The following is a 54,140-nucleotide window of genomic DNA, read 5'->3' as shown; positions in this document are numbered from 1 at the left end:
TGAAGAACCCGAGCCAGTCCACCAGCTTCGTACGGTGGAACCGCTGCCAGAAGTACGCCGCCAGCAACCCCATCACGATGCCGCCGAACACCCCCGGATTCTGGTATGTGAACGCCGTCACCGTCCCCGAACCGTCCGTCAGCTGACAACCGACCTGCGGAACCGCCTCGGACCCCTCCGGACAGTCCTCCGGGAACTGCCGCAGCACGTTCCAGTAGACGAGGAACCCCGCCACCGCCGCCAGCGCCGTCGAACCGTCCGCCTTCTTCGCCATCCCGATGGCCACACCCACGCAGAACAGCAGCGGCAGCCCCAGCGAACCGTCCAGCAGCGCACCGCCCGCCCCCGTCATCACCTTCGAGACGTTCGTCCACCCCAGACCGTCGTCACCGAAGACGTCCGGCTGCCCCAGACGATTGAGAATGCCCGCCGCGGGCAGGACCGCGATGGGCAACTGCAGACTGCGCCCCATCTTCTGCAAGCCCTGGAACGCCTTGTTCCAACGGGCACGAGCAGGGCTGACCGCGCTGTCGGCACTCATCCGGTCTCCATCCGGTCGCCGGTACACTGGTGTAGACCAGTTGACAGACGGCTCCGCCGCCGTGACGCCATCATTCGATACAGACCCCACGATGGCTCGCGAAGATGGGCCAACTGTGGGTTACTGCCACAAAGCGGCTCGGATCAGGGAGAAAGAACATGGCCAGCAAGGCTGAGAAGATCGTCGCCGGCCTCGGCGGCATCGACAACATCGACGAGATCGAAGGCTGCATCACCCGCCTCCGCACCGAGGTCAACGACCCCGACCTGGTCAACGAAGCCGCCCTCAAGGCCGCCGGCGCCCACGGCGTCGTCAAGATGGGCACCGCCATCCAGGTCGTCATCGGCACCGACGCCGACCCCATCGCCGCCGAAATCGAAGACATGATGTAAGCGCCCCGCGCACATCGCGCTCCCGAGCGCACCGCGCTGCCTGACGCGCACAGCGCCCCCGAGCGCACCGGGCGCCGAAAGGCGCCCCCCAGGGGCCCTCCCGCCACACACCACGGGAAGGGCCCCTCCCCATGCCCCGCTAGGCTCACCCGCATGTCACGCATCGACGGCCGCACCCCCCAGCAACTCCGCCCCGTCACCATCGAACGCGGCTGGAGCAAGCACGCCGAAGGCTCCGTCCTCGTCTCCTTCGGCGACACCAAAGTCCTCTGCAACGCCTCCGTCACCGAAGGCGTCCCCCGCTGGCGCAAGGGCAGTGGCGAAGGCTGGGTCACCGCCGAATACGCCATGCTCCCCCGAGCCACCAACACCCGCGGCGACCGCGAATCCGTCAAGGGCCGCATCGGCGGCCGCACCCACGAGATCAGCCGCCTCATCGGCCGCTCCCTGCGCGCCGTCATCGACTACAAGGCACTCGGCGAGAACACCATCGTCCTCGACTGCGACGTCCTCCAGGCCGACGGCGGCACCCGCACCGCCGCCATCACCGGCGCCTACGTCGCCCTCGCCGACGCCATCACCTGGGCCCAGCACACCAAGAAACTGATCAAGCCCAGCCGCAAGCCCCTCACCGGCACCGTCTCCGCCGTCTCCGTCGGCATCGTCGACGGCACCCCCCTCCTCGACCTCCGCTACGAGGAAGACGTCCGCGCCGACACCGACATGAACGTCGTCTGCACCGGCGACGGCCGCTTCGTCGAGGTCCAGGGCACCGCCGAAGCCGCACCCTTCGACCGCGACGAACTCAACACCCTCCTCGACCTCGCCGCCGCCGGCTGCACGGAACTCGCCGAACTCCAGCGCAAGGCACTTGATACCGTCCTCGAAAAGTAAAGAGCACGCCAAGAAAGGCGGCCGGGACACGCAACTCGACCGCCCACCACGGCGTCACTAGCAGTACGAGCGGCAGCACAGCAGTTCCACGGGCGTACAGCCGAAGCCGGTTGTACGCCCGCCGCCGCACCGACCGCACACGGGCCGCCCGGCCCTGTCCCAAGGGGAGGACCGAGACCCATGGCCGCGAGCCGCCACCGCAGCCTTCGCCGCACCACCGTCACCGCCGCAGCCGTGGCGACCTTCGCCCTGACGGCCGGGTTCACCACCGGCTGCGACGCCGTCGACAAGGCACTCGACTGCGTCCAGACCGCCGACGCCATCGCCGACAGCGTCACCGCCCTCCAGCAAGCCGTGGAGAACGCGTCCAACGACCCGACGCAACTCGAGGAATCCCTCAACTCCATAGACAAGAACCTCGACAAGATCGGCGACCAGACCGACAACGCCGACGTCGACAAGGCCGTCGAAGACCTCGGCAAGGCCGTCGACAACGTCCGCACCTCCGTCGAGAACGGCGACAACACCCCCGACCTCAGCCCCGTCACCGACGCGGCCGGCGAACTGACCAAGGTCTGCACGCCGTAGGGACGGGCCGGCGGGACGGACTCAGGGGTCCGGAATACTGGACCCCATGACCCGCCTCATCCTCGCCACCCGCAACGCCGGAAAGATCACCGAACTCAGGGCCATCCTCGCCGACGCGGGCCTGCCCCACGACCTCGTCGGCGCGGACGCCTACCCGGAGATCCCCGACGTCAAGGAGACCGGCGTCACCTTCGCCGAGAACGCCCTCCTCAAGGCCCACGCCCTCGCACAGGCCACCGGCCTGCCCGCCGTCGCCGACGACTCCGGCCTCTGCGTCGATGTCCTCAACGGCGCCCCCGGCATCTTCTCCGCCCGCTGGGCCGGCCGCCACGGCGACGACAAGGCCAACCTCGACCTCCTCCTCGCCCAGATCGGCGACATCGCCGACGAACACCGCGGCGCGTACTTCGCCTGCGCGGCGGCGCTGGCCCTGCCCGACGGCACGGAACGAGTCGTCGAGGGCCAGCTCCGAGGCACCCTCCGCCACGAGCCCGCCGGCACGGGCGGCTTCGGCTACGACCCGATCCTCCAGCCGGAGGGCGAGACGAGGACGTGCGCGGAACTCACGGCGGACGAGAAGAACGCGATCAGCCACCGCGGCAAGGCGTTCAGGGCACTGGTGCCGGTGGTGCGGGAGCTTTTGGGTTGAGGCGTGAGGGCCGCCCACATGGGCGGCCCTCACCGTGGGTGCGGCCGATGGGAGTCGAACCCACATGGGCAAATGCCCCGAGGCACCTAAAACCTCTGCTTATACCATTCAGCAACGGCCGCATTGCGGCCATGCTACCGGTCGTCAGCCACTTGCCTACCGCGGCCTCCGCGGCACCAGGTGTCCGTGGAGGCGTGGCAGTTCGGGCAGAGCAGCCTCAGGTTCGCAGGCCGGTCATTGCTCCAGTCACCGTCGATGTGGTCGACTTCCAGTGTCATCGGCTTGCCGAGCCATTCGGGGCCGGTGCCACACTCTGCACACTGCTCCGCCACGCCGATTTCGCGAAGCGCCCGGCGCAGCAAGACGGTCTTTGTCCGGCGCTTGCCGTCGTGTTTGACCAGGATCTCCTCAGGACGCTTCAGCGGCGTCGTGCCCACCCCGCCCCGTTGGTGCGCTTGGCCAAGGAAGTGAGCCGTCGAGATGCTCTCTTCGGCGAGCCACTCACGCAACAGGGCGCGCTGGGCGCCCCCGTCCGGGCGTCCCAGTCGGCGAAGTAGTTCAGCGATCGAGACGGAATCGGCGACTGCGGCACGCAGTTCTTCGGCACTGGGGCGGAGGAGCCTGCCGGAGGGCGCGAAATGCGAGATGTCGATGCCGAAGTAGGTGAACCGTCTCGTGAGGTACCTACGGAGATGGCCGTACGGCTGGGTGCCGAAGAAGGCGATCACCTCGTCGATGCTGGAACACTGCGCGGCGGCTTCTGTGAGTCGATCGCGGGTGTAGCGCACTCCGTTGCTCATGCGTGGGTACGCCCTTTACCCCGTCCCCGGTAATTGTCAGTCGTCGAGTGGCAGTTGGGGCAGAGGAAGCGGAGGTTCTCAATGCGGTTGTCCCGCCAGTTGCCATCGATGTGATCGACCTCCAGAGGGAGTGGGCACCCTCGCCAGACGGTTCCAGTGCCGCAGAGGGCGCACTGCTCCGGCGTGCCCGTGGTCTTCATGGCCCACTTGAGGCGGTCGCTCGGAATACGCCGGGCCTGGGAGGGCAGCTGCGCGACGAGCACCCCTTCCGGCGTCCGGGGGCGCCGGGCCTTGCCCTTCCGGGTCGGCATCCGAAAGTGCGAGATGTCGATGTCGTATGCCTTGATCCGGCGGCTGATGTGCGTGTGGTGTCCGCCGACCACTTCAAGCCCGAGATGCCGCAGCACCTCACACATGTTGGTGGAGGCCGACACGGCTTCCTGAAGGATCTCTCTGGTCCACTTCACTCCCTCGCGTTGGAAGTGGGATACATCCACTCCTAGCTTCTTCATCCGCTCCAGCACATACCGTCGCGTCGAGCCCTTCGGATCCACCCCCAACCGCACCAACGCCTCCGACAACGTCCGCGCCCCCCGAGCCGCCTCCTCCAGCCGCTCCCGGCTGTACACGCTCGCCCCCATCGATTCCCCTCCGTCCCCGGCCACCCGTTCGCAGCCTCGTACGGAGTAACGAACCGTTTATCGGACGGTCACGCACGGAATGCGGAAGGGCCCGTACCGGAAAGCTCCGGTACGGGCCCCGCCGAAAGGGGAACTCAGATGCCCAGGTCCTTGATGATCTTGGCTACGTGGCCCGTGGCCCGGACGTTGTACAGGGCCCGTTCGACCTTGCCCTCCTCGTCCACCACGATGGTGGAGCGGATGACGCCCATGTAGGTCTTGCCGTAGTTCTTCTTCTCGCCGAAGGCGCCGTACGCGTCGAGGACCTTCTTGTCCGGGTCGGCGAGGAGGGTGACCTTCAGGGACTCCGTGTCGCGGAACTTGGCCAGCTTCTCCGGCTTGTCGGGGGAGATGCCGATGACGTCGTACCCGGCGCCGGCCAGCAGCTCCAGGTTGTCCGTGAAGTCGCACGCCTGCTTCGTGCAGCCGGGGGTAAGCGCCGCAGGGTAGAAGTAGACGATGACCTTGCGGCCCTTGTGGTCCGAGAGGGACACCTCGTTGCCGTCGGCGTCCGGGAGGGTGAAGGCGGGGGCAGGGTCCCCGGGCTGGAGTCGCTCGCTCATCGATCCAGCGTAACGGGGGGTCCTGACAGTGCGGCGGAGCGAGTAGCTGACAGACTGTCCGGGACAGTGTCGGAAGACTTCGGAGGCGTACGGTGGCGGACACGTCGGACATCAGAACCCCGGCGCAGATCGAGGCGGACATCAAGCGCCGCCGCGAGGTGCTGGCCGAGACGCTCGACGAGATCGGGATGCGGGTGCATCCGAAGACGATCATGGACGATGCGAAGGCGAAGGTCGCTTCCAGCGTCGACCACACCCTCGGACGGGCGTACGTCGGGGTCAATCGTGTGGTCAGCGATGTGAAGTCGCAGTTCGTGGACGAGGAGGGCGCGCCGCGGATGGAGCGGGTCGTGCCCGTCGCGCTGGTCGTGGTCGGGGTGGTGGGGCTGCTGGCCCTGGGCGGTACCCGGCGGCGCAGGCGCTGAGCGGGGACAGGTAGGTTTCAGGGCGTGAGCGCCAAGAGAAACGAGCACCCGCAGGACGACAAGCTGCCGATCCGGATGCTGCACGACCGTGTACTCGTGCGGCAGGACACCGGTGAGGGCGAGCGGCGTTCGGGGGGCGGCATCCTGATTCCCGCGACGGCTGCCGTCGGCAAGCGGCTGGCCTGGGCCGAGGTCGTCGCGGTGGGGCAGAACGTGCGGACCGTGGAGCCGGGCGACCGGGTTCTGTACGACCCGGAGGACCGGGCGGAGGTCGAGGTGCGGGGTGTGGGTTACGTGCTGATGCGTGAGCGTGATCTGCATGCCGTGGCCGCGGACCGGTTCGAGGGGTCGGAGGACTCCACCGGGCTGTATCTCTGAATCGGGGCCGTAACGGGCTTCAGGGGCTGGTGATCAAGGTCACCAGCCCCTTTTCCCTGTCTTTGCTACCTTGGGAAGCACCCGACGAGACGCGCCGTACCGGGTGAAGGAAAAGACGACGCACCACCGTTCAGTTCGTTTCACGGAGGTGCCTGTCATGGCGTGGGTTCTGCTCGTCGTCGCCGGTCTGCTCGAGGTCGGCTGGTCGATCGGGATGAAGTACACCGACGGTTTCACGCGGCTGTGGCCGAGTGTGTTCACCGGTGCCGGGATCGTCGCGAGCATGATGCTGCTGTCGTACGCGGCGCGGACGCTGCCCATCGGTACCGCTTACGGCGTGTGGGTGGGTATCGGCGCGGCCGGTGCGGCGGTGCTCGGCATGGTGGTGCTGGGGGAGCCGGCGACCGCCGCCCGGATCTTCTTCATCTGTCTGCTGCTGGTGGCGGTGGTGGGGCTGAAGGCGACCTCCGGTCACTGAGCCCCGGGTCCGTCAGGGGCGGCGGGAGTCGGAGGGGAGACCGGCGATCGTCCCGGTGTCGGGGTCGCCGCCGCCCGCGCCGGTCGTGTCGCCCTCTCCGCCCTCGGTGGTGCCGCCGTTCGAGGAGTCGTCCCCGCCTCCGTCGCCGCCGCCGGTGGGGCCGGGCTCGGTGCTGGGGCCGCCCGTGGTGGGGCCGCCGGTGGAGGTGTCGCCGGTGCCTCCGCCGGAGGTGTCGCCCGGCGGGGTGCTGGCCGATCCGCCCGGGGTCTCGCCGCCGGTCTCCTCGTCGCCGCTCGACTCGTCGTCCGGGGCGCCGGTGCCGCTCTCGTCGCCGCTGCCCGTTCCGTCGGAGGAGTCGGCGGACGGGGCGGCGGTGACGTCGGCGCCGGTCTGGAGCTGGAGGTCGAAGTCGGTGACGGGTTCGCCCTCGAGGGCGTCGCGGGTGTACTGGCCCCAGATCTCGGCGGGGGCGCCGCCGCCGTTGATGCGGGGCAGGCCCATCGCTCCGTAGAGCGACTTGTGGGCGGCCGTTTCCGGGTCCTGGCCCATGACCGCGACGACGGTGGCGAGCTCGGGGGTGTAGCCGGCGAACCAGGCGGCGGTGTCCTCCTCGGCGGTGCCGGTCTTGCCGGCGGCGGGGCGGCCGGCCGCCTGGGCGGCGGTGGCGGTGCCGTTCTGGACGACGCTGCGCAGGACGGAGGTGGTGGTGTCGGCGGCCTCGCGGCTGACGGCCTGGTGTTCGCGCCGTTCGGGCAGGTCGACCTCGTGCTTGCCGTCCTTCATGACCTTCTCGACGAGTGTGTACGTGCCGTGCCTGCCGTGGTTGGCGAGGGTGGCGTACGCCTCGGCCATGTCGAGGGGGCTGGCGGTGGCCACGCCGAGGGCGATGGAGGGGGAGGGTGTCAGCTCGGGGGTGTTCTTGGAGAGGCCGAGGTCGATCGCGGTCTGCATGACCTTGTCGGAGCCGACGTCGACGGCCATCTGGGCGTACACGGCGTTCACGGACTTGTCGGTGGCCTCGCGGACGGTGACGTCGCCGTAGTCGTGGTGGTCCTCGTTCTCGGGGGCGTAGCGTCCGCCGCTCCAGCCCTGGACGGGGCGTTCGCTGGTGCCGTCGTAGATCGTGTTCGGGTTGATGGTGCGGCCGTCCTGCGTCTCGGAGTGGTTCTCGACGGCGGAGGTGAACACGAACGGCTTGAAGGTGGAGCCGACCTGGAAGTCGCGGCGGGTGGCGTTGGGTGTGTACTGCTTGACGTAGTCGATGCCGTTGTACATGGCGACGACCTTGCCGGTCTTGGGGTCGACGGAGGCGCCGCCGGCGCGGACGTAGGTGTCGACCTTGCGTTCCTTCTTGTCCAGCTGGGACATGAGCTTGTCGTCGACGGCCTTGACGAAGGCGTCCTGCTTGTCCTTCTGGAGGGTGGTGGTGATGCGGTAGCCGCCGCGGTCGAGTTCCTCCTCGCCGACGATCTCGTTGCTGATCAGGTATTCCTTGACGATGTTGACGATGTAGCCGCGTTGTCCGGACATGCCGGTGGAGATCGTGGACTGCTTGGGCACGGGGAACTTCTGGGCGGCGCGTTCGGACCGGTCGAGCCAGCCCTTCTTGACCATGCCGTCGAGGACGTAGTTCCAGCGGGACTCGGCTGCGGGCCGGTTCTCGGGGTGGGCGATGACGTCGTACTGGCTGGGCGCGTTGAGCAGGGAGGCGAGGTAGGCGCCCTGGCCGGCGGTGAGGTCCTTGGCGTCGATGCCGTAGTAGGCCTGGGCGGCGGCCTGGATGCCGTAGGCGCCGCGGCCGAAGAAGCTGGTGTTGAGGTAGCCCTCGAGGATCTCGTCCTTGCTCTTCTCTCGGTCGAGCTTGATCGAGATGAAGAACTCCTTCACCTTGCGGGTGATGGTCTGTTCCTGGGCGAGGTAGTAGTTCTTGACGTACTGCTGGGTGATGGTGGAGCCGGACTGCTTGCCCTTGCCGGTGGCGGTGTTCCAGCCGGCGCGGATCATGGCCCCGGGGTCGATGGCGGACTCGGTGTAGAAGTCGCGGTCCTCGGCGGCCAGGACGGCGTGCTGGGCGTCCTTGGAGATGCGGGCGAGGCCGACGCTCTCCCGGTTGACTTCGCCGTCGCGGGCGATGACGCTGCCGTCGGCGTACAGGTAGACGTTGGCCTGTTCGGTGGCGAGGGCGTTGGCGGCCGGGATCTTGACCAGGGAGTAGCCGAGGAAGAAGCCGCCGATCAGCAGCAGGACGCCGACGACGAAGGTGCTGAGCACCATGCGCCAGGTGGGGATCAGCCGGCGCCATCCGGTCCGCTTGGGCCGCTTCGGCTTCTTCTGCTTGGCCGAGCCCTCGGGGCCCGCGGCCTGTGGGTCGCCGGCCGCCAGTGACTCTCTGGACGCCCAGCCCGGGGTCTGCGGCTGCGGCTGCGGCTCGTCGCTCATCTCGTGCACGGACTCCTGTTTCACGTCGTACGGTTTTCGCATCGTACGTTTTTCGCGGTGTAACGGTCTTCGCGTCGTACGGTCTGGTCTCGTACGGCCTTGTGCGCGTCTGCGTCCTCTGACGCCCTCTGGTGCCCTGTGCGTCTTGTGAGGTCCTCTGAAGAAGACTCTCGCACCGCGCGTTCCGTTCCCACTCGACGGCACACCCGTGAAAATTCCGTGGCACGGGCTCTCGCGCTCGCACTAGGCTCCTGCGCTTCGGTGCCGGTCGGAGGGTGAGGGCTGTGGACGTGGGCTCGGGGCGGTTGTACGCGGCCGTCGCGGCGGGCGGATTCAGACGTTACGCGACCTATCGGGTGGCCACCGCCGCCGGGGTGTTCACCAACACGGTCTTCGGGCTGATCCTCGTGTACACCTACCTGGCCCTGTGGGACGAGAAGCCTCAGCTCGGGGGCTACGACCAGGCGCAGGCCGTGACGTTCGTGTGGCTGGGGCAGGCGTTGCTGGCGGCGCTGGCGATCGGTGGCGGCGGGTTCGAGGACGAGCTGATGGAGCGCATCCGAACGGGTGACATCGCGGTGGACCTGTACCGGCCGGCGGATCTGCAGCTGTGGTGGCTGGCGGCGGACGCGGGGCGTGCGGTGTTCCAGTTGCTGGGGCGGGGGGTGGTGCCGTTCGTGTTCGGGTCGCTGTTCTTCCCGGTGTCGCTGCCGCGGGAGGTGTCCACGTGGGCGGCCTTCCTGGTGGCGGTGGGGCTGGGGGCGCTGGTGAGCTTCGCGCTGCGCTATCTGGTGGCGTTGTCGGCGTTCTGGCTGATGGACGGCACGGGGGTGGTGCACATGGCGTGGATCGCGGGGCTGTTCTGCTCGGGGATGCTGCTGCCGCTGAACGTGTTCCCCGGTGCGCTGGGCGAAGTCGTGCGGGCGCTGCCGTGGTCGTCGCTGCTGCAGGCGCCGGCGGACGTGCTGCTGGGGGAGGCGGCGCCGCTGGGGACGTTCGTCTTCCAGGCGGCGTGGGCGGTGGCGCTGCTGGCGGTGGGGCGGCTGGTGCAGTCGGCGGCGACGCGGCGGGTGGTGGTGCAGGGTGGCTGAGACGGCGGAGGCGAGTGAGGCGGCCGGGAGGGCGGAGCCGCGCGGCCGGGTCGTGGAGGGGCTGCGGGCGTACCGGCTGATCGCGGCGATGTGGATCAGGTCGACGATGGCGTACCGGACGTCGTTCGCGCTGACGACGTTCGGGAACTTCGCGATGACCGCGCTGGACTTCGTGGCGATCCTGCTGATGTTCTCCCGGGTGGACGCGTTGGGCGGCTGGTCACTGGGCGAGGTGGCGTTGCTGTACGGGCTGTCGGGTGTCTCGTTCGGGCTGGCCGACCTGGCGATCGGGTCGATGGAGCGGCTGGGGCGCCGGGTTCGGGACGGGACGCTGGACACGCTGCTGGTGCGTCCGGCGCCGGTGCTGGCGCAGGTGGCGGCGGACCGGTTCGCGCTGCGGCGGCTGGGGCGGGTGGTGCAGGGGCTGCTGGTGCTGGGGTACGCGCTGGTGGTCGTGGACATCGACTGGACGGTGGCGAAGCTGCTGCTGATGCCGGTGATGCTGCTGGGCGGGGCGGGGATCTTCGCGGCGGTGTTCGTGGCGGCGGGGGCGTTCCAGTTCGTGGCACAGGACGCCTCCGAGGTGGCCAACGCCTTCACCTACGGCGGTACGACGATGCTGCAGTATCCGCCGACGGTGTTCGCGCTGGACCTCGTGCGGGGGGTGACGTTCGTGGTCCCGCTGGCCTTCGTCAACTGGCTGCCGGCCTGCTTCGTGCTGGACCGGCCGTACCCGCTGGATCTGCCCGGCTGGGTGGCGTTCGCGCCGCCGCTGGTGGCCGTGGCCTGCGGGGCGCTGGCGGGGCTGGCGTGGCGGGCGGGCCTTCGTTCGTACCGGAGTACAGGGAGCTGAGGGGCATGGGCGGGTCGGGGACGACGGCCGGGGCGGACACCGTGGGGCCGGGTGCGCGGGCCTTCATCGAGCTGGACGGCGTCGAGAAGGTCTTCGACGTGCGCAAGAAGACCGGGTTCCTGAAGCGGGAGCGGCGGCGGGTGCGGGCGGTGGACGGGCTGTCGTTCACCGTGGCGCGCGGCGAGATGGTCGGCTACATCGGTCCGAACGGTGCCGGGAAGTCGACGACGATCAAGATGCTGACCGGCATCCTGACGCCGAGCGGCGGCCGGCTGCGGGTGGCGGGCATCGACCCGTCCCGGGAGCGGACCAGGCTGGCGCACCGCATCGGGGTGGTGTTCGGGCAGCGTACGACGCTGTGGTGGGACCTGCCGCTGATCGACTCCTACCGGCTGATGCACCGCATGTACCGCATCCCGGACGCCCGTTACCGGGAGAACCTGGAGCGTTGCGTGGACCTGCTCCAGCTGGGTGAGCTGCTGGACGTGCCGGTGCGGCAGCTGTCGCTGGGCCAGCGGATGCGCGGGGACATCGCGGCGGCGCTGCTGCACGACCCGGAGGTGCTGTACCTGGACGAGCCGACGATCGGTCTGGACGTGGTGTCGAAGGCCAAGGTGCGGGGGTTCCTGCGGGACTTGAACGCGGAGCGCGGCACCACGGTGCTGCTGACCACGCACGACCTCCAGGACATCGAGCAGCTGTGCTCGCGGGTGATGGTCATCGACCACGGGCGGCTGATGTACGACGGTCCGCTCGTCGGGCTGCACGAGGCGGGGGAGAGCGAACGGACCCTGGTGGTGGACCTGGAGCGGGAGCTGCCGCCGATCGAGGCGCCGGAGCCCGCGCGGGTGGTGCGGGTGGAGGGGCCGCGGCAGTGGCTGGCGTTCCCGGCGTCGGCGTCGGCGGCGGGGCTGGTGGCGCGGATCGCGGCGGAGTATCCGCTGGTGGACCTGTCGGTGCGGGAGCCGGACATCGAGTCGGTGATCGCGAAGATGTATGCGGAACGCACGAGCGCGTAGTGCCCGGCGCGGTGACCTCGTAGGCTGCTGTACATGACCGACGACGCCCCGGAGCTGCGCGCATCCGACGCCGACCGTGAACGAGTCGCCGAAGTCCTGCGGGAGGCCCTCGCCGAGGGGCGTCTGGACATGGCCGAGTTCGAGGAGCGGCTGGACGCCACGTACAGCGCGCGGACCTACGGGGAGCTGGCGCCGATCACCCGGGACCTGCCGGTCGGCACGGTGGCGGCGCCCAAGGTGTCGATGACCAAGGAGCCGGCGGCCGGGGAGTGGGCGGGCCGGATCACCGGCGGCGAGGGTTCGTCGTCGTGGGCGGTGGCCGTGATGTCCGGCTTCGAGCGCAAGGGGCGCTGGACGGTGCCCAGGCGGTTCAACTCCCTCGCGTTCTGGGGCGGCGGGGACATCGACCTGCGGGAGGCGAACTTCGCGGACGGCGAGGTCGTGATCAACTGCGTCGCGATCATGGGCGGCATCGACGTGATCGTGCCGCCGGGCGTCGAGGTGATCGTGCGCGGCGTGGGTGTCATGGGCGACTTCGACCACCGGGAGTCCGGTGTGCCGGGCGACCCGGGTGCCCCGCGCGTCATCGTGACCGGCTTCGCCTTCTGGGGCGGCGTCGGCGTCCGGCGCAAGCTGACGCGGGCGGAGAAGCTGCGGATCAGGGAGGAGCGCCGGCAGGAGAAGCTGGAGCGCAAGGCCGCCCGGCGGGAGCTGCGCTCCTCGCTCGGCGACTCCCGCGACGACCTGACGGAGGCCCACCGCCGGATGCTGGACGGCCACCGCGACATGCTGCGCGAACACCGCGACGAACGCCGTGAGCAGCGGGAACTGCGCCGCGAGGAACGGGACCGGCGCAGGCGGGGCGAGGACTGAGCGGGGCGTCGGCCCGCCGGGCCGGGGCGCGACTCGGCCCGGCGGGCCGATCCGCCGGGCCGGCGCGCGACCCGGCGCCGCCCCCGGTCCACGCGGTCACAGCTGGACCGGTGCCGCGCCCTTCAGGTCGTCCAGGTCGAAGACCTCGCCCATGCGCTCGTACCCCTTGTCGCCGGGGTGCAGGTGGTCGCCGCTGTCGTAGTCGGAGCGCATCCGGCGCGGGTCGTAGGGGTCGCGCAGCGCCTTGTCGAAGTCGACGACCGCGTCGAACACGCGGCCGGAGCGGATCTCCTCGTTGATCTCCTGCCGCATGGTCTCGCGGGCCTTGGTGTAGCCCCCGTACCCGCCGAACGGTGTGATCGTCGCGCCGACGACCTTCAGTCCCCGGCCGTGCGCCCGGTCGACCATGGCGCGCAGGCCCTCCAGGATGCCCTCGCGGTCGGCGAGTTCGGGGCTGTTGAGGATGTCGTTGACGCCCAGGACGATGACGACCGCCTTGACGTTGGTGCGGCCCAGCACGTCCCGCTCGAACCGGCTGAGGGCGCTGGGATTGTCGGCGGGACGGCCCGCCCTGCTGGTCAGGATGCGGTTCCCGCTGATGCCCTGGTTGACGATGCTGTACCGGGGCGTGTCCCGCCCGTCCGCGGCCGCCTCGTGCAGCCGCTCGGCCAGGACGTCGGTCCAGCGGTTGTTGGCGCCCGTCTCCGACCCCGCGCCGTCGGTGATCGAGTCGCCGAGGGCGACGACGGTGCCGTCGGCCTCGTTGCTGAGCACGTCCAGGGCGGCCAGGTACCGCCAGTACCGCGTCTCGCTCGTGTACGCGACGCCGGTCACGTCCGCGGTGTGCTCCCCGTCGGCGAGGTAGCTGATCTGATGCGCGTGCGGGTGGTAGGTGACCGGGCCGGACGGCACCGGGGAGTAGGTGGTGACCAGGACGTCCGCGCCGTAGGGGACGGGGAGGCGGGCGATGTCGCTCATCACCTGCCCGCCGGCCGGGATGACGACCTGCGGGCTGCCGCCGAAGGTGAGGCGGCGCATGGTGTCGGCGAGCGCGGCGGCGGTGCCGGGTCCGGCGGACAGGGCGATGGAGGCGTGCGTGATGGTCAGCGGGGACTGCCCGTAGAGGTTGGACAGTGTGATCCGCGCGCTGGTGCCGCCGACGCCGGCGTGCACGACGTTGCGTACCGAGCGGCCCGCCATGCCGGTCGTCTCCGTGCGCGGTTCCGCCGCCGCCGGGGACGCGGACCACGCACCCACCCAGGTGCCGGTCGAGGCGGGAGCGGCGTCGCCGCGCGGTGCGGGGCCGCCGGCGAGGGGTGTGCGGTCCCTGGCGCCGTCGTCGGCGGACACTCCGGCGTATATGGCCGCGGAGATCGCCACTATCAGGGTGACGATCGCGGCGAGCAGGGCACGGTGCTTGGTGGGAGGCGCCCCCGTGCCTCCGTCACGACCCCGGGTCATGCTGTGCTGTTCTCCTCGGGCGAGGGGAGCCCGAGGCTCCGGTCCGATATACCCATGATGCGGCATGGGTCGGGGAAATGCCGTAAGACCCCCGGGCGTTCCCCTCCCGGACAGACGCCGGGAACTTGTGTTCCGTTCCAGGGGTCGGTCAGGAAGGGACAATGTGTGCGGGACGGATCGGCGAACGGTGGAGTGGATGGAACGCGCGAAGGCGGAACTTCCGGATGGTTCCGGTGCCGGTGGCGGCACCGGCGGTGCCGGTCCCGGGGAGGACACCGGGGCCGGGGCGGGAGGCGCCGCTCCCGGCGCCGTCCGCGACCGCGCGATGACGTCCTTCAGCGCGGCCGACGAGGAGAAGCGGCGCGGCGTGCGCCGCATGAAGCTCACCGCCACCGGCCTGCTGCTGTTCGTCGCCCTGGTGTACGTCCTGGCCGAGTGGGCCTCCCACCGGGGCGCGGGCGCCTGGGCGGGGTACGTCTCGGCCGCCGCCGAGGCCGGCATGGTCGGCGCGCTCGCCGACTGGTTCGCGGTCACCGCCCTCTTCCGCCACCCCCTGGGCCTGCCCATCCCGCACACCGCGATCATCCCGAAGAAGAAGGACCAGCTGGGCGTCTCGCTGGGCGAGTTCGTCGGCGAGAACTTCCTCTCCGAGGACGTCGTACGGCAGCGGCTGCGCGCCGTCGGCATCGGCTGCCGGCTCGGCGCCTGGCTCGCCGTGCCCGAACACGCCGACCGGGTGACGGCCGAGCTGGCCGCCGCCCTGCGCGGCGCCCTGACCGTGCTGCGCGACTCCGACGTGCAGGCGGTCGTGGGGGAGGCGATCACCCGCCGGGCCGACGCCCAGGAGATCGCGCCCGGCATCGGCAAGATGCTGGACCGCATCGTCGCCGACGGCGGCCACAAGCGCGCCGTCGACCTGATCGTCTCCCGCGCCCACGACTGGCTGATCCTGCACGGCGACTCCGTGATGGACGCCGTACAGGGCGGCGCGCCCGGATGGACGCCCCGGTTCGTGGACAAGCGGGTCGGCGAGCGCGTCTACAAGGAACTGCTGCGCTTCGTCACCGAGATGCGCGACATGCCCGCCCACCCGGCGCGCGGCGCCCTCGACCGCTTCCTCGCCGACTTCGCCTCCGACCTCCAGTCCGACACGGACACCCGCGCCCGTGTGGAGCGGCTGAAGACCGAGGTGCTGGGCCGCGGCGAGGTCCAGGATCTGATCGCGTCCGCCTGGACGGCCGTACGCTCCATGATCGTCTCCGCGGCGGAGGACGAGCGCAGCGAACTGCGCATGCGGGTGCGGGCCTCGCTGCTGTCGCTGGGCGCCCGGATGGCCTCCGACACCAAGGTGCAGGGCAAGGTCGACGCGTGGGTGGAGGGCGCCGCGGTGTACGTGGTGACCACCTACCGCAAGGAGATCACCTCCCTGATCACCGACACCGTGGCGAGCTGGGACGCCGAGCACACCACGAAGAAGATCGAGGCGAACATCGGCCGCGACCTGCAGTTCATCCGCATCAACGGCACGGTGGTCGGCTCGCTGGCCGGGCTGCTGATCTACACCGTCTCCCGCATCCTGGGGGCGTAGGGCTGCCACGGGCGGCCCTCGGGCCTCCCGGCGCGGCGGGCGTGTTCCTCCCGGTGCAGGGCACACGGGAGGCGTTCGCTCGACGGAGAGGGAGCCATGACAGCTGAATCGTCGTCGCCGGGCCCGGCGCCCGCCCCCACCGGTACCGTCACCACGGCCGTCCCCGCCCGCCTCGACCGCCTCCCCTGGTCGCGCTGGCACTGGATGATCGTGATCGGCCTGGGCACCGTCTGGATCCTGGACGGTCTGGAAGTCACCATCGTCGGCAACGTCGCCGGCCGCATCGCCGAGGAAGGCAGCGGCCTGGACATCAGCGCCGCGCAGATCACCGGCCTCGCCGCCGCCCTCTATGTGGCGGGCGCCTGCTCCGGGGCCCTGTTCTTCGGCTGGCTGACCGACCGTTACGGCCGCAAGAAGCTGTTCATGGCGACGCTGGCCGTCTATCTGGCGGCGACCGCGCTGACCGCGCTCTCCTTCGAGTCCTGGTGGTTCTTCCTCTTCCGCTTCCTCACCGGCTTCGGCATCGGCGGCGAGTACGCGGCCATCAACTCGGCGATCGACGAGCTGATCCCCTCCCAGTACCGCGGCCGGGTCGACCTCATCATCAACGGCAGTTACTGGCTCGGCGCGATCGGCGGCTCCCTGCTGTCCATCGTGATGCTGGACACCGACATCTTCCCCAAGGACCTCGGCTGGCGGCTCAGCTTCGCCATGGGCGTGGTCCTCGGCCTGGTCATCCTGCTGGTCCGCCGGCACGTACCGGAGAGCCCGCGCTGGCAGTTCATCCACGGCCAGGGCGAGAAGGCCGACGCACTCGTCACCTCCGTCGAACGGGAGATCGAGCAGGAGAAGGGCGAGAAACTGCCGCCGCCGGCCGGCGAGATCACCATCCACCAGCGCAAGAGCATCGGCTTCGGCCTGATCGCCAAGACCGTCTTCCGCCGCTACCCGCGCCGCGCGGTCCTCGGCCTGTCCCTCTTCATCGGCCAGGCCTTCCTCTACAACGCCATCACCTTCGGCTTCGGCACCATCCTCATCACCTTCTTCGACGTGCCGACCGGCTCCACCGGCTACTACTTCGCCGTCATCGCCGCCGGCAACTTCTGCGGCCCACTCCTCCTCGGCCACCTCTTCGACACCGTCGGCCGCCGGATCATGATCTCGGGCACGTACCTGCTCTCGGGCATCCTGCTCTTCGGCACCGCATGGCTCTTCGACCGGGGCTCGCTCACGGCCTCGACGATGACGGCCTGCTGGTGCGTGGTGCTGTTCTTCGCCTCCGCGGGCGCCTCCAGCGCCTACCTGACGGTCTCCGAGATCTTCCCCATGGAGACCCGCGCCATGGCCATCGCCTTCTTCTACGCCCTGGGCACCGCCGCCGGCGGCATCAGCGGCCCGCTGCTCTTCGCCGACCTCACCGAGTCCGGGGTGGTCGCCGACACGGTCCTGGCCTTCCAGATCGGCGCCGGACTGATGTGCGCGGCCGGCCTGGTGGCGGCGTTCCTGGCGGTGAAGGCGGAACGCCGCTCCCTGGAGGACATCGCGGAACCGCTGTCGGCGGTCCGGGCGGGCTCGGCGGACCCCGCCGGAACACCGGGCTCCGGCACGGCGAGCGCGTAGCGTCGGACCGTAGTCCGTTCACCCCGTCACCCGTCAGCCCGTCACCCGCCGTCACCCGCGCGGGAGGAGCCGCCCATGACCATCCGCAGGATCATGCCCGACATCCAGGTCGAGGACGAGGAGCAGCTGCACACGAGCCGCGACTTCTACGGCCTGCTGGGCTTCGAGGAGGTCATGGACATGGGCTGGGTGACGACCCTCGCCTCCCCGTCCAACCCCACCGCCCAGATCAGCCTGTTCACCGAGGAACGCACCGCGCCCCTCGTCCCCGACCTCAGCGTGGAGGTCGAGGACGTCGACGCGGTGTACGCGCGGGTCTCCGCGTCGGGCGCGGAGATCGTGCGGGAGATCGCGGACGAGGAGTGGGGCGTACGGCGCTTCTTCGTGCGGGACCCGACCGGCCGGGTGGTCAACGTACTGACCCACCACCGGGCCTGACCCGGCCCGGACGGGCGCTCAGGCCCGCCGGTCGGCGACCGCCCAGGACGCCAGCGCCACGGCACCGGCGACACCGAGGACGGACGGCCAGGCGCCCACCTTCTTGGCCAGCGGGTGCGACCCGGCGAAACCGGCGACGTACGCGGCCGTCAGCGCACCCGCGGCCTTCCCGCCGGCCCGCGCCCGCCACTGCTGCGCGGCGGCGGCACCGGCGACGGCGAGTACGACCCCGCCGAGCTGCCGCTTCTTCGTCCACCGGGCAACGCCGTACCCGCCGACCAGACCGCCCGCGGCGACCACCGCGCTGGGAACCTTCGCCATGTCTGCCTCCTGCCGCACCTACTGCTCCGGCCGAGGCTAATCGGCGCCGGGCGGGCCGCACGCGCCGGGGTGAGGACATCGCGGCGGCCCCTGACCCGAATCCCCGCACATGCATGAGACGCAGGTCACACTCGCTCGCCCCCTCGGGGCTGTCACATCCCCTCCCCGCGATCCGTCGTAGCTGTGTACGCCCGAGGGCGGACGTCCACCGACCGGAACCCGAGCCCGATCACCGACGACGGAGGAATCCACCATGGAAGCTCGTCTCAACATGTTCGCCAACCCCATCGCGGGCAAGCTGGTGCGCCACATCAACTCGGCCGGCAAGGTCGTGGCCGACTCGACCCTGCCCGCCGCGACGCAGGAGCTGGTGAAGATCCGCGCCAGCCAGATCAACGGCTGCGGCTTCTGCCTCGACATGCACACCAAGGACGCCGCGAAGGCGGGGGAGACCGCGGTGCGCCTCAACCTGATCGCGGCCTGGCGGGAGGCCAAGGTCTTCACCGACGCCGAGCGCGCCGCCCTGGAGCTGACCGAGCAGGGCACCCGCATCGCCGACGCCGCCGGCGGCGTCACCGACGAGGCCTGGGCGGAGGCCGCCAAGCACTACGACGAGGACCAGCTCGCCGCCCTGGTCGGCCTGATCGCCATCATCAACACGTACAACCGGATGAACGTCATGCTCCAGAACCCGGCGGGCGACTACGAGCCGGGCATGTTCGGCTGACGCGCCCTTCCTTCGCCCGCCGCCCGCCGCGGCGGCGGGCCGGTGCCGCTCCTGGCTCTCCACGCGGGCCACGGAGTGGTGGCCCGTTCGTGGCGCTAGGTTGGTTCCCTGATCGATCAACCCAACGGTCAGGAGGATGCCGTGTCGGACTCCCTTTCCCAGCTCGGCGCCGGTGCGGAGTTACGCGCCCGCATCGACACGTCCACGCCGCACTCGGCGCGGTTCTGGAACTACTTCGTCGGCGGCAAGGACAACTACGAGGTCGACCGGGAGATCGGTGAGCAGATCAAGGGCATCTTCCCCGGCCTCGTCGACGTGGCGCTCACCAGCCGGCTCTTCCTGGGGCGCGCCGTCCGCCACCTGATCAGGGAGGAGGGCATCCGGCAGTTCCTGGACATCGGCACCGGGCTGCCCACCGCCGACAACACCCACGAAGTCGCCCAGCGCGAGGCTCCCGACGCCCGCATCGTGTACGTCGACAACGACCCGATCGTGCTGACCCACGCCAACGCCCTGCTCACCAGTACCCCCGAGGGCAGGACCGCCTATCTGGACGCCGACCTCCACGCCCCCGAGGCCGTCCTGGAAGCCGCCGCCGGCACCCTCGACTTCTCCCGGCCGATCGCCCTGATCATCCTCAACACCCTCGGCCACGTCGCCGACCACGACCAGGCCCGCGACCTGGTGCGCCGCCTCCTGGCGGGCCTCCCGTCGGGAAGCTACCTGGTCATCAGCGACAGCACCGCGACGAGCGAGGGCATGATCGCCGCGTCGGAGGCCTACAACGCCAGCGGCGCGACGCCGTACCACGTCCGCAGCGTCGAGGAGATCGCCGGCTTCTTCGAGGGCCTCGAACTGGTCGCCCCCGGCATCACCCAGGTCCCGTCCTGGCGCCCGGACCAGGAGTCCCCGACCGGCCCGACCGCCGTCTCCGTCGACGCCTACTGCGGGGTGGGGCGCAAGCCGTGAGCCGGGCTGTACGGTGTGCCGCCGCGCGGTCCCGCGCGGCGGCACACCCGCCGTTCCTTCCGCCGGACGGGGTCACCCCGAGGCCAGCTGCTCCGCGATCTCCTTGACCCAACCGTCCCTCTTCGCCGGGTCGTTGAGGGTCAGCTCCCAGGCCTCCGCGTCCAGCTTGTGCTGTGTGGGACCCGCCTTGAGCGCGATGAGCAGTTCTCGGGCGGACTGCCGCAGCTCGGGTGTCGTGCTGCCGCTCCCGGGGACGTCGGGGCCCGCCGCGAGGCCGTAGATCTTGCGCGCCATGGCCTGCCGCTCGCCCTTCGACACCTTCTTCCAGAACTTCAGGGCGTGCTTCAGCGAGTCCGTGCGGGGCGCGGCCTCCGCCGGCGCCTCGCCCTCCGGCGCCCAGCGCTCGGGGTGGCGGACCTCCTCGTAACGCTTCGTGGCGGCGCGGCCCGCCTTGTAACCGGTGGTGCCCAGCACGAGACCGGCCCCGACCGCGGCGAGAATCCAACCGGCCGGGTTGCTCGCCAGCGCCCCCGTCGCCGTGACCAGCGTCATGACCCCGGCCGCGGCCTTGACGGGCTCGCCCATCACGCCGCCGAACGTCTCCTTGCCGATCTTGGCGGCCTGCTTCTTCATCGCGTACTTCTGCACCCGGCTCAGGTCCGCCGTGTCCTTCACGGCACGCCGGTAGGCCTCTTCGGCGGGCCTGATGCCGCGGAACTCCCTCTCGAAGGTCGCGAAGGCAGCGTCGACGCCCTGCTGCCACCCCTCGTGCGGGTACGCCTCGGCCGCGTCCAACCTGGCGTACACCTCCGCACGGGCCACCTCGGCCCGGTTCACGGCCCCGTGCACCTCCCGGTCCAGCCGGGCGAGCAGCTCCGCGTTGACGACGTTGGCGTCCCCGAGGTCCTTCAGGTTCTTGTACTTGCTCGCCGCTCCCCCGACTCGGACCAGGGCGCGGGCGCCCTTCGCCAAGCCGGTGACGGCACTGAGGGCACCGCTCGCCTCGGCCGCCGTCGCGGCGTTCGCCACCCCCTGGACCTTGGTCGCCTCCTTGGCGATGGCGGCACCGTAGGAACCCGAACTGACGGCACCGACGGCCGCGTCCGTCCCCTTGGTCCTGGCCCTCCTGTTCGCCGTGTGGTGTTCGGCCCCGTCCTCGTTCCTCCCGGAGTCCTTCATGCTCTTGTACGCGTCCATGCCGCTGACCACGACGCCGGTCGCCTCCGTGAGGAGGTTCCACCCTCCGGCGGAGGTCCCCGAGATGGCGGAGTCGTTCTTCAGAGCCCCGTCGGCGGTGGCGGCGGCCTGGTGGGTGAGGGCGGCGTTGGTGGGCGTCTGGCCGCCCTTGACGGCGTTGTCCGTGGGTTCGAGGTTCTTCTTGAACCGGTCCAGCAGCGCGGCGATCCGGTCCCGATAACTCTTCCTCTGCCGCGCCCCGTCGGCCCCGCCACCGCCCCCCGTGGCCTCTTCCCTGACCGTGCCGGCGCCCTCCGCCGCCCGTTCCCCGGACGCACTCCTGACACGCTGCACCGCCGCGGTGGCGGCCCGATTCCCGACACTGGACTGGAACCGCAGGAACGCGTGCTCCGCCGAACTCCCGGACGGACTCGCGCCCCGGCTCCCCTCCCGCCGCTGCCTGACCGACGTCAGTGTGGCTACGGACGACGGCCGTGTCGGGGCGCGGTGGACCGGGGTGCTCATGGGCATGCCTCTCCTGCTGCCGGACCGGGCGAGGTGAAGATAACGAGACGTGCTCAATGGAAGATGTGCGGCAGGGAAACTTCGGCCAGACACGGTGGAACGTGTCGGGGTGGACGCGCGACGACGGCCGGGTGCCGACCGTGCGGAAGTCACCCACGGCACGTCATCCGTGTCTGGGCGGTCCGCAATCCGGAGAAGCTGCGGCCGTGGGCGCGGGAGCGCCACCAGCCGGCCGACGGCACACTCGGCTGACGTCAGGCGTGCAGGCTGGGCCGGTAGACGAGCTCCTGGATGTCACCGTCGAGCGTCCGGCTCTCGAGCAGCTCGAGGTCGAAGTCGGCCGCACCCTGGAAGATCGGGTCCATTCCGGTCCGACCGGTGATCACAGGGAAGAGCGTGACCTGGACGCGGTCGACCAGACCGGCGGCCATCAGCGCCCGGTTCATCGACAGGCTGCCGTGCGAACGCAACGGCACCTCGGACTCCTTCTTGAGCCGAGCGACGACATCGACGGCGTCCCCGCTCACGACGGTCGCTTCCGGCCAGTCGAGGGGTTCCTTCAGCGTGGCCGACACCACCGTCGCCGGCATGCTCCTCATCCGCGTGACCCATGGATCACGTACATCGGACTCCTCGGTGCTCGCGGCCAGCATCTGCGCGAACATCCGGTACGTCTTGGCCCCGAACACCATCCGCTGCTCGTCGCCGTACAGGGCGAGACGGTGGTCGAGGAGCTCAGGGCCCTCCTTGCCCCAGTAGCCGGTCCAGTCGCCACCGGCGGCGCCGAAACCGTCGAGGCTGGAGAAGACGTCGAAGGTGTAGGTGGCGGCCATGGTGCTCTCCTCGCGTGCGGCGGATCGTGCATGGATACCGACCGGATACCGCGCCGAAACTCATCGCCGTCGGACCCGGGAAGCCGACCCGCGGCGGGGCCGATCGCACGGTTGGCGCGGTACGGGTAGGGGCTCTCAGCCACCAGGCGGTGCAGCCTTGTCGTTCGGGGGCGCGGAAGCCGCGAGACGTAAGGATCACGGACCGTGAAGCCTTGCGTCGGTCGGCTGCCCTGCCTCCGAGCGTGAACATTCTCCGCGACACTGTTCATTCGGCGCTCAAATGAGCGCCCCGATGACAGATCTGGCAAAGCGTACTCGGGAACGGCTTCGGGGCACTTCGGCAGCCGACTCGCCTACGTCGATGATGCGGCCCTCACGCCCCTCGACAGCGCGACCCGGGGCCCCTCTTGCCTGCGTGCCCGCAGGGGCTGGTCAGGAAGGCGTGGCGAGCCGGAACCGCAGACACACCAGCGGTGTGTCCTCATCCACCGGAGTACCGATCCCGGCCCAGAAGCGCCTGTGTCCGTCTCGCCACTCGTCCAGCGACCGGTCGCCCTCTCCTTCCGCGGCGGCGTGTTCCCACGTGACACCGCCGAAGGAAGCCCGCTCGACGCCCGTGATCTCGATCGTGGCGACGTGATCCCCGTCGTTCCCGAGAAGCGCCAAGCGTTCACCCTCGAACTCCAGGCCCTCCGTCTCCTCGACGTACTCGGCCAGCAGCCCGGTGGTGGCGGTCTTCCTCCCGTTCAGGACCAGAGCGTTGAGCCGCTCCCGCAGCTCACCGGGCGTGCCGAGCTCCAGTGCCCGCATCCCGTTCATCCGTGGCCACACGGTTCCGCCTCCCTAGTCCTATCTGATCGCGTCTCGCGCCACCGCCCGTACGAACATCTGCCACGTTCTATCTCGCACGCGCATCACGGGGCCTTCTGCCTGTTTGGAGTCGCGTATGAGCGTGTCGTCGTGAGCGTGTGCGCACTCCACGCACTCTGTACCGCTTCCGCCACTGTAAGAGGACTTGAACCAGTGGGCCTCTAGCGACGTCCGCATCAGGGCTCCTTGCTGATCTGGTCGATAAGTTCGGTCGAAGACTCGAAGTCGAGCGCCTGTGCGCTGAGGTACTGGAACGCCAATTTATAACGCTCCAACTCTTGTGGCTTCTCCATGAACAGCCCACCACCGAGGATGTCTACGTACACGACGTCGAGTTCAGGAGCCTGTCCGCGAAGGATGGCGAAGCTGCCGACTGCCGCAGCGTGCGCACCTCGCGCGAAGGGCAGCACTTGAACGGTGATCTGGGGGCGCTGAGACATCGCGAGCAGGTGCTCCAACTGCGCACGCATGACCTGTCGTCCGCCAACCTGCCGACGGATGGCGGCCTCATCGATCACGCACCAGATGTGCGGCGAGTCCGCACGTTCCAGCAACTCCTGCCGCTTCATGCGGATATCAACCATGTGCTGAACCTCGCGCTCCTCGCACTGCACCTCCGAGGCTCGGTGTACGGCTTCGGCGTAGGCGCGTGTCTGGAGCAAGCCGGGCACGTACATGCAGGCGTAGTGGTCCTCGCGCGTGACCTCGTCTTCGAGGGTGAGCATGAGGTTCATGGACTCGGGGATGGGATCGGCGAGGGACCGCCACCAGCCCTGAATCTTGGCACCCTTGGCCAGCTCGACCAGCGCTGATCGCTCCTCATCGGTGGCGCCGTACTCGCGGCACAAGGCGTCGACGGCCGGCCACTTGACCGTGCCCTCCTTCGTCTCATACCGACTCAGCGTCGCCTTTGAAATGCCGACGCGTGCGCCTGCCTCCTCAAGTGTCAGCCCTTTGCGCTCCCTGAGGCGTCGCAGGTCGGCGCCGAGTTGGCGCCTGCGAGTGGTGGGTCCAACTGCCATGTTCGCGGCCCTTCGGGTAGATCCAACAGATCGTCGTGGTCGGCTGTTGGGGACCGCAAGAAGGCGTGCGCTGGGGGCGCGCGATGGAGAGTCGTGCTCCCAGTGAAGCTAGAGTGAGAGTTCCATTTTGAGAGTGCCAATGCAACTCTGAGTCCCGGTCGAATCACGCTGCGCCACTAGTGGCGCCGGGGCAGGGAGTGGACAAGACATGGACAGCGCTCTATGGATGCCGACGCGACCGTGGCGCCTGCCGTTTCTGGCAGACGCCGAGCAGGTGTCGTTCTTGCGGCGGTCCCTGAGGACGCACCTGGAGTACTGGGGATTGCATGAACTGAGAGACGCCGCCGAGCTCTGCGCCAGTGAGCTCGTCGCCAATGTCATCAGACACGTCGGGGCCGGGACGCCGTCCACGCTGGTCGCCTCACTGAACGGTCTTCACCTACGCGTCGAGGTGCACGACCCCGACCCGCGTGCGCTGCCGACTCTTGCCTGCGCGGGCGGCGACTCGGAGGAGGGGAGGGGGATGATGCTGGTGGACGCCATCAGCGACCGCTGGGGCGTCGAGCTGACCGCTGATCGCAAGGTGACCTGGTGCGAGTTTCAGATGGACGTCACCAGAGGCGACCGTCACGCGCCAGTCCCTCGATTGGCGCGAGCCGCGGACGTATTGAGCCTGTACATCGGTTCGGACTCGGCGCCGCAGCCGTTCGGCCACGGTCGGTTGGGTGCAGCGGTGGCAGAGGAGGCGGCGATCGACATCATCACCGATCTCCTCTGCTGGTTCCGCGTACACGGGCGGGACGCTGACGACGTGCTGGATCAGGCCCAAGCGCACTTCGAGGCGGAGAGCGGAGCCCGGGTCTCCTGAGAACGTGCGCGCTTCGGCCGATGTACAGGGCTCAGCTCGCCTGGATGGCGGCCGAGTACGTCCACACGTCGGCCGGGAGGGCGTGCTCGAGGTGCCAGGTGATTGCCATCGGCTTGCTGCCGGTGTGCTTCACGTAGGTTGCGGGACCGAGGAGCATCCACGGCTGGGACTTGCCTATGTCCGTGTTCTTGTAGCGGCGCATGAACAGCAGGACGTGGCTGCCGCGCCGCGCGTGCTGCTGGTAGCGCAAGCCCGTGCGGGAATCGGAAGACGTCGAGTTCTGGGACTCCCAGTGGAAGAGGTTCGGGCTCACCGCGTAGTCCTTGTAGCGGATGGTGGGTGAGAAGTCCTTCTCGTTCTTTTCGAGCGTGATGAGAAGCGCATCCGTCTGGAGCTCCTCAACCCACTGCACGCCCTGCGCGAAGGACCTCGGCATCTGCCCACCGAAGCGTGCCACGCCGAGCGCCGCCAGGATCTCCGATCGGTTGTACGCGCTGTGGACCTTCAGCGGGACCTGACGGAAGTGGTCGGACAGAGCGATCGGGAAGTGATCGGCCCGTTCGATGACGTACGAAAGTACCTGCCGGAGTTCATCCCGCACTGCTCGCTGAGCGTGCAGCGACGCTAGGCCCTCCGCGAAGCTGGTGAATCCACCGGCGTTGTCCCACAGGTTGAAGAACAACATGCGGGCGTAGACCTGCTCGACCGGTCCGAGCGCGTCGTACGGCGGGGCGTCGTCCTCCAGGAGACGCAGGTACGCCTGCGCGCGCTCGGGGTCGTCCACGTGCAGGAACGCGTGAACCCGCTTCAGCAGTTCCGTCTCGCCCGGCGGGGGAGTACCGGTGATCAGGCCGGCACGGCGCAGGACGGTCGTCCAGGAATTGGCACTCTTGTAGAGCTCCTTGATCTCTCGGCGGCTTTCCCGGAGATAGTCGGAGAGGCGTGGAGTGCTGTACTCCTTGACCTCCTTCACCAGCGTCTTCACCGTGGCGCCCAACTGAGTCCGGATGTTGTCGAGTACCAGGTCCTTCGACTTGCCCTCCAGGATGATCTGGCAGCCGGACGGCAGTTGAGGGAAGTCACGCTCGATGTGCTCGACCAGCCGATTCCGCGACAGGTTGGTCAGGGCTCGGAACTGCTCCTCGAAGCGGAACTCGGCACGGTGCTGGCCGATGAAGTCGAGGACCGTGAGCACCGGCTTCGTCTCGGTGCGTCGCAGCCCTCGCCCCAACTGCTGGAGGAAGACCGTGGCGCTATTGGTGGGCCGCAGAAGGAGGAGGGTGTCGACATCCGGGATGTCGAGCCCTTCGTTGAACAAGTCCACCGAGAAGATCACCTGGATCTTGCCGTCCCGAAGGTCGGACAGCGCACGGGCACGCACGTCGGCAGGCGAGTCACTGTCGAGTGCCACAGCCTGAAGCTCCGCCTTGCGGAAGTAGTCGGCCATGAAGTGAGCGTGTGCCTTGGTCACACAGAAGCCCAGCGCACGCATGGTGCCGGGGTCGGAGACCTTGTCCTGAATCTGCTTGACCACGATGCGGGCCCGCGCGGTGTTGCCCGTGAAGAGATCGCCGAGCTCCTGATCGGCGTAGGAACCCTTCTGCCAGTTGAGGTTGGTCAGGTCCGTGCCGTCAGGGATTCCGAAGTAGTGGAAGGGGCACAGCAGGTCGTTCTCCAGTGCCTCCCAGAGCCTCATCTCGGCTGCGATGCGGCCCTCGAAGAACTCGTCCTGGACGTTGAGCCCGTCCATCCGCTCAGGAGTGGCGGTGAGGCCCAACAACTCCTTCGGTGTGAAGTGGTCGATCACCCGTCGATAGATGGGGGCCGTGGCATGGTGGAACTCGTCGATGACGATGACGTCGAAATGGTTGGGATCCAGCTGCTCCAGCCTCTGGACGTTGAGCGACTGGACACTGGCGAAGACGTGGTTCCACTCGCGAGGGTCAGCGCCGCCGTACAGCAACTCACCGAACGAGGCGTCATCCAGCACCTCCCGGTAGGTGCGCAGGGACTGCTTGAGGATCTCCTTTCGATGCGCCACGAACAGCAGCCTCGGGCGTCCGCTGGTGGACTCCTTGCACAAGTGGCGGTAGTCGAGGGCGGCCATCACGGTCTTACCGGTGCCAGTAGCGGCGACGAGCAGGTTGCGGTGCCGTCCACGGAGCTCGCGTTCGACGCTCAGCCGCTCCAGCATGTCCCGCTGATGCGGGAAGGGACGTACCTCAAGGCCCGAAAGGTTGATCTTCAGGTCGCTGCTCGACGTGGTCCCACCAGCCTGGGCCAGAGCTTCGGAGAGGCGATCGCCGTGGAGATCGGGGTCATACGTCTCGAATGCGGTGTCGTTCCAGTACGCGTCGAAGGTCGCCTCGAACTTGTCCAGAACCGCGGGGGTGGCGACCGAAGACAGGCGTACGTTCCACTCCAAACCGTCGAGCAGCGCGGCCCGGGACAGGTTGGAGCTGCCGACGTATGCCGTGTCGAACCCTGTTCTGCGACGGAAGAGCCAGGCCTTGGCATGCAGCCGCGTCGAGCGGATCTCGTAGTTGACCTTCACGGTGGCGCCGAAGTCGCGAACGAGCCGGTCGAGCGCGTGGCGGTCCGTGGCGCCCATGTAGGTCGTGGTGATGACCCGGATCGGCACTCCGCGTTCCTTTGCGGCACGCAGAGAATCCTCCAGGACGCGGATGCCGTACCACTTCACGAACGCGCAGAGCAGGTCGACACGGTCTGCGGTGGCCAACTCGGCCCTCAACTCCGAGCCGAGGCTGAGGTCCTCCGGCGAGTTGGTGAGCAGTGACGTTTCGGAGAGCGGCGTAAGCGGACGGATCGCGTAGGCCCCGGGCGCCTCCTGCTCTGCCAGAGCCAGCAGTTGTCGAGGCCCCTTGACGATGGTGCTGACGGCATCGTCGTCGCTCTGCTCGCCGACACCGGCGGACAGGGACTCCAGGATGCGGTTGGCGAAGGGAACGCGCTCATCGGCCGGGAGCTGGTTGAGGCGACGGGTCACCATGTCACCGATGTGCCGCGCCAGCACATGAGGCGAGGACTCCGCACTGACTTCCGCGTCGACGGCCTTCCACCCGGCGGCCTCAAGCTGCGCCAGCTCGCCGTGCACGCGCTGCGTGATCAGCTGCTCGTAAACCCCCGCGACCGGCTGAGCCGGTCCCCCCGTCTTCTCCACCATGCCACCCCAGGATCACTATTCCGATGTGGCTCAGTTCTAACAGCAGCCACTGACACCGGGCCACGTACGTGGCGGAGCGATACAGCCGTGATGTCGACTGCCCGTCAGATGAGCAGGGTGTGAACACTCAGCCGGTGAGTGTTCACACCCTTCGGGAGTGGCGCCCTGGTGAAGGGCCTGCGCCGAGGAAGTCCGCTCCCCTCAGGACTTCGCCCCGCCCCCCAGGAACCCCTCCAACCCGTCCAGCAGCATCCCGCTCCCCTGCTCCGCCATGTCCCGCTCCTGCTCCGTCTCGCAGGTCTGGCTGAGGGTGATGACCGTGTTGCGGGGGCCCTGTTCCGTGAGTTCCATGGTCATCAGGGTGGGGTCGGGGCGGCCGGGGATGTCCATGCCGAGGACCAGGCGGTGGTGGTCGGCGACCTGCTGGTAGGTGCCGGTCAGGGGGAACTCCGCGCCGTCGGGGGTCTGCATCGTGGCCTTCCAGGCGCCGCCCGGGCGGACGTCGAGTTCGACGGAACCGGGGACGGCGTGGGCCCACTGGGCGTACTGGTCGGGGATGGTCCAGGCCTGCCAGACCTGGGCCGGGGAGGCGTCCAGGGTGCGGGTCAGGGTGTAGGAGAAGCCGTCGGCCGGGGTGGAGGTCTGGTCGGTGGTCATGGTGTCCGTCTCCTCGGGGCGAGGTCGAGTCGGGGCGGTCGCGTCCTGCGGTCCGCGTGAGGCTTTCGCACCTGTAGACGTCCGGCGGCGCCGGTTCTCATCGGTCCGCGGCGATGTCCTCCCCGTGGCACCGCGCGTACGGGCGGTGCGAGCCGCACCAGCACGCCGCGCCCCGCTGCGGCGGCCAGGCCACCGCGCGGCCCCGGGCCGCCAGCGTCGTCGCGTACTGGGGGAGGAGGGCCGCGTCGGCCGGGGAGGCACCCTCCGAGGCGGCGAAGGCCTCGTAGGAGGGGACCGTGCCCCGGACCACGCCCAGGTTCGGGGTGCCGGACGCGGCCAGCTCGCGCAGGGCGGCCTCTATCGTCGCCAGGTGCTCCTCGTAGGAGGGGTACTCGGCGGAGAGGGACGGGTACGCGTCGAGGAGTTCCGTCAGTTCGTCGGCCGGCCAGTGGAGCATGGCCACCGGGAAGGGGCGGGAGAGGGCCTCGCGGTAGGCGCCCAGTTCGGCGCGCAGGCGGGAGATCTCCGCCTGCAGGTCGGCCGGGTTGTCCGAGCCCAGGGACCAGACGCGCTTGGGGTCGTGCAGCTCGTCCAGGGAGACCGGCATGGTGTGGAGGGTGTCGGCCAGGGCGTCCCACTCGTCGTGGGGCAGGCCCAGCATGCGGCGGACGCGGTGGCGGCCGTAGAGGAGGGGGTGGGTCGAGTACGGGGGTTCCGGGACGTCCGTCAGGAGCAGGCGGGCGCCCTCCGTGAACGTCTCGTGCGCCGCCTCCAGCTCGTCGTGGGCCTCCAGGGACTCCGCCGTGATCACCCAGGGAGCGGGGTCGCGGGGCGACGCCGTGCGGACCCCGTCGATGATCGCCCTGGCCTCCGCCTCGTGGCCGTACTCCCACAGGTTCGACGCCTTGAGGGCGCGGACCAGGGACGGGTTCTCCAGTCCCGGGGAGTCCGCGGCGGAGGACAGCAGGCGGTCGTAGAGCTTGGTCGCGGAGGGGCGGTCGCCGGAGAGTTCCAGGTGGGCCGCGGCGCGCAGGAGCAGGGTCTCGGCGTCCTCGGGGTAGAGGCCGGCGGTCCGTTCCAGGCGTGCCGCCTCGGCGGCGTGGTCGACGTTTTCGGCGGGCGTGTCGGGGCGCATGGGGGACACCGTACTGCCGTCGGCCGGCGAGGGTGAGGGCCCCGGGGGCCACGGGCCGGGGCCGTGCGGTCCGGCTCCACGGCCCGTACCGGCTTCCGTGCGGCTCCTGTATAACTGGGGCGAACGTGTGTACGCGAGCGGGTGGAGGGGGGAGCCGCGGATGAGCCGGGGCCGGAGCGTGCCGCGGGTGCCTCGCGCGCTTCTCGTACTGCTCCTCGTGATCCTCCCCGTCGCCTTCGTCGACGTCGGCAGCCTCTCCGTCACCGTCGCGCTCGCCGCGACCGCGACGGTCGGTTCCGCGCTCGCCGTCTGCGCCGTCATCGCCGCGCGCTGCGCGCCCGCCGTGCCGCCCACGCGGGTGCGTACGGCCATCAGGGACCGGGACCTGCGTACGGCCTTCCTGCCCCAACGCGATCCCGACGCCCCCGGCCGCCGCCGGCCCCGAGCGCCCGGACACGCCCTCCCGGCGACCGCCGCGTAGGGCACGTCCCTCATCCAGGGCACCTCCCCGCGCGGGGCGTGTCGTCATGCCGCTGTTCTCACTTCCCCGGCACGACGAGACCCTCGGAGGGCTCACTCACCCATGTCCGTTTTCGCCAACCTGGTCGAGCGCATCGCCGACCTGCTCCAGCCGCTGTTCGGCGCCTCCGCCGCGGCCGCCGCCATCGTCCTGATCACCGCCCTCGTGCGGCTCCTCGTCCACCCCCTGTCACGGGCCGCCGCGCGCGGGCAGAAGGCGCGTAACGAACTCCAGCCGAGGATCGCCGAACTGCGCCGCAAGCACGCGAGGAACCCCGAGAAGCTCCAGCGGGCCGTGCTCGAACTGCACACCCGGGAGAAGGTGTCGCCGCTGTCGGGGTGCCTGCCCAGCCTGTGCCAGATTCCCGCGTTCTTCCTCCTGTACCACCTCTTCTCGAGCCCGACGATCGGCGGGCAGGCCAACGAACTGCTGTCGCACCAGCTCCTCGCCGCGCCGCTCGGCGGGCGGTGGGCCGACGCGCTCGGCGACGGCGGGCTCCTCGGCGGTGCCGGGCTCGTGTACGTGGCGCTGTTCGCGGTCGTCGCCGGGGTCGCCGCCTTCGGTTACCGGCTCACCAAGCGGACGATGGCCGACCGGCCGGTGCTCCCCGCCGGTGACGGCGAGCAGGTGCCGGGGCTCGGCGCGATCGGCAAGGTCATGCCGTTCATGTCCTTCTTCACGCTCGTCACCGTGGCCGTCGTACCGCTGGCCGCCGCGCTGTACGTCGTCACCAGCACGACGTGGAGCGCCGTCGAGCGGGCCGTGCTGTACCGCTGAGCGCGGACGGGCCGACGCGTGGGCGCGCGTGGCTACGGTCCAGTACGTGAACGGGGTATTGCGGAGTGGAACCGGACCTTGGAGGATCGAACAGTCCTCCGATGGTTGTCGCGTTACTGCCGCACCCAGGTCGCACTCATCGGGCGGGCTGCCCGCGATCGAGGAGTTGGGGATATGAAGCTGTTGCGAGTCGGTACGGCGGGGTCGGAGCGGCCCGCGCTGCTCGACGCCGACGGAACCCTGCGAGACCTGTCGGGCGTGGTGACGGACATCGACGGGGCGCTGCTCGCCGACGATGCCGCGCTCGGGCGGATACGGTCCGCCGCCGCGGCCGGTGAGCTGCCCGCCCTGGACGCCACCGGACTGCGCGTGGGACCGCCCGTGGGGCGCATCGGGAAGATCGTGTGCATCGGGCTCAACTACCACGACCACGCCCGGGAGACCGGGGCCGAGCCGCCCGCCGAACCCGTCGTGTTCTTCAAGGCGCCGGACACGGTGGTCGGCCCGGACGACACCGTGCTCGTGCCGCGCGGCTCCGTCAAGACGGACTGGGAGGTGGAGCTCGCGGTCGTGATCGGGCGTACGGCCCGCTATCTGGGGTCGGCCGAGGAGGGGCTCGCGTGCGTCGCCGGGTACGCGGTCGCGCACGACGTGTCCGAGCGGGAGTTCCAGATCGAGCGGGGCGGGACCTGGGACAAGGGCAAGAACTGCGAGACGTTCAACCCGCTCGGGCCGTGGCTGGTGACCGCCGACGAGGTGGCTGACCCGCAGCGGCTGTCGCTGCGGCTGTGGGTGAACGGGGAGCTGAAGCAGGACGGGACGACGGCCGAGCAGATCTTCCCGGTGGGGGAGGTCGTGCGGTACGTCAGCCAGTTCATGGTGCTGCGTCCCGGTGACGTCATCAACACCGGGACGCCGGCGGGGGTGGCCATGGGGCAGCCCGAGCCGAAGCCGTATCTGCGGGCCGGGGACGTGGTCGAGCTGGAGATCGACGGGCTCGGGCGGCAGCGGCAGGAGCTCAAGAGCGCGTAGCGCTCCGCCAGGGGCGCGGAGGGGGACCGCCGTGTGTTGTCGGCCGCGGGTTGTCCGTGGCTGGGCACGCGGTTCCCCGCGCCCCTTTCGGGGCGCTTTTCCTCACGTCAGCAGGGAAGCGAGCTTGCGCCAGCCCTCCCTCGGGAGGCGGGTCATGTCGTCCTCGACCAGTTGGAGGGCGACGTGGTCCGCGCCCGCGGCGTGGAAGGCGTCCACGCGGGCGCGGATCGTGTTCTCGTCGCCCCAGGCGAAGACCGCGTCGATCAGGCGGTCGCTGCCGCCGTCGGCGACGTCGGCGTCGGTGAAGCCGAGGTTGAGGAAGTTCCTGGTGTAGTTCGGCAGCTCCAGGTAGCGGCCGAGGTAGGCGCGGGCCGTCGCGCGGGCGCGGGAGGGGTCGGAGTCGAGGACGACCTTGAACTCCGGGGCGAGCAGCGGACCCTCGCCGAGCCGTTCGCGGGCCTGCGCGGTGTGCTCGGGGGTGACCAGGTACGGGATCGCGCCCGCCGCCCGGTCCCGGGAGAGGTCCAGCATCTTCGGTCCGAGGGCCGCCAGTACGCGGTGACCGGCACGCATCCCCGCCTTGTCGAGGTCGTCCAGGTAGCCGACCATCGTCGAGTACGGGCGGCTGTAGCCCTCCACCCGGGGGCCGTGGCTCACGCCGAGGCCGAGCAGGAAGCGGCCGGGACGGGCCACCTCCAGCTCGGCGAAGCCCGCCGCCGCCTCCGAGGCCCGGTGCTCCCAGACGCTCTGGATGCTGGTGCCGACGACGATGCGCTCGGTCGCCTCGATCAGCGGTGCCGCGTCCTGGGCGGAGGTGTTGCCGCCCAGCCACACGGCGCCGAACCCGAGCCGCTCCAACTCGGCGACGGCCTCGGCCCGTTCGCGACCGCGGCCCGGGTCGGTGTCGGCGTGCAGCGCCGCGCTCCAGACTCCGTACCGTCCGACCGATTCCTTCAGAGAAGCCGTCGCGTCGTTCATCGGTTGCGATCCCTCCGGTGGGGCGTTGTGATCGTCCTTCGTGCGTACACCGCGTGCCAACCGGAGGGACCGTGGAGTGATTCCCGGAGTCCGCCGTACGGGCTATTCGCCCAGGAAGCGTTCCAGCGCCTCCACCACGAGCCGGTGGTCCTCCACCTGCGGCAGCCCGGACACCGTCACCGCGCCGACCACGCCGACGCCGGCCACGGCGATCGGGAAGGAACCGCCGTGCGCCGCGTACGTGTTCGGGTCGAGGCGCGAGGACTCCTCGAACGTCGTGCCCTTGGCCCGGAAACGGGAGCCGACGAGGTACGAAGCGGAGCCGTACCGCTCCACCACCCGGCGCTTGCGGGCGATCCAGGCGTCGTTGTCGGGGGTCGAACCGGGCAGGGCCGCGTGGAAGAGCTGCTGGCCGGCGCGGTGGATGTCGACGGCGACCGGCGCCTCGCGCTCCCGGGCCAGCTCCACCAGGAGGGAGCCCAGCGCCCACGCGTCGTCGTTGGTGAACCGGCGGAAGACCAGGCGGCGTTCCTGCGCCTCCAGCTCGTCCACGGTCGGGACGGTCGTCCCGGGGGAGGGGCTCACAGGGTCACCACCAGTCCGTCGCGGGCGGACCTGCGGGCCGCCTCCAGTACGTCCAGGGCGGCTGCCGCCTCGCGGACGCCGACCGGGTTCGGGCCGTCTTCGCGCAGGGCCTTCGCCACCGCCGCGTAGTACGCGGGGTAGTCGCCCGCAACGGTCGCCTCCACGTGACCGCCGCCGGTCGTCGGGGACTCCCCGGCGCCCACGCGGCCCCACAGCGACTGGTCCTCCTCGCCCCAGCCGGGGCCGGGACGCTTGCCCTCGCGCAGCGCCGCCTCCTGCGGGTCCAGGCCGTGCTTCACGTAGCCGGCCTTCGAGCCCAGGACGCGGAAGCGCGGGCCGAGCTGGGCGGCGGTGGAGGAGACGTAGAGGTGGGAGCGGACGCCGTTCGCGTGCGTGATCGCGATGAACGTGTCGTCGTCCGCCTCCGCGCCCGCGCGCCGCACGACCGACTCGGCGTACACGTGCGTGGCCGGGCCGAACAGGACGAGGGCCTGGTCGACCACGTGGCTGCCGAGGTCGTAGAGGAGACCTCCGATCTCTGCCGGGTCGCCGGACTCGCGCCAGCCGCCCTTCGGCTTCGGCCGCCAGCGCTCGAAGCGGGATTCGAAGCGCCATACGTCGCCCAGCGCGCCCTCGGCGAGCAGCTTGCGGAGGGTCAGGAAGTCGTTGTCCCAGCGGCGGTTCTGGAAGACGGAGAGGAGCAGGCCGCGCTCCTCGGCCAGCGCCGCCAGCTCACGGGCCTCGGCGGCGGTGCCCGCGACCGGCTTGTCCACCACGACCGGCAGACCGGCCTCCAGGGCCCGCTTCGCGAGCGGTACGTGCGTCTTGTTCGGGGAGGCGATGACGACGAGGTCCAGCTCGGCGGCCCGGTCGAACAGCTCGTCGGGGCCGGCGACGGTCCGCACGTCCGGGAACTCGGCACGGGCCTGCTGCTGCCGGTCGGGGTTCGAGGTGACCACCGTGTCCAGCGCCAGGCCCTCGGTGGCGCCGATCAGCGGGGCGTGGAAGACGGAGCCCGCGAGTCCGTAGCCGACGAGGCCGACGCGCAGGGGGCTGCCGGGAGGGTTACCAGTCATGCGTCCCACTTTCGCAACGGTGTTGCCAAAGTGCAAGCGCCGGGGACAATGGGGGCGTGAACAGGACGAACGGCGGAGGTACGGGGACGGGGGCCGCGGGCACGGGGCGAGGGTCGGGCCTGGGTGCGGGTGCGGGTGCCGGTGCGGGGTCGGGCTTGCCGGTCGAGGGCGTGGGGGAGGCGGCGGGGGTGCGTTCCGGCGGTTCGGTCGCGGGGTCCGGTTCGGCCGCGGGAACCGGTCCGGGCGCGGGGTCCGGATCGGGCGCGGGGTCCGGACCGGGTGTGTGGTCCGGACCGGGTGTGTGGTCCGGACCGGGTGTGCGGTCCGGTTCGGGTGCGGGCGCGGTCCCCGCGGCGGGCGGCGGTATGCGGGGTGCGGCGGGCGGCGCCAACCTGCTCGCCCTGCGCAGCCACAACACCGCGTTGGTGCTCGACCTGCTGCGCACCGCCGGTGCCGGGGGGATCAGCCGGCTGGAGCTCGCCGAGCGGACCGGGCTCACCCCGCAGGCGGTCAGCAAGATCACCGCCCGGCTCCGGGAGGACGGCCTCGCCGCCGAGGCCGGACGCCGGGCGTCGACGGGAGGCAAGCCGCGCACGGTACTGCGCCTGGTCCCGGAGGCGGGCCACGCGCTCGGCGTGCACCTGGACCGGGACGAGCTGCGGGCGGTGCTGGTCGACCTCGACGGTGCCGTGGTGGGTGAGCGGCGTGCCGCGCTGGATCTGGGGGCGGGCGCGGAGGCCGTGGTGGAGGGAGTGGCGCGGGCGGCCCGGGAGTTGGTCGCGGACACCTTGCGACCGTCTGAGGGCGCCGTGGGAGCGCCGGGTGACGCACCGGGACCGACGGGCGGCGTACCGGGCCGTACGGGCGGCGCCCCGGTCCCGTCGGAGGGGGCCTCGCCGTCGCCGGGCGGCACCGCGGGCCGGTCGGGCGGCGCCCCGCAGTCGCCGGACGACACCCCGCACGGCCCGGACGGTCCCCCGCCACCGCCGGACCGCGCGTTCGCCGCCGTCCCCGGCTTCCTCGGTCTCGGTGTCGCCCTCCCGGGGCCGCTCGACCACGTCCGGGGCGTGCTGCACCGGGTCACCGGTTTCCCGGAGTGGGACGGGTTCCCGTTGCGGGACGCCCTGGCGCGGCGGCTCGGCGTGCCGGTCGTCGTCGACAAGGACACCAACGCGGCGGCGCTCGGCCTCGCCGTCGGCGGTGAGGGCGGCTCCTTCGCCTACCTGCACCTCGGTACGGGACTGGGTGCCGGCCTCGTGATCGGCGGGGGCGTGCACCGGGGCGCCCGGACCGGCGCCGGCGAATTCGGGCACCAGGTCATCCAGCTGGACGGGCCGCCCTGCACCTGCGGCGCCCGCGGCTGCATAGAGGCCCTGTGCCTCGGTGCCGTCGCCCGTGGTGACCTCGCCGAGGCGGCCAGGGTGCTGGGCGCGGGCGCCGCGAACCTCGCCGGGCTGCTGGACATCGATCTGGTCCTGCTCGGCGGCCGTACCGTCGCCGCCGCCCCCGAGGCGTTCGTCCACGGGGTCGGCGCCGTCCTCGACGCCCGCGCCCGGCGCGAGGGCGGTCAGGACGGCGCCGTACCGGTGCGGCTCGCGCCGGGCGGGACGCGTGGGGTGGCGGAGGGCGCGGCCCAGCTGCTGCTCGCGCCGCTGTTCGGCCGAGGGGACGCGTGAGGGGGCGGCCCCCGCGCGCCCGGCACCGACGGGCGTCCCGGGTCCGCCACCGCCCCCGGTGCCCCCGGTGCCGGCGCCGCCGATGCCGTCCCGCCCCCGGTGCCGCCCCCGCGGCACCCCCGGCGTCGCTCAGCGGCCCACCGCGCACGCGTCCCCGTTCAGCGTGAACCGCGGTGGCGGTGACGCGTCACCGGTGTGCTCGGTGAGATAGCCCAGCGTGACGCTCGCGCCCGGCGCGATCGTCGCGTTGTGCGGGGCGTTGGCCGCCGAGATCGTGTTGCTTCCCTGGGTCAGCTCCGTGTTCCAGTCGGACACGACGGTCTGTCCGAGGGGCAGCGGGAACGCGAGCGTCCATCCGCTCACCGGAGTGTCGCCCGTGTTGGTGACCGTGAGGTCGACTGTCGAGCCGGTGCCCCAGGCGGTCACCGCCCGGTCCACCCGGCAGACCGGCTCCTCCCGCGTGAACGACACCCGGTGCAGGCCGCCCGGCAGGTCGTTGACCACGTAGAACTCCCCGTCGACGGTTGTGCCGACCGACGTCACCTGGGTGGGCATCTCCCCGATCTCGGCCTGCTCGTAGCCGCCCCTGCCGTCGGGGCGCAGCGCCCAGACGGTGGACGAGCAGTAGTCGGTGGCGATGTAGACCCCGCCGACCAGGTCGGCGTACTCGCGGCCCCGGTAGACGTGGCCCCCGATGACCGAGCAGCCGCCGGTGTACGGGGAGTAGGTGAAGACCGGCTCGGTGTACTGCCCGCCGGACGCGCAGTCGCCGCCCTCGAACCTCTCCAGCCCCTCGTAGCAGGACCAGCCGAGGTTCAGTCCGCCCTGTCCGGCGGGGAGGTGGTCGATCTCCTCCCAGCGGCCCTGGCCGACGTCGCCGATCCACATCGACCCGTCGGCGCCGTCGAAGGAGAAGCGCCACGGGTTGCGCAGGCCGTACAGCCAGATTTCCGCGCGGGCGCCGGGGGTGTCGACGAAGGGGTTGTCACCGGGGACGCAGTAGGCGAGCGGGGCGCAGGCGCGGCTCACGTCGATGCGCAGGATCTTGCCGAGGAGGGTGTCCAGCCGCTGCCCGGACCGGAAGGGGTCCCCGGAGCCGCCGCCGTCGCCGATGCTCCAGTACAGGTTGCCGTCGGGGCCGAACGCGAGCTGGCCGCCGTTGTGGTTGCTGTACTCGGCGTGCGGCTGGGAGAGCAGCGGCTCCAGACGGGACTCGTCGAGCCGGTAGCGGGCGAGGGTGACGGCGCCGTCGGGCAGCGCCGTGTACGCCAGGTACAGGGCCCGGCTGTCGGCGAAGTCGGGCGGGACGGCGATGCCGAGGAGGCCGCGCTCGTTGCCCGACTCGTCCACGGACGCGGTGATGTCGAGCAGCGGGGCCGGGGCCAGGCCGGTGTCGGGGTGGTAGACGCGGACCCGGCCCGGCTTCTCGGTGATGAACAGCCGGTCCGTGCCGTCGTCCGGGGCGACGAGGGCGGTGGGGCGGCGCAGGCCGGAGGCGACCTGGGTGGTGGTCGCCCCGAGCGACGGCAGGGGGACGGGGGCCGGCTCCGCGGCCGAGGCGGGAGAGGCGGCCGAGGGAGCGAGGGTGGCCAGCAGGAGAGCCGGCACGAGCAGGAGGAGGGCGCTCAGGAGGCGTGCCGGACGGCGCCCTCTTCTCGCATGGCCATGTATATGACAATCACGGGTTTCCGTAGTGTCCATTCCAGTCCCTTCAGTCGTGTGGGAGCGCTCCCGCCCCTTCAGGCTGGGGCCCGTCGAGGGGAGCGGCAACGCGCGAACGCGCCACTTTCGCGCCGTCCGGCGCGAAAGTGCCCGCTCGGTCCGCCGGTCGCCGCCCGCCGATCGGGGGGTGTCCGTCCGCCGTCCGGGCGTCGTGGCCCGAATGGCGGTGCCCGAAGCCGCGATCCACCGGCACGCTCATGTGTTCATGCGACTGTTCACGCCCGCGTCCCCCCGCCTGACGGCGGCAGCCGCCCTCCTCGCCGCCGCCTCCGCGGCGGCCGTCCCCGCGGCGGCCGTCCCCGCGCACGCGGACCCCGGCGCGCCGCTGCCCGCCTGCACGGCCCCCGACGACCACACCTTCCCCCTCACCACCCGCCTCCACGGCGGTCCCGCCGCCTACGAGGCCGGCGGCGGCTACGGCACCTGGTACCTGGACCTCACCAACACCACGTCCCGCAGCTGCGAGGGCATCCACCCGGTCGTCGTCCTCGTCGACGAGAAGCGCGCGCTGGAACCGTCGCAGCCCCTCCTGGAGTTCTACGACGGAGACCGGCCGCACCCCGTGGAGCTGGAGGCCACCGACCGGGACGAGCTGATCGGCGCGTTCGGCGAAGGCGCCGGCGAGAGCGCCGGCGAAGACGCGGTCGACGACTTCCCCGGCTTCACCGTCGGCCCCGGCAAGACCCTCACCGTCAAGGTGCGGCTCGCGCTCACCTCGGACGCCGAGGCCAACGAGGTCACCGCCAACGCCGCCGTCGTCCAGCGCCGCGGGGGCGACGGCGAGTGGATCGGCCAGTCGAACGACTACCGCTTCCGCATCCGCAACGCCGACTCGACCGACGCGCCGTCCGCGGACCCGAGCGGCGAGTCCTCCGCGGACCCGAGCGGCGAGTCCTCCGCCGGGCAGGACACCGCCCCCACCGACCCCACCGCACCCGCCCCCACCGACGCCCCCACCCCGCACGACCGGGCCACCGCCCCGCCCTCCCCCGACGAACTGGCCGGCACGGGACCGGGCCGGACGGACGCGGCCCTGGGGGCCGCCACACTGCTCGTCACCGTCGGCGGAGCGGCCGTACTGCTGGCCCGCAGACGCCGCTGACCTTCGCCCGCCCCGGGCCACCCGCGACCGCCCGCCGCCCCGCCCTCCCCGCCACCCGCGACCGCCCGCCTCCCCGCCACCCGCGACCGCCCGCCTCCCCGCCACCCGCGACCGCCCGCCGCCCCCGCCCCCCCCCCGCCACCCGCGACCGCCCGCCGCCCCCGCCCCCCCGCCACCCGCGACCGCCCGCCGCCCCCGCCACCTCCGTCTGCGAACATCCCTCCGTGGACTACCCGAACGACCAGGCCCCGGGCGCCCCCGTCCGCTCCGGGATCCCGGAGCACGGACGCGTGCCGAAGTACTACGCCGTCAAGGCGCGGATCGACCGTCTGGTCGGCGAGCTGGGGGAGGGCAGCGCCATCCCCACCGAACGGGACCTCTCCGAGCGGTACGAGGTCGCCCGCGAGACCGTGCGGCAGGCCCTGCGCGAACTCGTCCTCGAGGGCAAGCTGCGCCGGCAGGGCCGCGGCACCGTCGTCGCGGGCCCCAAGCTGGAGCAGCCGCTGTCCCTGGCCAGCTACACCGAGGGCGTCCGGCGCCAGGGCCGTACCCCCGGCCGCGCGCTCGTCACCCTCGACCGCTTCCCCTGCCCGGACGCGCTCGCCGCCGAGACCGGGCTCACGCGCGGGGAGCCGGTCTGGCACCTGGAGCGGGTGCTGCTCGCCGACGACGAGCGGGTCGGCCTGGAGAGCACCTACGTCGCCGTGGCCCGCGTCCCCGACCTGGACGCCGCCTTCGACCCGGACTCCTCCTTCTACGCCTTCCTCGCCGGGCAGGGCATCTCCTTCGGCGACGCCGACGAACGCATCGAGACCGTGCTCGCCACCCCGCGCGAGGCCCTGCTCATCGGCACCCCGCCGGCCCTCCCGATGCTGCTCATCCACCGCGTCTCCCGCGACACGGACGGCCGCCCGCTGGAGCGCGTGCGCACGCTCTACCGAGGCGACCGCTTCTCCTTCACCACCCACCTGAGCGGCTGAAAAGCGCCCTTCCCCGGTCGCCCCCCACTATAACGAAAACATAACGGGTCTAGCCCAAACGTGATGGCCAGTTCACGCTCTCGTTGTCAGCCGGATTCCTTCGGTTCCCCGATGGCAAGGAGCGTGGCGGTCGTGAGAGTGATAGTCGTCGGAGCCGGCGTGGTGGGAACCATGCACGCCTGGCACGCAGTGAACCGCGGCCACGAGGTCGTACAGATCGAGCGCGAGACCGAGGCCCGCGGCGCCTCACTGCGCAATTTCGGCCAGATCTGGGTCAGTGGCCGCGCGGGTGGAGAGGAGCTGGAGACCGCGCTGCGGGCCCGGGAGCTGTGGGAGGAGATCGGCGCCCGCGTCCCGGCGCTCGGCTTCCGCCCGAACGGCTCCCTGACCCCCGTGCGCGGCTACCTGGAGCGTGCCGTCGCCGAGGCGGCCGTGGCCCGCCCGGACGCCGCCGCCCGCGGCTACGAGCTGCTCACCCCGGGCGAGGCCCGCGCCGTCAACCCCGCCCTGCGCGGCGACTTCGACGCGGCCCTGTACTGCGAGCGCGACGCCGCCGTGGAACCGCGCACCGCCCAGCTCGCCCTGCGCGCCGAGCTGCTGAGGTCCCCGGGCTACACCTTCGTGCCCGGCCGCGAGGTCCGCGAGGTCGTCGGCGAGAGGGCCGTCCGCGACGACCACGGCGAGGTGCACACCGGCGACGCCGTCGTGCTGTGCACCGGCGCCTGGCTCGGCGGCCTCGTGCGCGAGCTGGCCGGACCCGACCTGCCCGTGCGCCGGGTCCGCCTCCAGATGATGCAGACCGACCCCCTCGGCGAACTGCTGACCACCTCGGTCGCCGACGCCGACAGCTTCCGCTACTACCCCGCGTACACCTCGCCCGCCCTGGACGAGCTGAACGCGCGGCAGCCGCAGCCCGCCACGGCCGCGGAGCACAGGATGCAGCTGCTGATGGTCCAGCGCGCCGACGGCGGCCTGACCATCGGCGACACCCACGAGTACGAGCACCCCTTCGCCTTCGACACCCTCGAGGACCCCTACGACCACCTCACCGGCGTCGTCGAGTCCCTCCTCGGCCGCCCGCTGCCGAAGATCCGGCGCCGCTGGGCCGGGGTGTACGCGCAGTGCACCGACAAGAGCCGGGTCGTGCACCGGCAGCGGGTGCGCGAGGGGGTCTGGCTGGTCACCGGGCCCGGCGGGCGCGGCATGACCTGCTCGCCCGCCATAGCCGAGACCACCGCGAACGAACTGGGCTGGTGACACACATGACCCACGCAGACACCACCGAGGACATCCGCCTCGTCGTCCTCGACATGGCCGGCACCACGGTCGCCGACGGCGGCCTCGTCGAGCGCGCCTTCATCGCCGCCGCCCGCGAACTGGGCGTCGAACCCGGCACCGACGACCACGCCGACAAGCTCGCCTACGTCCGCGCCACCATGGGCGAGTCCAAGATCTCCGTCTTCCGGCACCTGTTCGGCGACGAGGACCGCGCCCGGCAGGCCAACGCCGCCTTCGAGAAGGCGTACGGCGAACTCGTCGACGGAGGCCTGATCGCCCCGGTCCCCGGCGCCCGCGAGGCCGTCGAGGAGCTGGCCGCCGACGGTCGCACCGTCGTCCTCACCACCGGCTTCGCCCGCGTCACCCAGGACGCCATTCTCAGCGCCCTCGGCTGGCAGGATCTGGTGCCGCTCACCCTGTGCCCCGCCGACGCGGGCGGGCGCGGACGGCCGTACCCGGACATGGTGCTGGAGGCCTTCCTGCGCACCAAGGCCGCCGACGGCGTACGCCAGGTCGCCGTCGTCGGCGACACCTCGTACGACGTGCTAAGCGGCGTACGGGCGGGCGCCGGCCTGGTCGCCGGGGTGCGCACCGGGGCCCACGGCGACGACGCCTTCCGCGAGGCGGGCGCCGGCCACGTCCTCGACTCCGTCGCCGACCTGCCCGCCCTCCTGCGGGGAGCCGGCTGATGGCCGCCACCGCCGCCACCGCCGCAACCGCCAACACCGCTGCCACCAGCGGCATCCGCTTCGACAAGGTCACCGTCGCCTACGACGGCAACGTCGTCCTCGACGCCCTGGACCTCACCGTCGAACCCGGCGAGGTCATGGCGCTGCTCGGGCCGTCCGGATCCGGCAAGACCACCGCGCTGCGGGCGGTCGCCGGGTTCGTACGGCCCGCCTCCGGGCGGGTGTTCCTCGGCGACCGCGACGTCACCGACCTGCCCCCGCACCGGCGCGGCATCGGCATGGTGGTCCAGCAGTACGCCCTGTTCCCGCACATGCGGGTGGAGGACAACGTCGCCTTCGGCCTGAAGGCCCGCAAGGTCGCCAAGGACGAGATCCGCACCCGCGTCTCCGAGGCCCTGGAGATGACCGGCATGGGCGCCTACGCCCGCCGCTACCCCCGTGAGCTGTCCGGCGGCCAGCAGCAGCGCGTCGCCATCGCCCGCGCCCTCGCCATCCGCCCGGACGTCCTGCTCCTGGACGAACCGCTGTCCGCCCTCGACGCCCAGCTGCGCTCCGGCATGCTCGCCGAACTGGCCCGCCTGCACCGCGAGCTGCCCGACGTGTCGATCCTGTACGTCACCCACGACCAGGTGGAGGCCCTCACCCTCGCCGACCGGATCGCGGTGATGGACAAGGCCCGCCTCCAGTCCTGCGGCACCCCCCGGGAGCTGTACCGGGCGCCGGCCGACGCGTTCACGGCGTCCTTCGTGGGCAACGCGAACCTCCTGCCGGTGACGGTGGGAGCCGGGGGAGTGGCCTTCGCCGACGCGGAGATCAAGGTCGACACGGGGAGCGCCGCGCCGGGTGCGACGGCCACCCTGTGCGTAAGGCCGCACCTCGTCGGGCTCGGCGAGGGCGACGGCCCCAACCGGCTCACCGGCACGGTGGGGGAGATCCAGTGGCGGGGCGCCACGCACCGCCTCTACGTCGACGTGGACGGCCACCGCGTCATGGCCGACCTGCGCGAACTGCGGAACCCGCCCGCCCACGGCGACGAGGTCACCCTGCACTTCGCCCCCGAGGACGCGGTCCTGCTCACGGCCGGGGTGGGCGGACATGGCTAGCGCGACGATCAGCACCCCGGCCGGGACCGGGCGGGTCCGTGCCAAGGCACCGGCCTGGGTCTGGGCCCTGCCCCCGGTCGCCCTCCTCGCCCTCGTCTTCCTCTACCCCCTCGCCCTCGTCGTCCAGCAGTCCTTCCAGCCCGACACCGGCGGCACCTCCCTGAAGCCGTACGCCGACGTCTTCGCCTCGTACGCCTTCCGCGAGGCGCTGTGGACCACGGTGTGGCTGGCGGTGGCCGCCACCGTCGGGTGCCTGGTGCTCGGGTTCCTGCTGGCGCTGGTCATCGCCTTCGTGCCGTTCCCGGGGGCGAAGGCGGTGTCCCGGTTCATCGACGTCTTCCTGTCCTTCCCGTCCTTCCTGATCACGCTCGCCCTGCTCTTCGTCTACGGCACGGTCGGCATGGCCAACGGGGCGTGGACCGACGTGACCGGGGCCGCCGAGGGGCCGTTCCAGTTCCTGACCACGCCCTGGGGGGTGCTGCTCGCGGAGATCACGTACTTCACGCCGTTCGTGATGCGCCCGCTGCTCGCCGCCTTCTCGCAGCTGGACACCGCCCAGCTGGAGGCAGCCAGTTCGCTCGGCGCCCGTGCGTCGCGCATCGTCCGGCGGATCATCCTGCCGGAGGCGCTGCCCGCCCTCGCGGCCGGCGGCAGCCTGGTCCTGGTCCTGTGCCTGAACGAGTTCGGCATCGTGCTCTTCACCGGCGCCAAGGGCGTCACGACCCTGCCGACGCTCGTCTACGGCAAGGCGATCCTGGAGTCCGACTACCCGGGCGCCTGCGTCGTCGCCGTCGTCAACGTCCTGATCTCCGTGGGCCTCTACGGCCTCTACCGGGTGGTGAGCCGCCGTGCTGGTGCATAACCGCGGGGCGAAGTGGGCCGTGTGGGCGGTCTTCTTCCTCCTCTTCGTCCCCCTGTTCGCCCTCCCGCTCCTCGTCGTCCTCGGCGCCTCCTTCGCCACCAACTGGTCCAGCGTCCTGCCCTCCGGCTTCACCACCGCCCACTACGAGGCGGCCACCCGCGGCGAGGCACTCCAGGCGCTCACCACCAGCCTGGTCACCGCCGTCACCGCCAGCCTGCTCGCCCTCGCCACCGGCACCTGGGCCGCGCTCGCCGCGGCGGCGCTGAAGAAGCGGCACCGCAAGGTGCTGGACGCCCTGTTCGTGCTGCCCGTCGCCGTGCCCTCCGTCGTCGTCGGCCTCGCGACCCTGGTCGCCTTCTCCCAGCCGCCGATGCTGCTCAACGGCACCCGCTGGATCGTGATCATCGCCCACTCCGTCCTGGTCACCGCCTTCGCCTACCAGTCGGTGTCCGCGGCGATCACCCGCCTCGACCCGGCCTACGAACAGGCCGCCGCCTCCCTCGGCGCCTCCCCGGCGTACGTGCTGTGGCGGGTCAGGCTGCCGCTGCTGCTGCCGTCCCTGACCGCCGCCGCCGGACTCTGCTTCGCCCTGTCCATGGGCGAGCTGAGCGCCACGATGATGCTCTACCCGCCGGACTGGACCCCGCTGCCGGTCCTGATCTACGCCTCCACCGACCGGGGCGCCCTGTTCACCGGCTCCGCGATCGCCGTCGTCCTCATGGCGGCCACCCTGCTGGTGCTGCTCGCCGTCTCCCGGATCCGCACCCGAGCCTCGTACCGCTGAACCGCCCCTCGCCCCGACACGCAAGGAGTTCACCTCGCCATGCCCAAAAACGCCCTCAAGCCGCTCGCCGCCCTCGCCGCCCTCGCGATCCCGCTCACCGCCTGCTCCGGCACCTCCGCCGCCTCCGACGAGAACGTCGTCACCGTCTACAGCGCCGACGGCCTCAAGGGCGAGAACGGCGACGGCTGGTACGACCGGGTCTTCGAGGACTTCGAGAAGGAGACCGGCATCAAGGTCGAGTACGTCGAAGGCGGCTCCGGCGAGATGGTGCAGCGCACCGTCCGCGAGAAGCGCAACCCGCAGGCCGACGTGCTCGTCACCCTCCCGCCCTTCATCCAGCAGGCCGACACCAAGGGCCTCCTCCAGAAATACGCCCCCGAGGGCGCGGACCGGGTCAGCGGCGCCGACAAGGCCGCGAACGGCACCTGGACCGCCGTCGTCAACAACTACTTCGGCTTCGTCCACAACAAGAAGGAGCTGAAGCAGGCCCCCGCCACCTGGGAGGACCTGCTCGACGACAAGTACAGGAACAAGCTCCAGTACTCCACCCCCGGCGTCGCCGGCGACGGCACCGCCGTCATCGTCAAGGCCATGCACGACTTCGGCGGCGAGAAGCCCGCCATGGAGTACCTGAAGAAGCTCCAGGCCAACAACGTCGGGCCGTCCGCCTCCACCGGCAAGCTCGCCCCCAAGGTCGACAAGGGCGAACTGCTCGTCGCCAACGGCGACGTCCAGATGAACTACGCCCAGTCGAAGTCCATGCCGAACCTCGGCATCTGGTTCCCGGCCCGCGAGGGCGGCAAGCCCACCACCTTCGCCCTGCCCTACGCGGCCGGCCTGGTCACCGACGCCCCGCACACCGAGAACGGCAGGAAGCTCCTCGACTACATGCTGAGCCAGAAGGCGCAGCGCCAGGTCAGCGAGATCGGCGGCGGCTTCGCGGCCCGCCAGGACGTCAAGGCCACCGACGCCGACGCCATCGCCCTCACCGAGCTGATGGACGGCGTGGAGGTCTTCGAGCCCGACTGGGACGACATCGAGAAGAACCTCACCTCCTACATCGACGCCTGGAAGGAGGCCACCGGGAGCTGAGCCGGGATCCGGGCGGGAACCGGGCCCAGGATCCGCTCGGGAGCGCGTCAGACGAGATCGACGAGGTCCGCGATCGAGTCGAAGACGGCGGTCGGCCGGAACGGGTACTTCGCGATATCCGCGTCACTCGTCAGACCCGTCCTGACCAGATACGTCTCCATGCCGGCCTCCAGACCGGCGAGGACGTCGGTGTCCATCCGGTCACCGATCATGGCGCTGGTCTCGGAGTGGGCGCCGATGGTGTTCAGGCCGTGGCGCATCATCAGCGGATTGGGCTTGCCCACGAAGTACGGGTCCTTGCCCGTCGCCTTGGTGATCAGCGCCGCGACCGATCCGGTCGCGGGCAGCGGCCCCTCGGCCGACGGCCCCGTCTCATCGGGGTTGGTGCAGATGAACCGGGCTCCGCCGTTGATCAGCCGGACGGCCTTGGTCATGGCCTCGAAGGAGTACTGCCTCGTCTCCCCGAGAATCACGAAGTCCGGCGAGGAGTCGGTCAGGACGAAACCCACGTCGTGCAGCGCGGTGGTCAGACCCGCCTCGCCGATGACGTACGCGGTCCCGTTCGGGCTCTGGTCGGCCAGGAACTTCGCGGTGGCGAGGGCCGAGGTCCAGATGTTCTCGACCGGAAGGTGCAGGCCCATTCCCGCGAGACGGGCCTGCAGGTCACGGGCGGTGTATATCGAGTTGTTGGTCAGCACCAGGAAGGGCTTGCCGGATTCGCGCAGCTTCTTGATGAAGGCACCGGCACCCGGGATCGGGACGCCCTCGTGAATGAGGACCCCGTCCATGTCGGTGAGCCACGATTCGATGGGCTTGCGCTCTGTCATGAAGTGCTGCTCCCGGCGTCCACGAGGCTGACGAGTGGCTCTACGGCACGGATCATGCTACCGGAGCGCCCCCGCAGCGGTCCGTGCCGTGAGCTGCCCGCCGGTTCCTCAGTGTTCGGGCTCTGCCGGCCTCTGCGGATCCTCGACAGTCACCCAGACCGTGGGCCACGGAATCCAGTAGCCGGCGGTGTCCGAGACCGCGGCTCCCGACTTCAGGAGGGTCCGGTACCGGACGAGGGGGTGCTCGGTGACTGAAGGCTCGGTGGGTGGCGTCATGACGGGGAATCCCTTCCCGTGGGCTGTGTCCGTCCCGCCCGCGCGGGGCACGCGCGGGCGGGACGGGCGGGTGCGGAGGTTCAGCCGTGGACCGGGCGGATGTCCGGCCAGTGAAGGGCGGCCGACCCCCAGGTGAGGCCACCTCCGAAGGCGGTGAGGACGACCCGGTCGCCCGGCCCCAGCCGATTCCGGTCCGCGGCCCAGGCCAGGGCCAGGGGAATGGAGGCAGCCGCGGTGTTGCCGACCTCGCCGATGTTCGAGATCACGCGCTCGTCCGGCAGGCCGAGCCGCTTGGCCACCGACTTCAGGATCCGGAGGTTGGCCTGGTGGCCGACGAAGGCGTCGATGTCCTCGGTCTCCCAGCCGACGGCATGCGCGACCCGTCGGGCCGAGTCAGCCATCGTCGGCACTGCCCGTGTGTAGACGTCACGGCCCCGCATGCTCAGATACCGCTCACCCGGCTGCACCGTGATCAGATCCCTGCCGGTGCCGTCACTGCCGAGCTCGGTACTCAGCACGGCACCCGGCCCGGTACCTTCGCCGTGCTCGAGCAGGACCGCCCCGGCGCCGTCCCCGAATATCACCGCCGTGGTGCGGTCGTCGGGGTCGACGATCGCCGAATACCTCTCCGCTCCGATCACCATGACGCTTCGGAAAGCGCCCGAGGTGATCATCGAGGCGCCGACGGACAGCCCGTACACGAATCCGGAGCAGACCGCGGACAGGTCGAACCCGGCGGCACTCGGGAGTCCCATGGCCGAGGCCACCTCCGGCGCCGTCGCCGGGCACGTCCGGTCGGGGGTGGTGGTCGCAACGATCACCAGGTCGCAGGAGGACCGTCCGGCCGACTTCAGGGCGGCCTTGCCGGCGGCTGCGGCCAGATCGACGGTCCCGGTCCCGGCGTCCGCGATGTGGCGGCGCTCGATCCCGGTGCGGCTGTGGATCCATTCGTGTGAGGTGTCCAGGCGCTGGGCCAGTTCGTCATTGGTCACACTGCGCTGCGGCAGGCAGACGCCCAGACCGACGAGCATCGCGGATGCCGGGGTGCCGGTCACGAACCCATCACCAGTACGCAATTGGCCCCGCCGAATCCGAAGGAGTTGCTGATGGCCACGGTCGGCCGTTGCATCCGTTCCTCACCCAGTACGAGATCGATGTCCTTGAGCTCAGGGTCCACTTCGGGTGTGTTGGCCGTCGGCGGGACGATGCCCGAGGCCAGGGTGCGCAGGGTCAGCACCGCTTCGATCGCCCCGGCCGCACCGAGACTGTGGCCCAGCAGGCCCTTGTTGGCCGTGACGGTGGGCCGGTGCGGGAACAGGCGACCGATCAACCGGCCCTCGCTCCGGTCGTTGTACGGCGTCGAGGTGCCGTGGGCATTGACGTGCTCCACGTCGGCCGTGGTGAGTCCGGCGTCGTCCAGGGCCGCCCGTACCGCGGCTTCGGCCCCCGCCCCGTCCGGGTGGGGAGCAACCGGGTGGTGTGCGTCGGTGGTGAAGGCGTACCCGAGGATCCTGCCCAGGGAACGAGCGCCCCGGGCCTGTGCCGCCTCCTGGCGTTCCAGCACGACGGCCGCCGCGCCTTCGGAGAGCACGAATCCGGAGCGGTCCGCGGCGAAGGGGCGGGAGGCGCCGTCGCCGGTGTCGTCGGACAGTGCTCCCATCGCGTCGAACCCCGCCGCGATCACGGGCACCACGCCGGCGTCCGTGCCGCAAGCGATCACGATGTCGCAGGTGCCCGAACGGATCAGGTCCCGGGCCATGCCGACTGCGGCCGCACCCGAGGCGCATGCTGCGGCAAGGGTGTGGCTGGGGCCCGTGATCCGATGCCGGATGGCGATCGTGCCGGCCGCCATGTTGATCAGCGAACGCGGGTGTACGTACGGGGACACGGCTTCGGGTCCCCGATCCGCCAGGCGGCCGTGCGCGGTTCCCAGTGTGGCGGCGCCGCCGAAGCTGCAACCGACGACGACGCCGACACGCTTGCTGTCCCACGTCTTCGGATCCAGCCCGGCTTCCGCGATGGCCTGGTCGACCGCGACGAGGGCGAACCGGATGAACGGGTCCAGGTGGGCCGTGCCCCGGCCGGCCAGCACCTCGGTTCCGAAAGCGGGCACCGTACGGCACCGGACGCCCCGGGAGATCCCGGGGGTCGGTGCCAGTCCGTCACGGGATGTCCCGTGACGGATCGCCTCCCAGGTGGCGGCCGTGTCGCTGCCGAGCGGGGTGATCATGCCGGTGCCGGTGACGGCGATGGCGGGGGCAGTCATGCGGGCTGCTCGCTGCCCAGGGCCGCGGCCACCATCCCGGCGAGGGCGGGAACGGTGAGGTCTCCGATGCTGGCCTCTTCGCTGCCGAGGTCCGCACCGGTCTCCTCCTTGATCCGGATGACGAGCTCCGCGATCGCGAGGGAGTCGAGGTCCATGGAGGCAATGGTCGACGCTTCGGTCAGGGTGCTGTTGTCGGCCTCCAGGTCCTCGACGAGGATCCGGGTCAGGACGGCACGCAGGTCTTCGCTCATGATGATTCCTTCGTCAGGGGGGCGTTGCGAGAGGTGGGTGTGCGCGCAGGGCGCGACAGGCAGTGAGCGGTCGGTCAGGGCGGTCCGGTGACCGCCGGGCGCGTTGCCGCGCGGGGGAGGGCTCAGCTCGCGGCGATGAGTTCGGCGTGCTGTTCCGCGGTGACCGGGTTGTGACTGCGTCCCCGGCCGAGTTCGCTCCACACCGGCCGCAGGTCGGCGAGGGCGAAGGAACGGCGCAGCCAGCGATCCTGACCGTCGTAGCGGGGCGCGAAGTCCGTACGCCCGTGTACCGTCCGGCGGTTGTCGAGGATGATGAGTTCGCCGGGTTCGAGGACGAGGCCCTTGAGGGAGCCGAGGATGGCGTCCTCGAGCCGCGCGAGCGCAGCCTGCGCCGCGGGAGTGGTGCCGACCGTCCCGTGGAAGTCGACCCGGAGGTCAGGGTTGGATTCCGGGCCCGAGAGCACCGGCATCGGAGGGGTCATCACCTCGCGTCCCGAGTCGCGGACGAACGAGGTACTGAAGCGCGTCCGGAATTCGGGACGTCGCAGCGCCGCGACGGTCTCGGCGTCCAGGGCCGGCAGCGCGTCCCCGATGCCCCCGGTGACGGTGGCCGCTTTCCCGTCCCGGTCTCCCCGCAGGCAGATCAGGCTCAGGAAGTGCGGCGCGGCCGGGTGGAAGCCGTCCTCCGTGTGGAGTTCGAGCAGGATGGATCCGCCGTTCTCCTGGCGGCGTTCGGCGCCGCGCTTGGGACTCACGTCCTGCACGAGGTTGCCGTTCTTCTCGTCGCTGTAGGAGATGGACCGGCCGAGCACCGACATCACCATGAGCTGGCTCAGCGTTGCCACGGGAACGTCGGCCCAGTGCGGCTCGGCTTCGGGCCTGTCCGGCGTGGCGGGCAGCGTCCCGATCGGCAGTCCCCGCAGCAGCAGGGCTCCGCCGGTGTTGCCCTGATCCCGGAAGGCGATGAGAGCGCGTCTGACCTCGCCCGGCAGCGCGGCGGACGCCAGTTCCACGGAATGCAGAAGGTCGGTGCTGTGCAGGGAGCACCCAGCGTGATCCGCGGCGATCTTGAGAGCCGTGGCCTCCAGGATTCCGGCTTCCGTCTCGCTCAGCACCAATCCGTCAGTACGTGCGTCGACGTACGCGAATTCTTTCCTCATTCGAAGTCTTCCTCGTCTATGCCGTGCCCGAAAGCCGCCGGGCCATCCGGTAAGCGGCCGCCGGGGCGAATCCGTGCCATGCCTCCTTGCGGGGCAGATAGGTCAGGAAGCGGGCCCGCTCCCAGTGCCGGGAGAGGTGGTCCACGGCACGCCGGGCGGGCGGCATCGCGACGGTGGTCCACGGCACGCCGGGCGGGCGGCATCGCGACGCGGTGGACATCGACGGCCACCGTGCGGGGTACGTCCCTGCCTGCCACCAGCTGATTCACCATGTGGACCGCGAGCGACCCGAACTGAGTCGCGGCCTCCGTGAGCTGGGGGACGCTGTAGTCGGGGCGGCCCAGGCCGCGGCGCAGCTCGCGGTACATCTCGCCCGGGATCTGGGCGCGCGGAGCGATCCGGAAGACCACTTCCCAGGTACCGAGGCGCTCGACGTCCTCGGCCAGCAGCTCACCGTCGAAGATCCGGCGCACCACGCGGTAGTCGAAGCACTGCGCGGCCAGCATTCCCGCCAGGTCCCAGCCGGTGACCAGAGGTTTGCGCTGCCGGCAGGCCTCCTGGTGCAGGGCGATCTTGGCGGTCAGGCCGGCCCGCGTCGTCACGTCGACACCGTCGACGATGACCTCCGCCTGCCGGACCAGCTCTCGTGCGTTCGCCGATGTGATGCCCTCGGGCACCACGTCGGCCCGGACGTGAGGGTTGATCGCACGCAGTGTGTCGGCGCCGACCTCGGCCTTGTTCCGGCCCAGGTCGTCGATGGTGGCGTGCTGCCGGTTCAGGTTGTTCAGCTCGTAGGTGCCGACATCGGCGAGCACGAAGTTGCGGTACCCCATGCGTCCCAGCGGCTGCACGGTGGCACCGCCGATCGACCCGCAGCCGGCGATGAGCAGCTGGGTGTCGCGGATCATCTCCTGGAGGGAGTCGGGGATCAGCCCTCGGTTGCGCTGGGTGAGGGAGTCGTAGTAGCTCTCGGCGTCGAGCTCGCGGGCCTCCGCCGGGGTGCCCACGTCGGGCACGTCCATGGTCCGGGTCATTTCGTGGCCTCCGCGAACGTCTTCAGCCTGGCGGTGAACGAGCCGGTCCCGCCCGAGACGAGCATCGCGTCGAGCCTGTCGAGAGCGGGGCGCAGCGCCTCCCCGTCCGTGAGGACGAAGGGGTACGAGCGCTGGAACTGGTCCCACATCGGTGCGAAGAGGTCCGCCGGGTCGGCAGGCCGCAGGGGCACGTCGAGCATGCGGGTGGTGAACCCGAGCAGGGACAGCTGGCGGATGGTGGCGTTCGGCTTGCCGTCGCCGACGATCGCCGCGCCGTCCTCCCCCAGCACGCGCAGGCAGGCTTCCGCCCAGCCGCGGTACGCCCACCAGGGAACGGAGACGGCGGCCTGGGAGCGGCTCATGGCGTAGTCGCGGACCAACCGCTTCCCTTCCCAGACGTGGGCGGCCGGGGTGCCTTCGCCCAGGTGGTCGGCGAGGCGGAGGTCGTAGTCCCGCTCGACGACGAAGGGCACGTGTGCCTCGTCGCCGAGACGGGCGCCCCGTGGCCCGCGCGAGCCCGCGAGGGTGTTGTACCCGCGCAGCCGGCCGGTCTCCTGCTCGACAACCACCGTGTGGAAGTCGCGCAGCGCGTGCTCGTCGTACGGTTCACCGGTGAGCCCGCGTGCTGCCGCCAGCTCTTCGTCGGCCCAGCCTCGCTGGAGGTACTGCACCAGCCGGAACCGGTAGATGTCGTCCAGGTACGGTGCGGGCAGTTGCGCGCCCCGTGCCGTGACCGTCAGCAGTCCTTCGGGGCTGACGGAGCGGTAGACCGGCTCGCCGGACAGGACCGTGTCCAGGTCGGGGAGCGCGATGTTCGCGGCGTCCCGGAGCATGCGCTCGCGGTAGGACTCCGTGGTGACGGCGGTCATCGGACCTCCGGCACACCGAACAGCTCGTCGGTGACGACCAGCGCGAGCGCCTCCGGGCTGCCTTCGTAGATCCTCGGTCCGTAGGCGTCGCGGAGCACACGGTCCATACCGTCCTCCCGCTGATAGGCCGCGGCGCCGATCAGGCTCATCGCCGCATCGGCGTTGTCGATCGCCGCGCGGTCGGCGACCATCTTGGCGACGGCCGGCTCGTACGCGGGGGTGGGGATGACGGTGTCGGCCTTCAGCACGGCATCGAGGTAGAGGGCCCTGGAGGCGGACACCCGGGCAGCCATGTCGGCCAGCTTGCGCGCGGACATCTGGTGCTCGTGGAGCAGCCGTCCTCCCTGCCTGCGCGTCCCCGCCCAGGCGATGGCGCGCTGCAGGCTGTGCCGTGCGATACCGGTGGAGATGGCCGCACAGGTCACGCGGGTGAGGTTGCCGATGGCCACGTTGAGGTCCCAGCCGCCGTGTTCGTCGCCTATGACGTTCTCTTCCGGCACCAGGGCACCGTCGAGGATCAGTTCACCGGCCGGCGCGGTACGGTAGCCCACCTTGTCGTGGATCTCCCCGCGAGTGACGCCGTCCTGCTCGAGGTCGGTGACGAAGCAGGTCAGCCCGGAGGAGCCGGGCGCGCCTTCCACGTTGGCCATGATCGTCGCGTACGTCGCCACGGGGGCATTGGTGATGTACCGCTTCGTCCCGGTCAGGAGGTATCCGCTGCCGGAGCGCCGTGCGGTCGTCATGTCCTGGGCGAACGGGGCCTGTTGCGGAAGCACCAGGTCGGTGCCGTTCTTCTCCTCGGCGACAGCGTTGCAGCCGAGAACCGGATCGGGTCCGACGAACGCCGACAGGTACTTCTCCTGCAGCTTCGGGTCTCCGCAGATCAGCAGGGGGGTCTGGAACAGTCCGGTGGCCCCGAAGACCAGCGCCATGCCGGGATCGGCCGCGGCCAGTTCCTCCATGGTGAGCGCGATGCCGAGCTGGCTGAGTCCGAGACCGCCCTGCTCGCGGGGGATGGGCATCCGCAGCAGACCGAGAGCGTGCCCCTTGGCGACGGTCTCCCAGTCGAGCTGCCCCTTCTCGACACCGTCGCGTGCGGAGGCACCGGGGGCGACCTCGTCCCGGGCGAAGGCGACCACGTCGC

The 54,140-nt window shown here is 70.9% G+C and carries 56 protein-coding genes, 1 tRNA gene and 1 riboswitch (2 of these 58 running past the window's edge); of the genes, 29 read left to right on the top strand and 28 right to left on the bottom strand.

Features of this window, described 5'->3' with window-relative positions:
- Positions 1-541, bottom strand: partial view of a PTS transporter subunit EIIC gene (locus ACLIN4_RS13330; RefSeq protein WP_289903983.1) — the 5' portion only. The gene continues 755 nt to the left of window position 1, outside the view; the window shows 541 of its 1,296 coding nt (coding positions 1-541); it begins with the start codon at positions 539-541; its stop codon lies off the left edge, out of view.
- Between the two features lie 158 nt (positions 542-699).
- Here ACLIN4_RS13330 and ACLIN4_RS13325 point away from each other — a divergent pair, with 158 nt between their 5' ends.
- The 4 genes from ACLIN4_RS13325 to rdgB all read left to right on the top strand — a co-directional run bounded on the left by ACLIN4_RS13325 (position 700) and on the right by rdgB (position 3,064).
- Positions 700-933 carry a glucose PTS transporter subunit EIIB gene (locus ACLIN4_RS13325; RefSeq protein ID WP_007388582.1) on the top strand — a complete coding sequence of 78 codons (234 nt, stop codon included), beginning with the start codon at positions 700-702 and terminating at the stop codon, positions 931-933.
- A 153-nt stretch (positions 934-1,086) separates the two neighbouring features.
- Positions 1,087-1,827, top strand: a complete 741-nt coding sequence (gene rph / locus ACLIN4_RS13320) for a ribonuclease PH (RefSeq protein WP_100049668.1) — start codon at positions 1,087-1,089, stop codon at positions 1,825-1,827.
- 180 nt (positions 1,828-2,007) lie between these two features.
- Positions 2,008-2,415: a hypothetical protein gene (locus tag ACLIN4_RS13315; protein WP_100049667.1), complete on the top strand. Its 408-nt coding sequence runs from the start codon at positions 2,008-2,010 to the stop codon at positions 2,413-2,415.
- A gap of 46 nt (positions 2,416-2,461) precedes the next feature.
- Positions 2,462-3,064: an RdgB/HAM1 family non-canonical purine NTP pyrophosphatase gene (rdgB, locus tag ACLIN4_RS13310; protein WP_269956436.1), complete on the top strand. Its 603-nt coding sequence runs from the start codon at positions 2,462-2,464 to the stop codon at positions 3,062-3,064.
- Positions 3,065-3,103: 39 nt separating this feature from the next.
- Here rdgB and ACLIN4_RS13305 read toward each other — a convergent pair.
- The 4 genes from ACLIN4_RS13305 to bcp all read right to left on the bottom strand — a co-directional run bounded on the left by ACLIN4_RS13305 (position 3,104) and on the right by bcp (position 5,107).
- Positions 3,104-3,186 (bottom strand) — tRNA-Leu (locus ACLIN4_RS13305).
- A gap of 12 nt (positions 3,187-3,198) precedes the next feature.
- Positions 3,199-3,864, bottom strand: a complete 666-nt coding sequence (locus ACLIN4_RS13300) for an HNH endonuclease signature motif containing protein (RefSeq protein WP_107479392.1) — start codon at positions 3,862-3,864, stop codon at positions 3,199-3,201.
- Complete coding sequence (locus tag ACLIN4_RS13295) at positions 3,861-4,505, bottom strand: HNH endonuclease signature motif containing protein (protein ID WP_107479393.1); 645 nt, start codon at positions 4,503-4,505, stop codon at positions 3,861-3,863. Before ACLIN4_RS13295 ends, ACLIN4_RS13300 begins: the two co-directional genes overlap by 4 nt.
- Positions 4,506-4,639: 134 nt before the next feature.
- The gene (gene bcp / locus ACLIN4_RS13290) at positions 4,640-5,107 is read right to left on the bottom strand and encodes a thioredoxin-dependent thiol peroxidase (RefSeq protein WP_019325646.1); all 468 of its coding nucleotides are present in this window, start codon (positions 5,105-5,107) and stop codon (positions 4,640-4,642) included.
- Positions 5,108-5,199: 92 nt separating this feature from the next.
- Between bcp and ACLIN4_RS13285 the strand changes: the two genes are divergently transcribed.
- From ACLIN4_RS13285 to ACLIN4_RS13275, 3 genes are all read left to right on the top strand, one after another.
- Positions 5,200-5,532, top strand: a complete 333-nt coding sequence (locus tag ACLIN4_RS13285) for a DUF3618 domain-containing protein (protein ID WP_100049663.1) — start codon at positions 5,200-5,202, stop codon at positions 5,530-5,532.
- A 75-nt stretch (positions 5,533-5,607) separates the two neighbouring features.
- Positions 5,608-5,910: a GroES family chaperonin gene (locus ACLIN4_RS13280; protein ID WP_167307483.1), complete on the top strand. Its 303-nt coding sequence runs from the start codon at positions 5,608-5,610 to the stop codon at positions 5,908-5,910.
- A gap of 59 nt (positions 5,911-5,969) precedes the next feature.
- A riboswitch (guanidine-III (ykkC-III) riboswitch) is annotated at positions 5,970-6,035 on the top strand.
- A gap of 32 nt (positions 6,036-6,067) precedes the next feature.
- Positions 6,068-6,388 carry a DMT family transporter gene (locus ACLIN4_RS13275; RefSeq protein ID WP_019325643.1) on the top strand — a complete coding sequence of 107 codons (321 nt, stop codon included), beginning with the start codon at positions 6,068-6,070 and terminating at the stop codon, positions 6,386-6,388.
- A gap of 12 nt (positions 6,389-6,400) precedes the next feature.
- Here ACLIN4_RS13275 and ACLIN4_RS13270 read toward each other — a convergent pair whose 3' ends face one another.
- A complete protein-coding gene (locus ACLIN4_RS13270) occupies positions 6,401-8,827 on the bottom strand; it encodes a transglycosylase domain-containing protein (protein WP_381941471.1) in 2,427 nt (808 codons plus the stop codon).
- Between the two features lie 284 nt (positions 8,828-9,111).
- Between ACLIN4_RS13270 and ACLIN4_RS13265 the strand changes: the two genes are divergently transcribed.
- From ACLIN4_RS13265 to ACLIN4_RS13250, 4 genes are all read left to right on the top strand, one after another.
- On the top strand, positions 9,112-9,918 hold the full coding sequence (locus ACLIN4_RS13265) for an ABC transporter permease (RefSeq protein ID WP_290012887.1): 807 nt from the start codon (positions 9,112-9,114) through the stop codon (positions 9,916-9,918).
- An 88-nt stretch (positions 9,919-10,006) separates the two neighbouring features.
- Positions 10,007-10,771 (top strand): ABC transporter permease, encoded by a 765-nt coding sequence (locus tag ACLIN4_RS13260; protein WP_373429111.1) that lies wholly within the window; start codon positions 10,007-10,009, stop codon positions 10,769-10,771.
- Positions 10,772-10,776: 5 nt separating this feature from the next.
- Positions 10,777-11,790: an ABC transporter ATP-binding protein gene (locus ACLIN4_RS13255; RefSeq protein WP_107479397.1), complete on the top strand. Its 1,014-nt coding sequence runs from the start codon at positions 10,777-10,779 to the stop codon at positions 11,788-11,790.
- A gap of 33 nt (positions 11,791-11,823) precedes the next feature.
- Positions 11,824-12,663, top strand: a complete 840-nt coding sequence (locus ACLIN4_RS13250; protein ID WP_100049565.1) for a DUF1707 SHOCT-like domain-containing protein — start codon at positions 11,824-11,826, stop codon at positions 12,661-12,663.
- Between the two features lie 96 nt (positions 12,664-12,759).
- Here the strand turns inward: ACLIN4_RS13250 and ACLIN4_RS13245 are convergent, their stop codons facing one another.
- Entirely contained in the window at positions 12,760-14,124 is a 1,365-nt protein-coding gene (locus ACLIN4_RS13245) for an SGNH/GDSL hydrolase family protein (RefSeq protein ID WP_107478461.1), read from the bottom strand.
- 196 nt (positions 14,125-14,320) lie between these two features.
- Between ACLIN4_RS13245 and ACLIN4_RS13240 the strand changes: the two genes are divergently transcribed.
- The 3 genes from ACLIN4_RS13240 to ACLIN4_RS13230 all read left to right on the top strand — a co-directional run bounded on the left by ACLIN4_RS13240 (position 14,321) and on the right by ACLIN4_RS13230 (position 17,770).
- Positions 14,321-15,712, top strand: coding sequence for a DUF445 domain-containing protein (locus tag ACLIN4_RS13240; RefSeq protein ID WP_411575811.1), 1,392 nt, complete (start codon positions 14,321-14,323; stop codon positions 15,710-15,712).
- 96 nt (positions 15,713-15,808) lie between these two features.
- Positions 15,809-17,332 (top strand): MFS transporter, encoded by a 1,524-nt coding sequence (locus ACLIN4_RS13235; protein WP_289903063.1) that lies wholly within the window; start codon positions 15,809-15,811, stop codon positions 17,330-17,332.
- Positions 17,333-17,407: 75 nt separating this feature from the next.
- Positions 17,408-17,770, top strand: a complete 363-nt coding sequence (locus ACLIN4_RS13230) for a VOC family protein (RefSeq protein ID WP_107478463.1) — start codon at positions 17,408-17,410, stop codon at positions 17,768-17,770.
- An 18-nt stretch (positions 17,771-17,788) separates the two neighbouring features.
- Here the strand turns inward: ACLIN4_RS13230 and ACLIN4_RS13225 are convergent, their stop codons facing one another.
- Entirely contained in the window at positions 17,789-18,091 is a 303-nt protein-coding gene (locus ACLIN4_RS13225) for a hypothetical protein (protein WP_100049779.1), read from the bottom strand.
- A 253-nt stretch (positions 18,092-18,344) separates the two neighbouring features.
- Between ACLIN4_RS13225 and ACLIN4_RS13220 the strand changes: the two genes are divergently transcribed.
- Positions 18,345-18,818: a carboxymuconolactone decarboxylase family protein gene (locus tag ACLIN4_RS13220; RefSeq protein ID WP_100049778.1), complete on the top strand. Its 474-nt coding sequence runs from the start codon at positions 18,345-18,347 to the stop codon at positions 18,816-18,818.
- Between the two features lie 141 nt (positions 18,819-18,959).
- Positions 18,960-19,787 (top strand): SAM-dependent methyltransferase, encoded by an 828-nt coding sequence (locus tag ACLIN4_RS13215; protein WP_107478464.1) that lies wholly within the window; start codon positions 18,960-18,962, stop codon positions 19,785-19,787.
- 72 nt (positions 19,788-19,859) lie between these two features.
- Here the strand turns inward: ACLIN4_RS13215 and ACLIN4_RS13210 are convergent, their stop codons facing one another.
- From ACLIN4_RS13210 to ACLIN4_RS13190, 5 genes are all read right to left on the bottom strand, one after another.
- Positions 19,860-21,488: a hypothetical protein gene (locus ACLIN4_RS13210; RefSeq protein WP_411575810.1), complete on the bottom strand. Its 1,629-nt coding sequence runs from the start codon at positions 21,486-21,488 to the stop codon at positions 19,860-19,862.
- 254 nt (positions 21,489-21,742) lie between these two features.
- Positions 21,743-22,321 carry a dihydrofolate reductase family protein gene (locus tag ACLIN4_RS13205; RefSeq protein ID WP_289903065.1) on the bottom strand — a complete coding sequence of 193 codons (579 nt, stop codon included), beginning with the start codon at positions 22,319-22,321 and terminating at the stop codon, positions 21,743-21,745.
- A 432-nt stretch (positions 22,322-22,753) separates the two neighbouring features.
- Complete coding sequence (locus ACLIN4_RS13200) at positions 22,754-23,131, bottom strand: ASCH domain-containing protein (RefSeq protein WP_307652752.1); 378 nt, start codon at positions 23,129-23,131, stop codon at positions 22,754-22,756.
- Positions 23,132-23,170: 39 nt separating this feature from the next.
- Complete coding sequence (locus tag ACLIN4_RS13195; RefSeq protein WP_289903067.1) at positions 23,171-23,368, bottom strand: DUF397 domain-containing protein; 198 nt, start codon at positions 23,366-23,368, stop codon at positions 23,171-23,173.
- Positions 23,368-24,213, bottom strand: a complete 846-nt coding sequence (locus ACLIN4_RS13190) for a helix-turn-helix domain-containing protein (RefSeq protein WP_289903068.1) — start codon at positions 24,211-24,213, stop codon at positions 23,368-23,370. The genes ACLIN4_RS13195 and ACLIN4_RS13190 overlap by 1 nt, the downstream gene beginning before the upstream one ends.
- Positions 24,214-24,421: 208 nt before the next feature.
- Between ACLIN4_RS13190 and ACLIN4_RS13185 the strand changes: the two genes are divergently transcribed.
- Entirely contained in the window at positions 24,422-25,081 is a 660-nt protein-coding gene (locus ACLIN4_RS13185; protein ID WP_411575809.1) for an ATP-binding protein, read from the top strand.
- Positions 25,082-25,112: 31 nt separating this feature from the next.
- On the opposite strand, the gene ACLIN4_RS13180 is transcribed toward ACLIN4_RS13185, so the two are convergent.
- From ACLIN4_RS13180 to ACLIN4_RS13170, 3 genes are all read right to left on the bottom strand, one after another.
- Positions 25,113-28,265 (bottom strand): DUF3427 domain-containing protein, encoded by a 3,153-nt coding sequence (locus tag ACLIN4_RS13180; RefSeq protein ID WP_411575808.1) that lies wholly within the window; start codon positions 28,263-28,265, stop codon positions 25,113-25,115.
- Between the two features lie 201 nt (positions 28,266-28,466).
- Complete coding sequence (locus ACLIN4_RS13175) at positions 28,467-28,922, bottom strand: SRPBCC family protein (RefSeq protein ID WP_411575807.1); 456 nt, start codon at positions 28,920-28,922, stop codon at positions 28,467-28,469.
- Between the two features lie 97 nt (positions 28,923-29,019).
- Entirely contained in the window at positions 29,020-30,057 is a 1,038-nt protein-coding gene (locus tag ACLIN4_RS13170; protein WP_411575806.1) for an SEC-C domain-containing protein, read from the bottom strand.
- A gap of 160 nt (positions 30,058-30,217) precedes the next feature.
- Here ACLIN4_RS13170 and ACLIN4_RS13165 point away from each other — a divergent pair, with 160 nt between their 5' ends.
- The 3 genes from ACLIN4_RS13165 to ACLIN4_RS13155 all read left to right on the top strand — a co-directional run bounded on the left by ACLIN4_RS13165 (position 30,218) and on the right by ACLIN4_RS13155 (position 32,386).
- A complete protein-coding gene (locus ACLIN4_RS13165) occupies positions 30,218-30,538 on the top strand; it encodes a DUF6412 domain-containing protein (RefSeq protein ID WP_107478476.1) in 321 nt (106 codons plus the stop codon).
- Between the two features lie 102 nt (positions 30,539-30,640).
- The gene (locus tag ACLIN4_RS13160; RefSeq protein WP_289903073.1) at positions 30,641-31,354 is read left to right on the top strand and encodes a YidC/Oxa1 family membrane protein insertase; all 714 of its coding nucleotides are present in this window, start codon (positions 30,641-30,643) and stop codon (positions 31,352-31,354) included.
- A gap of 174 nt (positions 31,355-31,528) precedes the next feature.
- Complete coding sequence (locus tag ACLIN4_RS13155) at positions 31,529-32,386, top strand: fumarylacetoacetate hydrolase family protein (RefSeq protein WP_107478478.1); 858 nt, start codon at positions 31,529-31,531, stop codon at positions 32,384-32,386.
- Between the two features lie 102 nt (positions 32,387-32,488).
- Here the strand turns inward: ACLIN4_RS13155 and ACLIN4_RS13150 are convergent, their stop codons facing one another.
- From ACLIN4_RS13150 to ACLIN4_RS13140, 3 genes are all read right to left on the bottom strand, one after another.
- Positions 32,489-33,364, bottom strand: a complete 876-nt coding sequence (locus tag ACLIN4_RS13150; RefSeq protein WP_107478479.1) for an LLM class F420-dependent oxidoreductase — start codon at positions 33,362-33,364, stop codon at positions 32,489-32,491.
- Between the two features lie 102 nt (positions 33,365-33,466).
- Positions 33,467-33,949 carry a heme-degrading domain-containing protein gene (locus ACLIN4_RS13145; RefSeq protein ID WP_289903074.1) on the bottom strand — a complete coding sequence of 161 codons (483 nt, stop codon included), beginning with the start codon at positions 33,947-33,949 and terminating at the stop codon, positions 33,467-33,469.
- Positions 33,946-35,025, bottom strand: coding sequence for a Gfo/Idh/MocA family oxidoreductase (locus tag ACLIN4_RS13140; protein ID WP_100049708.1), 1,080 nt, complete (start codon positions 35,023-35,025; stop codon positions 33,946-33,948). Before ACLIN4_RS13140 ends, ACLIN4_RS13145 begins: the two co-directional genes overlap by 4 nt.
- Positions 35,026-35,390: 365 nt before the next feature.
- Between ACLIN4_RS13140 and ACLIN4_RS13135 the strand changes: the two genes are divergently transcribed.
- Positions 35,391-36,701, top strand: a complete 1,311-nt coding sequence (locus ACLIN4_RS13135) for an ROK family transcriptional regulator (RefSeq protein WP_381912411.1) — start codon at positions 35,391-35,393, stop codon at positions 36,699-36,701.
- 129 nt (positions 36,702-36,830) lie between these two features.
- On the opposite strand, the gene ACLIN4_RS13130 is transcribed toward ACLIN4_RS13135, so the two are convergent.
- On the bottom strand, positions 36,831-38,309 hold the full coding sequence (locus ACLIN4_RS13130; protein WP_257101981.1) for a PQQ-dependent sugar dehydrogenase: 1,479 nt from the start codon (positions 38,307-38,309) through the stop codon (positions 36,831-36,833).
- Positions 38,310-38,628: 319 nt separating this feature from the next.
- Here ACLIN4_RS13130 and ACLIN4_RS13125 point away from each other — a divergent pair, with 319 nt between their 5' ends.
- From ACLIN4_RS13125 to ACLIN4_RS13090, 8 genes are all read left to right on the top strand, one after another.
- On the top strand, positions 38,629-39,525 hold the full coding sequence (locus ACLIN4_RS13125; protein WP_411575805.1) for a hypothetical protein: 897 nt from the start codon (positions 38,629-38,631) through the stop codon (positions 39,523-39,525).
- A 224-nt stretch (positions 39,526-39,749) separates the two neighbouring features.
- The gene (locus ACLIN4_RS13120; protein WP_289903077.1) at positions 39,750-40,505 is read left to right on the top strand and encodes a GntR family transcriptional regulator; all 756 of its coding nucleotides are present in this window, start codon (positions 39,750-39,752) and stop codon (positions 40,503-40,505) included.
- Between the two features lie 132 nt (positions 40,506-40,637).
- Entirely contained in the window at positions 40,638-41,762 is a 1,125-nt protein-coding gene (locus tag ACLIN4_RS13115; RefSeq protein WP_411575804.1) for a TIGR03364 family FAD-dependent oxidoreductase, read from the top strand.
- A 5-nt stretch (positions 41,763-41,767) separates the two neighbouring features.
- Entirely contained in the window at positions 41,768-42,472 is a 705-nt protein-coding gene (locus tag ACLIN4_RS13110; protein WP_107480187.1) for an HAD family hydrolase, read from the top strand.
- Entirely contained in the window at positions 42,472-43,575 is a 1,104-nt protein-coding gene (locus tag ACLIN4_RS13105) for an ABC transporter ATP-binding protein (RefSeq protein ID WP_381912338.1), read from the top strand. Before ACLIN4_RS13110 ends, ACLIN4_RS13105 begins: the two co-directional genes overlap by 1 nt.
- Positions 43,568-44,437 (top strand): 2-aminoethylphosphonate ABC transporter permease subunit, encoded by an 870-nt coding sequence (locus ACLIN4_RS13100; protein ID WP_382096342.1) that lies wholly within the window; start codon positions 43,568-43,570, stop codon positions 44,435-44,437. Before ACLIN4_RS13105 ends, ACLIN4_RS13100 begins: the two co-directional genes overlap by 8 nt.
- Entirely contained in the window at positions 44,424-45,221 is a 798-nt protein-coding gene (locus ACLIN4_RS13095; RefSeq protein ID WP_289903081.1) for an ABC transporter permease, read from the top strand. Before ACLIN4_RS13100 ends, ACLIN4_RS13095 begins: the two co-directional genes overlap by 14 nt.
- 39 nt (positions 45,222-45,260) lie before the next feature.
- The gene (locus ACLIN4_RS13090; protein WP_107480184.1) at positions 45,261-46,313 is read left to right on the top strand and encodes a 2-aminoethylphosphonate ABC transporter substrate-binding protein; all 1,053 of its coding nucleotides are present in this window, start codon (positions 45,261-45,263) and stop codon (positions 46,311-46,313) included.
- Positions 46,314-46,360: 47 nt separating this feature from the next.
- On the opposite strand, the gene ACLIN4_RS13085 is transcribed toward ACLIN4_RS13090, so the two are convergent.
- From ACLIN4_RS13085 to ACLIN4_RS13050, 8 genes are all read right to left on the bottom strand, one after another.
- Positions 46,361-47,140 (bottom strand): HAD-IIA family hydrolase, encoded by a 780-nt coding sequence (locus tag ACLIN4_RS13085; protein ID WP_107480183.1) that lies wholly within the window; start codon positions 47,138-47,140, stop codon positions 46,361-46,363.
- 356 nt (positions 47,141-47,496) lie between these two features.
- The gene (locus tag ACLIN4_RS13080; protein ID WP_289903988.1) at positions 47,497-48,447 is read right to left on the bottom strand and encodes a beta-ketoacyl-ACP synthase III; all 951 of its coding nucleotides are present in this window, start codon (positions 48,445-48,447) and stop codon (positions 47,497-47,499) included.
- 20 nt (positions 48,448-48,467) lie between these two features.
- On the bottom strand, positions 48,468-49,682 hold the full coding sequence (locus tag ACLIN4_RS13075) for a beta-ketoacyl-[acyl-carrier-protein] synthase family protein (protein ID WP_290012920.1): 1,215 nt from the start codon (positions 49,680-49,682) through the stop codon (positions 48,468-48,470).
- The gene (locus ACLIN4_RS13070; RefSeq protein ID WP_100048979.1) at positions 49,679-49,933 is read right to left on the bottom strand and encodes a phosphopantetheine-binding protein; all 255 of its coding nucleotides are present in this window, start codon (positions 49,931-49,933) and stop codon (positions 49,679-49,681) included. The genes ACLIN4_RS13075 and ACLIN4_RS13070 overlap by 4 nt, the downstream gene beginning before the upstream one ends.
- A gap of 122 nt (positions 49,934-50,055) precedes the next feature.
- A complete protein-coding gene (locus tag ACLIN4_RS13065; protein ID WP_290012921.1) occupies positions 50,056-51,093 on the bottom strand; it encodes a TauD/TfdA family dioxygenase in 1,038 nt (345 codons plus the stop codon).
- The gene (locus tag ACLIN4_RS13060; RefSeq protein WP_411575803.1) at positions 51,090-52,127 is read right to left on the bottom strand and encodes a HesA/MoeB/ThiF family protein; all 1,038 of its coding nucleotides are present in this window, start codon (positions 52,125-52,127) and stop codon (positions 51,090-51,092) included. Before ACLIN4_RS13060 ends, ACLIN4_RS13065 begins: the two co-directional genes overlap by 4 nt.
- Positions 52,124-52,996 (bottom strand): hypothetical protein, encoded by an 873-nt coding sequence (locus ACLIN4_RS13055; RefSeq protein WP_100048976.1) that lies wholly within the window; start codon positions 52,994-52,996, stop codon positions 52,124-52,126. The genes ACLIN4_RS13060 and ACLIN4_RS13055 overlap by 4 nt, the downstream gene beginning before the upstream one ends.
- Positions 52,993-54,140, bottom strand: partial view of an acyl-CoA dehydrogenase family protein gene (locus ACLIN4_RS13050; protein WP_107479146.1) — the 3' portion only. It continues 64 nt past the right edge of the window; 1,148 of the gene's 1,212 nt are visible here — the last part of the coding sequence; the start codon falls outside the window, past its right edge; it ends in the stop codon at positions 52,993-52,995. The genes ACLIN4_RS13055 and ACLIN4_RS13050 overlap by 4 nt, the downstream gene beginning before the upstream one ends.

It is taken from the genome of Streptomyces mutabilis (assembly GCF_046628145.1).
Lineage (GTDB): Bacteria > Actinomycetota > Actinomycetes > Streptomycetales > Streptomycetaceae > Streptomyces > Streptomyces mutabilis.
This window is presented reverse-complemented; position numbering and strand designations above follow the sequence as displayed.

Excerpts from the sequence above, each read along its gene's own strand:
- rdgB (WP_269956436.1), top strand. The coding sequence starts at position 2,462 with ATGACCCGCCTCATCCTCGCCACCCGCAACGCCGGAAAGATCACCGAA.
- bcp (WP_019325646.1), bottom strand. The coding sequence starts at position 5,107 with ATGAGCGAGCGACTCCAGCCCGGGGACCCTGCCCCCGCCTTCACCCTC.
- ACLIN4_RS13295 (WP_107479393.1), bottom strand. The coding sequence starts at position 4,505 with ATGGGGGCGAGCGTGTACAGCCGGGAGCGGCTGGAGGAGGCGGCTCGG.
- ACLIN4_RS13125 (WP_411575805.1), top strand. The coding sequence starts at position 38,629 with ATGCGACTGTTCACGCCCGCGTCCCCCCGCCTGACGGCGGCAGCCGCC.
- ACLIN4_RS13185 (WP_411575809.1), top strand. The coding sequence starts at position 24,422 with ATGGACAGCGCTCTATGGATGCCGACGCGACCGTGGCGCCTGCCGTTT.
- ACLIN4_RS13270 (WP_381941471.1), bottom strand. The coding sequence starts at position 8,827 with ATGAGCGACGAGCCGCAGCCGCAGCCGCAGACCCCGGGCTGGGCGTCC.
- ACLIN4_RS13325 (WP_007388582.1), top strand. The coding sequence starts at position 700 with ATGGCCAGCAAGGCTGAGAAGATCGTCGCCGGCCTCGGCGGCATCGAC.
- ACLIN4_RS13075 (WP_290012920.1), bottom strand. The coding sequence starts at position 49,682 with ATGACTGCCCCCGCCATCGCCGTCACCGGCACCGGCATGATCACCCCG.
- ACLIN4_RS13220 (WP_100049778.1), top strand. The coding sequence starts at position 18,345 with ATGGAAGCTCGTCTCAACATGTTCGCCAACCCCATCGCGGGCAAGCTG.
- ACLIN4_RS13240 (WP_411575811.1), top strand. The coding sequence starts at position 14,321 with ATGGAACGCGCGAAGGCGGAACTTCCGGATGGTTCCGGTGCCGGTGGC.
- ACLIN4_RS13105 (WP_381912338.1), top strand. The coding sequence starts at position 42,472 with ATGGCCGCCACCGCCGCCACCGCCGCAACCGCCAACACCGCTGCCACC.
- ACLIN4_RS13080 (WP_289903988.1), bottom strand. The coding sequence starts at position 48,447 with ATGCTCGTCGGTCTGGGCGTCTGCCTGCCGCAGCGCAGTGTGACCAAT.
- ACLIN4_RS13170 (WP_411575806.1), bottom strand. The coding sequence starts at position 30,057 with ATGCGCCCCGACACGCCCGCCGAAAACGTCGACCACGCCGCCGAGGCG.
- ACLIN4_RS13065 (WP_290012921.1), bottom strand. The coding sequence starts at position 51,093 with ATGAGGAAAGAATTCGCGTACGTCGACGCACGTACTGACGGATTGGTG.
- ACLIN4_RS13140 (WP_100049708.1), bottom strand. The coding sequence starts at position 35,025 with ATGACTGGTAACCCTCCCGGCAGCCCCCTGCGCGTCGGCCTCGTCGGC.
- ACLIN4_RS13055 (WP_100048976.1), bottom strand. The coding sequence starts at position 52,996 with ATGACCGCCGTCACCACGGAGTCCTACCGCGAGCGCATGCTCCGGGAC.
- ACLIN4_RS13315 (WP_100049667.1), top strand. The coding sequence starts at position 2,008 with ATGGCCGCGAGCCGCCACCGCAGCCTTCGCCGCACCACCGTCACCGCC.
- ACLIN4_RS13200 (WP_307652752.1), bottom strand. The coding sequence starts at position 23,131 with ATGCGGGCACTGGAGCTCGGCACGCCCGGTGAGCTGCGGGAGCGGCTC.
- ACLIN4_RS13210 (WP_411575810.1), bottom strand. The coding sequence starts at position 21,488 with ATGAGCACCCCGGTCCACCGCGCCCCGACACGGCCGTCGTCCGTAGCC.
- ACLIN4_RS13205 (WP_289903065.1), bottom strand. The coding sequence starts at position 22,321 with ATGGCCGCCACCTACACCTTCGACGTCTTCTCCAGCCTCGACGGTTTC.
- ACLIN4_RS13180 (WP_411575808.1), bottom strand. The coding sequence starts at position 28,265 with ATGGTGGAGAAGACGGGGGGACCGGCTCAGCCGGTCGCGGGGGTTTAC.
- ACLIN4_RS13235 (WP_289903063.1), top strand. The coding sequence starts at position 15,809 with ATGACAGCTGAATCGTCGTCGCCGGGCCCGGCGCCCGCCCCCACCGGT.
- ACLIN4_RS13150 (WP_107478479.1), bottom strand. The coding sequence starts at position 33,364 with ATGAACGACGCGACGGCTTCTCTGAAGGAATCGGTCGGACGGTACGGA.
- ACLIN4_RS13245 (WP_107478461.1), bottom strand. The coding sequence starts at position 14,124 with ATGACCCGGGGTCGTGACGGAGGCACGGGGGCGCCTCCCACCAAGCAC.
- ACLIN4_RS13230 (WP_107478463.1), top strand. The coding sequence starts at position 17,408 with ATGACCATCCGCAGGATCATGCCCGACATCCAGGTCGAGGACGAGGAG.
- ACLIN4_RS13300 (WP_107479392.1), bottom strand. The coding sequence starts at position 3,864 with ATGAGCAACGGAGTGCGCTACACCCGCGATCGACTCACAGAAGCCGCC.
- ACLIN4_RS13100 (WP_382096342.1), top strand. The coding sequence starts at position 43,568 with ATGGCTAGCGCGACGATCAGCACCCCGGCCGGGACCGGGCGGGTCCGT.
- ACLIN4_RS13110 (WP_107480187.1), top strand. The coding sequence starts at position 41,768 with ATGACCCACGCAGACACCACCGAGGACATCCGCCTCGTCGTCCTCGAC.
- ACLIN4_RS13090 (WP_107480184.1), top strand. The coding sequence starts at position 45,261 with ATGCCCAAAAACGCCCTCAAGCCGCTCGCCGCCCTCGCCGCCCTCGCG.
- ACLIN4_RS13160 (WP_289903073.1), top strand. The coding sequence starts at position 30,641 with ATGTCCGTTTTCGCCAACCTGGTCGAGCGCATCGCCGACCTGCTCCAG.
- ACLIN4_RS13190 (WP_289903068.1), bottom strand. The coding sequence starts at position 24,213 with ATGGCAGTTGGACCCACCACTCGCAGGCGCCAACTCGGCGCCGACCTG.
- ACLIN4_RS13060 (WP_411575803.1), bottom strand. The coding sequence starts at position 52,127 with ATGACCCGGACCATGGACGTGCCCGACGTGGGCACCCCGGCGGAGGCC.
- ACLIN4_RS13165 (WP_107478476.1), top strand. The coding sequence starts at position 30,218 with ATGAGCCGGGGCCGGAGCGTGCCGCGGGTGCCTCGCGCGCTTCTCGTA.
- ACLIN4_RS13195 (WP_289903067.1), bottom strand. The coding sequence starts at position 23,368 with ATGCGGACGTCGCTAGAGGCCCACTGGTTCAAGTCCTCTTACAGTGGC.
- ACLIN4_RS13175 (WP_411575807.1), bottom strand. The coding sequence starts at position 28,922 with ATGACCACCGACCAGACCTCCACCCCGGCCGACGGCTTCTCCTACACC.
- ACLIN4_RS13250 (WP_100049565.1), top strand. The coding sequence starts at position 11,824 with ATGACCGACGACGCCCCGGAGCTGCGCGCATCCGACGCCGACCGTGAA.
- ACLIN4_RS13225 (WP_100049779.1), bottom strand. The coding sequence starts at position 18,091 with ATGGCGAAGGTTCCCAGCGCGGTGGTCGCCGCGGGCGGTCTGGTCGGC.
- ACLIN4_RS13085 (WP_107480183.1), bottom strand. The coding sequence starts at position 47,140 with ATGACAGAGCGCAAGCCCATCGAATCGTGGCTCACCGACATGGACGGG.
- ACLIN4_RS13280 (WP_167307483.1), top strand. The coding sequence starts at position 5,608 with ATGCTGCACGACCGTGTACTCGTGCGGCAGGACACCGGTGAGGGCGAG.
- ACLIN4_RS13260 (WP_373429111.1), top strand. The coding sequence starts at position 10,007 with ATGTGGATCAGGTCGACGATGGCGTACCGGACGTCGTTCGCGCTGACG.
- rph (WP_100049668.1), top strand. The coding sequence starts at position 1,087 with ATGTCACGCATCGACGGCCGCACCCCCCAGCAACTCCGCCCCGTCACC.
- ACLIN4_RS13070 (WP_100048979.1), bottom strand. The coding sequence starts at position 49,933 with ATGAGCGAAGACCTGCGTGCCGTCCTGACCCGGATCCTCGTCGAGGAC.
- ACLIN4_RS13275 (WP_019325643.1), top strand. The coding sequence starts at position 6,068 with ATGGCGTGGGTTCTGCTCGTCGTCGCCGGTCTGCTCGAGGTCGGCTGG.
- ACLIN4_RS13155 (WP_107478478.1), top strand. The coding sequence starts at position 31,529 with ATGAAGCTGTTGCGAGTCGGTACGGCGGGGTCGGAGCGGCCCGCGCTG.
- ACLIN4_RS13135 (WP_381912411.1), top strand. The coding sequence starts at position 35,391 with ATGCGGGGTGCGGCGGGCGGCGCCAACCTGCTCGCCCTGCGCAGCCAC.
- ACLIN4_RS13255 (WP_107479397.1), top strand. The coding sequence starts at position 10,777 with ATGGGCGGGTCGGGGACGACGGCCGGGGCGGACACCGTGGGGCCGGGT.